General features: G+C 40.9%; 51 protein-coding genes and 1 tRNA gene (1 of these 52 running past the window's edge). 25 read left to right on the top strand and 27 right to left on the bottom strand.

Annotation, left to right across the window (positions count from 1 at the left end; all coding sequences use genetic code 11):
* Both uvrB and ACXIUD_RS00575 read right to left on the bottom strand, forming a co-directional pair.
* Positions 1-1,414, bottom strand: partial view of an excinuclease ABC subunit UvrB gene (uvrB, locus tag ACXIUD_RS00580; RefSeq protein ID WP_458050698.1) — the 5' portion only. 623 nt of this gene lie to the left of the window's left edge; 1,414 of the gene's 2,037 nt are visible here — the first part of the coding sequence; the start codon lies at positions 1,412-1,414; its stop codon lies off the left edge, out of view.
* 63 nt (positions 1,415-1,477) lie between these two features.
* Positions 1,478-2,641 carry an Lnb N-terminal periplasmic domain-containing protein gene (locus ACXIUD_RS00575; protein ID WP_458050753.1) on the bottom strand — a complete coding sequence of 388 codons (1,164 nt, stop codon included), beginning with the start codon at positions 2,639-2,641 and terminating at the stop codon, positions 1,478-1,480.
* Positions 2,642-2,700: 59 nt separating this feature from the next.
* Between ACXIUD_RS00575 and ACXIUD_RS00570 the strand changes: the two genes are divergently transcribed.
* On the top strand, positions 2,701-5,028 hold the full coding sequence (locus tag ACXIUD_RS00570) for a T9SS type A sorting domain-containing protein (RefSeq protein WP_458050697.1): 2,328 nt from the start codon (positions 2,701-2,703) through the stop codon (positions 5,026-5,028).
* A 250-nt stretch (positions 5,029-5,278) separates the two neighbouring features.
* Positions 5,279-5,746 (top strand): RidA family protein, encoded by a 468-nt coding sequence (locus ACXIUD_RS00565; RefSeq protein WP_458050696.1) that lies wholly within the window; start codon positions 5,279-5,281, stop codon positions 5,744-5,746.
* 458 nt (positions 5,747-6,204) lie between these two features.
* Here the strand turns inward: ACXIUD_RS00565 and ACXIUD_RS00560 are convergent, their stop codons facing one another.
* The 3 genes from ACXIUD_RS00560 to ACXIUD_RS00550 are packed head-to-tail and all read right to left on the bottom strand — an operon-like array spanning position 6,205 to position 8,514.
* On the bottom strand, positions 6,205-6,693 hold the full coding sequence (locus tag ACXIUD_RS00560) for a GAF domain-containing protein (protein WP_458050695.1): 489 nt from the start codon (positions 6,691-6,693) through the stop codon (positions 6,205-6,207).
* A 3-nt stretch (positions 6,694-6,696) separates the two neighbouring features.
* The gene (gene ribD, locus ACXIUD_RS00555) at positions 6,697-7,722 is read right to left on the bottom strand and encodes a bifunctional diaminohydroxyphosphoribosylaminopyrimidine deaminase/5-amino-6-(5-phosphoribosylamino)uracil reductase RibD (protein ID WP_458050694.1); all 1,026 of its coding nucleotides are present in this window, start codon (positions 7,720-7,722) and stop codon (positions 6,697-6,699) included.
* 3 nt (positions 7,723-7,725) lie between these two features.
* Entirely contained in the window at positions 7,726-8,514 is a 789-nt protein-coding gene (locus ACXIUD_RS00550; protein WP_458050693.1) for a DUF4382 domain-containing protein, read from the bottom strand.
* 219 nt (positions 8,515-8,733) lie between these two features.
* On the opposite strand from ACXIUD_RS00550, the gene ACXIUD_RS00545 reads away from it, so the two are divergent.
* Positions 8,734-8,860: transfer RNA gene (locus ACXIUD_RS00545), tRNA-Asp, on the top strand.
* A gap of 239 nt (positions 8,861-9,099) precedes the next feature.
* Here ACXIUD_RS00545 and ACXIUD_RS00540 read toward each other — a convergent pair.
* A complete protein-coding gene (locus ACXIUD_RS00540; protein WP_458050692.1) occupies positions 9,100-10,323 on the bottom strand; it encodes an FtsX-like permease family protein in 1,224 nt (407 codons plus the stop codon).
* 17 nt (positions 10,324-10,340) lie between these two features.
* Positions 10,341-10,721: a 30S ribosome-binding factor RbfA gene (rbfA, locus tag ACXIUD_RS00535; RefSeq protein ID WP_458050691.1), complete on the bottom strand. Its 381-nt coding sequence runs from the start codon at positions 10,719-10,721 to the stop codon at positions 10,341-10,343.
* Between the two features lie 94 nt (positions 10,722-10,815).
* On the opposite strand from rbfA, the gene ACXIUD_RS00530 reads away from it, so the two are divergent.
* A complete protein-coding gene (locus ACXIUD_RS00530) occupies positions 10,816-12,216 on the top strand; it encodes a hypothetical protein (RefSeq protein ID WP_458050690.1) in 1,401 nt (466 codons plus the stop codon).
* On the opposite strand, the gene ACXIUD_RS00525 is transcribed toward ACXIUD_RS00530, so the two are convergent.
* From ACXIUD_RS00525 to ACXIUD_RS00500, 6 genes are all read right to left on the bottom strand, one after another.
* A complete protein-coding gene (locus ACXIUD_RS00525; RefSeq protein ID WP_458050689.1) occupies positions 12,201-12,692 on the bottom strand; it encodes a Clp protease ClpB in 492 nt (163 codons plus the stop codon). The two genes, ACXIUD_RS00530 and ACXIUD_RS00525, sit on opposite strands and share 16 nt — an antisense overlap.
* 29 nt (positions 12,693-12,721) lie before the next feature.
* On the bottom strand, positions 12,722-13,093 hold the full coding sequence (locus ACXIUD_RS00520) for a hypothetical protein (RefSeq protein WP_458050688.1): 372 nt from the start codon (positions 13,091-13,093) through the stop codon (positions 12,722-12,724).
* Positions 13,094-13,212: 119 nt separating this feature from the next.
* A complete protein-coding gene (locus ACXIUD_RS00515; RefSeq protein ID WP_458050687.1) occupies positions 13,213-14,748 on the bottom strand; it encodes a sodium:proton antiporter in 1,536 nt (511 codons plus the stop codon).
* Between the two features lie 193 nt (positions 14,749-14,941).
* Positions 14,942-16,168, bottom strand: coding sequence for a Glu/Leu/Phe/Val dehydrogenase dimerization domain-containing protein (locus ACXIUD_RS00510; RefSeq protein WP_458050686.1), 1,227 nt, complete (start codon positions 16,166-16,168; stop codon positions 14,942-14,944).
* Positions 16,169-16,308: 140 nt separating this feature from the next.
* Positions 16,309-16,533, bottom strand: coding sequence for a hypothetical protein (locus tag ACXIUD_RS00505; RefSeq protein ID WP_458050685.1), 225 nt, complete (start codon positions 16,531-16,533; stop codon positions 16,309-16,311).
* A 22-nt stretch (positions 16,534-16,555) separates the two neighbouring features.
* Positions 16,556-17,617, bottom strand: coding sequence for an anhydro-N-acetylmuramic acid kinase (locus tag ACXIUD_RS00500; protein ID WP_458050684.1), 1,062 nt, complete (start codon positions 17,615-17,617; stop codon positions 16,556-16,558).
* Positions 17,618-17,726: 109 nt separating this feature from the next.
* On the opposite strand from ACXIUD_RS00500, the gene ACXIUD_RS00495 reads away from it, so the two are divergent.
* From ACXIUD_RS00495 to ACXIUD_RS00445, 11 genes are all read left to right on the top strand, one after another.
* The gene (locus ACXIUD_RS00495) at positions 17,727-18,449 is read left to right on the top strand and encodes a type III pantothenate kinase (RefSeq protein WP_458050683.1); all 723 of its coding nucleotides are present in this window, start codon (positions 17,727-17,729) and stop codon (positions 18,447-18,449) included.
* Entirely contained in the window at positions 18,436-19,719 is a 1,284-nt protein-coding gene (locus tag ACXIUD_RS00490) for a hypothetical protein (RefSeq protein WP_458050682.1), read from the top strand. The genes ACXIUD_RS00495 and ACXIUD_RS00490 overlap by 14 nt, the downstream gene beginning before the upstream one ends.
* Positions 19,720-19,731: 12 nt before the next feature.
* Positions 19,732-21,036 carry a hypothetical protein gene (locus tag ACXIUD_RS00485; protein WP_458050681.1) on the top strand — a complete coding sequence of 435 codons (1,305 nt, stop codon included), beginning with the start codon at positions 19,732-19,734 and terminating at the stop codon, positions 21,034-21,036.
* Positions 21,037-21,122: 86 nt separating this feature from the next.
* Positions 21,123-21,668, top strand: coding sequence for an LPS export ABC transporter periplasmic protein LptC (lptC, locus tag ACXIUD_RS00480; RefSeq protein ID WP_458050680.1), 546 nt, complete (start codon positions 21,123-21,125; stop codon positions 21,666-21,668).
* Positions 21,669-21,672: 4 nt separating this feature from the next.
* Complete coding sequence (locus ACXIUD_RS00475; RefSeq protein ID WP_458050679.1) at positions 21,673-21,888, top strand: hypothetical protein; 216 nt, start codon at positions 21,673-21,675, stop codon at positions 21,886-21,888.
* Entirely contained in the window at positions 21,888-23,156 is a 1,269-nt protein-coding gene (locus tag ACXIUD_RS00470) for a hemolysin family protein (protein WP_458050678.1), read from the top strand. Before ACXIUD_RS00475 ends, ACXIUD_RS00470 begins: the two co-directional genes overlap by 1 nt.
* A 94-nt stretch (positions 23,157-23,250) precedes the next feature.
* Positions 23,251-25,362: a SurA N-terminal domain-containing protein gene (locus ACXIUD_RS00465; protein ID WP_458050677.1), complete on the top strand. Its 2,112-nt coding sequence runs from the start codon at positions 23,251-23,253 to the stop codon at positions 25,360-25,362.
* A 103-nt stretch (positions 25,363-25,465) separates the two neighbouring features.
* On the top strand, positions 25,466-26,362 hold the full coding sequence (locus ACXIUD_RS00460) for a dihydrodipicolinate synthase family protein (RefSeq protein WP_458050676.1): 897 nt from the start codon (positions 25,466-25,468) through the stop codon (positions 26,360-26,362).
* Positions 26,363-26,826: 464 nt separating this feature from the next.
* Positions 26,827-28,275: an aldehyde dehydrogenase (NADP(+)) gene (locus ACXIUD_RS00455; protein WP_458050675.1), complete on the top strand. Its 1,449-nt coding sequence runs from the start codon at positions 26,827-26,829 to the stop codon at positions 28,273-28,275.
* Between the two features lie 17 nt (positions 28,276-28,292).
* Positions 28,293-29,291, top strand: coding sequence for a 4-hydroxyproline epimerase (locus tag ACXIUD_RS00450; protein WP_458050674.1), 999 nt, complete (start codon positions 28,293-28,295; stop codon positions 29,289-29,291).
* A gap of 118 nt (positions 29,292-29,409) precedes the next feature.
* Positions 29,410-30,750, top strand: coding sequence for a sensor histidine kinase (locus ACXIUD_RS00445; RefSeq protein ID WP_458050673.1), 1,341 nt, complete (start codon positions 29,410-29,412; stop codon positions 30,748-30,750).
* Here ACXIUD_RS00445 and ACXIUD_RS00440 read toward each other — a convergent pair.
* The 3 genes from ACXIUD_RS00440 to ACXIUD_RS00430 are packed head-to-tail and all read right to left on the bottom strand — an operon-like array spanning position 30,706 to position 33,506.
* Complete coding sequence (locus ACXIUD_RS00440) at positions 30,706-31,752, bottom strand: vWA domain-containing protein (RefSeq protein ID WP_458050672.1); 1,047 nt, start codon at positions 31,750-31,752, stop codon at positions 30,706-30,708. The genes ACXIUD_RS00445 and ACXIUD_RS00440 overlap by 45 nt on opposite strands.
* Positions 31,739-32,635, bottom strand: coding sequence for a hypothetical protein (locus ACXIUD_RS00435; protein WP_458050671.1), 897 nt, complete (start codon positions 32,633-32,635; stop codon positions 31,739-31,741). The genes ACXIUD_RS00440 and ACXIUD_RS00435 overlap by 14 nt, the downstream gene beginning before the upstream one ends.
* Positions 32,628-33,506, bottom strand: coding sequence for a DUF58 domain-containing protein (locus tag ACXIUD_RS00430; protein WP_458050670.1), 879 nt, complete (start codon positions 33,504-33,506; stop codon positions 32,628-32,630). The genes ACXIUD_RS00435 and ACXIUD_RS00430 overlap by 8 nt, the downstream gene beginning before the upstream one ends.
* A 232-nt stretch (positions 33,507-33,738) precedes the next feature.
* Here ACXIUD_RS00430 and ACXIUD_RS00425 point away from each other — a divergent pair, with 232 nt between their 5' ends.
* The 8 genes from ACXIUD_RS00425 (at position 33,739) to ACXIUD_RS00390 (ending at position 44,429) form a co-directional block, all read left to right on the top strand.
* On the top strand, positions 33,739-34,590 hold the full coding sequence (locus ACXIUD_RS00425; RefSeq protein ID WP_458050669.1) for a TraB/GumN family protein: 852 nt from the start codon (positions 33,739-33,741) through the stop codon (positions 34,588-34,590).
* Between the two features lie 10 nt (positions 34,591-34,600).
* The gene (locus ACXIUD_RS00420) at positions 34,601-35,089 is read left to right on the top strand and encodes an RNA polymerase sigma factor (protein ID WP_458050668.1); all 489 of its coding nucleotides are present in this window, start codon (positions 34,601-34,603) and stop codon (positions 35,087-35,089) included.
* A complete protein-coding gene (locus ACXIUD_RS00415) occupies positions 35,079-35,687 on the top strand; it encodes a hypothetical protein (RefSeq protein WP_458050667.1) in 609 nt (202 codons plus the stop codon). The genes ACXIUD_RS00420 and ACXIUD_RS00415 overlap by 11 nt, the downstream gene beginning before the upstream one ends.
* Before the next feature lie 194 nt (positions 35,688-35,881).
* The gene (locus tag ACXIUD_RS00410) at positions 35,882-36,754 is read left to right on the top strand and encodes an ABC transporter ATP-binding protein (protein WP_458050666.1); all 873 of its coding nucleotides are present in this window, start codon (positions 35,882-35,884) and stop codon (positions 36,752-36,754) included.
* 24 nt (positions 36,755-36,778) lie between these two features.
* The gene (locus tag ACXIUD_RS00405; protein WP_458050665.1) at positions 36,779-40,363 is read left to right on the top strand and encodes a M1 family aminopeptidase; all 3,585 of its coding nucleotides are present in this window, start codon (positions 36,779-36,781) and stop codon (positions 40,361-40,363) included.
* Positions 40,364-40,436: 73 nt separating this feature from the next.
* The gene (locus tag ACXIUD_RS00400) at positions 40,437-42,875 is read left to right on the top strand and encodes a DUF5686 family protein (RefSeq protein ID WP_458050664.1); all 2,439 of its coding nucleotides are present in this window, start codon (positions 40,437-40,439) and stop codon (positions 42,873-42,875) included.
* A gap of 79 nt (positions 42,876-42,954) precedes the next feature.
* Positions 42,955-43,497, top strand: coding sequence for a bifunctional pyr operon transcriptional regulator/uracil phosphoribosyltransferase PyrR (gene pyrR, locus ACXIUD_RS00395; RefSeq protein ID WP_458050663.1), 543 nt, complete (start codon positions 42,955-42,957; stop codon positions 43,495-43,497).
* Between the two features lie 8 nt (positions 43,498-43,505).
* Positions 43,506-44,429 carry an aspartate carbamoyltransferase catalytic subunit gene (locus tag ACXIUD_RS00390; protein ID WP_458050662.1) on the top strand — a complete coding sequence of 308 codons (924 nt, stop codon included), beginning with the start codon at positions 43,506-43,508 and terminating at the stop codon, positions 44,427-44,429.
* A 58-nt stretch (positions 44,430-44,487) separates the two neighbouring features.
* On the opposite strand, the gene ACXIUD_RS00385 is transcribed toward ACXIUD_RS00390, so the two are convergent.
* The 10 genes from ACXIUD_RS00385 to ACXIUD_RS00340 form a co-directional block, all read right to left on the bottom strand.
* Positions 44,488-45,099 (bottom strand): alpha/beta hydrolase, encoded by a 612-nt coding sequence (locus ACXIUD_RS00385; RefSeq protein WP_458050661.1) that lies wholly within the window; start codon positions 45,097-45,099, stop codon positions 44,488-44,490.
* The gene (locus ACXIUD_RS00380; protein WP_458050752.1) at positions 45,092-46,042 is read right to left on the bottom strand and encodes a ring-cleaving dioxygenase; all 951 of its coding nucleotides are present in this window, start codon (positions 46,040-46,042) and stop codon (positions 45,092-45,094) included. Before ACXIUD_RS00380 ends, ACXIUD_RS00385 begins: the two co-directional genes overlap by 8 nt.
* 92 nt (positions 46,043-46,134) lie before the next feature.
* Positions 46,135-46,653 carry a YceI family protein gene (locus ACXIUD_RS00375; RefSeq protein ID WP_458050660.1) on the bottom strand — a complete coding sequence of 173 codons (519 nt, stop codon included), beginning with the start codon at positions 46,651-46,653 and terminating at the stop codon, positions 46,135-46,137.
* Between the two features lie 78 nt (positions 46,654-46,731).
* Entirely contained in the window at positions 46,732-47,181 is a 450-nt protein-coding gene (locus ACXIUD_RS00370; protein WP_458050659.1) for a MarR family winged helix-turn-helix transcriptional regulator, read from the bottom strand.
* 132 nt (positions 47,182-47,313) lie between these two features.
* The gene (locus ACXIUD_RS00365; RefSeq protein ID WP_458050658.1) at positions 47,314-48,117 is read right to left on the bottom strand and encodes an alpha/beta fold hydrolase; all 804 of its coding nucleotides are present in this window, start codon (positions 48,115-48,117) and stop codon (positions 47,314-47,316) included.
* A gap of 976 nt (positions 48,118-49,093) precedes the next feature.
* On the bottom strand, positions 49,094-50,686 hold the full coding sequence (locus ACXIUD_RS00360) for an amidohydrolase family protein (RefSeq protein WP_458050657.1): 1,593 nt from the start codon (positions 50,684-50,686) through the stop codon (positions 49,094-49,096).
* Positions 50,687-50,796: 110 nt separating this feature from the next.
* Positions 50,797-53,601, bottom strand: a complete 2,805-nt coding sequence (locus ACXIUD_RS00355; protein ID WP_458050656.1) for a prolyl oligopeptidase family serine peptidase — start codon at positions 53,599-53,601, stop codon at positions 50,797-50,799.
* 318 nt (positions 53,602-53,919) lie between these two features.
* Positions 53,920-54,765, bottom strand: a complete 846-nt coding sequence (locus tag ACXIUD_RS00350; RefSeq protein ID WP_458050655.1) for a DNA/RNA non-specific endonuclease — start codon at positions 54,763-54,765, stop codon at positions 53,920-53,922.
* Positions 54,765-55,199 carry a hypothetical protein gene (locus ACXIUD_RS00345; RefSeq protein WP_458050654.1) on the bottom strand — a complete coding sequence of 145 codons (435 nt, stop codon included), beginning with the start codon at positions 55,197-55,199 and terminating at the stop codon, positions 54,765-54,767. Before ACXIUD_RS00345 ends, ACXIUD_RS00350 begins: the two co-directional genes overlap by 1 nt.
* 65 nt (positions 55,200-55,264) lie before the next feature.
* Complete coding sequence (locus tag ACXIUD_RS00340) at positions 55,265-55,606, bottom strand: HepT-like ribonuclease domain-containing protein (protein WP_458050653.1); 342 nt, start codon at positions 55,604-55,606, stop codon at positions 55,265-55,267.
* Positions 55,607-55,855: 249 nt separating this feature from the next.
* Here ACXIUD_RS00340 and ACXIUD_RS00335 point away from each other — a divergent pair, with 249 nt between their 5' ends.
* Both ACXIUD_RS00335 and ACXIUD_RS00330 read left to right on the top strand, forming a co-directional pair.
* Positions 55,856-56,095, top strand: coding sequence for a hypothetical protein (locus ACXIUD_RS00335; RefSeq protein ID WP_458050652.1), 240 nt, complete (start codon positions 55,856-55,858; stop codon positions 56,093-56,095).
* 207 nt (positions 56,096-56,302) lie between these two features.
* Entirely contained in the window at positions 56,303-57,418 is a 1,116-nt protein-coding gene (locus ACXIUD_RS00330; RefSeq protein ID WP_458050651.1) for a 6-bladed beta-propeller, read from the top strand.
* Between the two features lie 39 nt (positions 57,419-57,457).
* On the opposite strand, the gene ACXIUD_RS00325 is transcribed toward ACXIUD_RS00330, so the two are convergent.
* A partial coding sequence (locus ACXIUD_RS00325; RefSeq protein WP_458050650.1) for a transposase occupies positions 57,458-57,671 on the bottom strand: 214 nt, incomplete at its 5' end.

The following is a 57,671-nucleotide window of genomic DNA, read 5'->3' as shown; positions in this document are numbered from 1 at the left end:
GGGATTTCACCCCTGCCCGCTCCAAGAATTTCTGCAGTTCCTCTGCCATACGCTTCGTCAAAGTGGTAACTAGGACACGGTCACCTTCTTTGACGGTTTGGTCGATTTCTTCCAATAAATCATCAATTTGATTTCCGCTTGGACGAACTTCGATGATTGGATCCAACAAGCCTGTTGGACGGATAATCTGCTCTACCACGATCCCCTCTGTTTTGGAAAGTTCGTAATCAGCAGGGGTGGCACTCACATAGATGACCTGATTGGTCAAGCTCTCAAATTCATCGAAATTGAGCGGTCTGTTATCCATGGCAGAAGGCAATCGAAATCCATAATCCACCAAGTTGACTTTTCTAGCGCGGTCACCACCCCACATACCCCGCACCTGCGGCAAGGTCACATGGCTTTCATCGATGACCATCAAATAGTCATCGGGGAAGTAATCGAGTAAGCAGAAGGGCCTTGTACCTGGCTGTCGTCTGTCAAAGTAGCGGGAATAATTTTCTACACCCGAACAATATCCGAGTTCCCGAATCATCTCCAAGTCAAATTCTGTGCGTTCTTTCAATCGCTTGGCTTCGATAAATTTCAAGTCTCTTTCAAAAAAGGCAACTTGTGCCATCAAGTCATCTTGAATTTCATGGATGGCTTGGTCTATGGTATCTTTGCCAGTGACAAACAAATTGGCAGGGAAAATGGATATGATTTTCTCATCCGAAATTTTCTTACCTGAAGCGGGTTCTATGCGCTGTATTGCTTCAATTTCATCCCCCCAAAAGAAAATACGGTAAGCAAAATCAGCATAGGCTACAAAGACATCCACCGTATCTCCTTTGACGCGGAAGGTACCATGTGTCATCTCCTGATTGGTGCGACTGTATAGGATATCCACCAATTTAAACAGCAATTGATTCCTAGGTATCCGGTCCCCTTCTTGTAATCGGATAACATTTTTTCCAAATTCTTCTGGATTACCAATACCGTAAATGCAGGAAACAGAAGCCACCACGATCACATCCCTTCTCCCTGAAAGTAATGCCGAGGTAGCACTTAGGCGTAGCTTTTCAATTTCCTCGTTGATGGAAAGATCTTTTTCTATGTAGGTTCCCGAGGTTGGGATAAAAGCCTCTGGCTGATAATAATCATAGTAGGAGATGAAGTACTCCACAGCATTTTCAGGGAAAAATTGCTTGAATTCTCCATACAATTGTGCAGCCAAGGTTTTATTATGGCACAAAACCAAGGTAGGACGCTGTGTTTCCTGAATGAGGTTGGCGACCGTAAAGGTTTTACCAGACCCCGTAACGCCAAGAAGCACTTGCGCAGGTTCCCTATTTTCCACCCCTTCGGCTAGTTGTCGAATGGCTTGTGGCTGGTCTCCAGTTGGTTTAAATTCAGATTGTAAGTTGAACTCCATAGATTAGTGGTAGATTGTGTATAACACCAAATCCCCCCGTCAAAGTTTGGGGACATGCTGTATTTATCTCCGAATTGCAAATTTCTCCTGATTGTAGTAGAGGAAGTTGCTTCGTAGCAGACTGATTAAGAGCAAAGGCACAATGCTTGGATGAAACGATTGAAATCCAATGACCCAAAAGACCAGTGCAAGGTTTGTGCTTATCAACAAGAATAGGAGATATTTTTTTATCCATGGTTTCCATGTTTGTTTAAACATGGCTATGGCTAAAATCAGATGTCCTGGAAAGGCCCATAGAATATTCCAGTTCCACTTCGTTTGGGAATGAAAGGTAAAAAACCAAAGAAGCGTAATAACGATTCCCAAGATTCCCAAAATTCCAAAATACGCGATGTCAAATCCTTTAAATAGCCGTTTTTTCTTAAATCCAATAAACGTGATTGCCATAAAGAAAATCGCCAATAACCACCAGATAACCAATGGTTGGAAAAAGTTGAGTGAGGAAGGTTGTGGTTCAAAGGTGAGTACTTCAAATTGCTCTTTTACCAAAGGTCTGCTTGGTCCATCGCCCACAATTTGCGCGCGGGCAAAGGCAGCTTCCATATAGTCTGGTAAGAATTGCTTTTCTCTTTCGGTTGCATGTACATCGATTACTGCACCCAATGCCAGATCAATACCAAAATCCGCCCAAGGCAATGGATACACGTATTCGTCTATGAGGTTTCGAAAAGTTTTTTGTTCAGGTTCAATTGGTTCATTCCATTCCAATTGGTTGCCCAATACGGTCTCCAATACATCCCGTACCCGGGTTGCGCAATTATCATAGAAGAAATCATACCGGTAAAACTTGTTTTCAGGAAGCCGGTTGATTTCAAGAAATTGAACCAATTTGGCTGTTTGTTCCGGATTTAAATCCAAGATCTGCTCCCGTACATTTCTCTGAAAGTAGTTGTATTCAAACAAAAATCGATCATAAGTGCTCACGCTGAGCATGTAGTCCAATGTTCGACGGGTGAAGTTGAATAGGAAATATGGTGCTCCAAAATCAAAGGTGCCGTAATTATACACCAAGTCCACGCCTGAAAGGGTATCCTTGACTCGTATCGCACTATGGCCAAATGTGGTATAGACTTCTTCCCCTGGATCGCAGGTTAACAGGCTTATTTGATAATCCTGAGCCTGTAGGCTAAAAATAGTCGAATAAATAACCGAATAAGTTAAGACCATTTTTTTCAAGAAGGACAAGCAAGATTTAAATTTAGTATTCGCTTTTCTACTGGTGTAAAATGGTTTTTCAAAAGAAGACATATCAGGTGCGGATAGAAAGTTTCCTGCGAATTTACAGGATTCTTGGATTTTTTTGTGTCCTTAGTTCGCTTCATTGTAATCCACTGTTTGCGCAGATACCATTAACTATCGGAGATTACAGGACCATAGCTTCGGGAGATTATCAGGATATTGCGATATGGGAGATGTGGGATGGGTTTTCTTGGATAGGGGCAAGTGCCAAGCCAAGTGCGGGGAATTCCATATTTATTGATCAAGGGCACGAGGTCCGATTGGTGCAACAGGAAGAAGCGAATCATGTATATTTGTTCAGTGCAGCGAGCCCGGGCCGAAAGCTCAATTTGCAAAACTTTGAATTACATGTGTATGGTGCCCTTAGGGGACTTCAAAGCGTTGGAGGTTTGTTCGAAATCAATACTGTTTCCAGTCCCGTATTGGATTGGATATATCCAGAGACCGGAAGGATTGTATTCAAAGGCAGTTCAAGGATTGTCGTGGACCGGGCTTCTTGGTCAGCTAATACTACCAATAGTCGCTACACCGTAGTATTCGATCCAGATCCTGGGCAAATATTTACCGTAAATTCAGCCTTCAAAGCCAATGCCTTCATTGTGCAATCAGGGACCGTTGTACAGACGGTCAACACAGCGGGCATTCCAGCTTGCTCTACTTTTTCATTTAACAACCAAGCAATTTTTAATGGTGCAGGTCCTTATGGAGATTTTATCATTGAACCGGGCGCACGGTTGCTATCTGAATGTTCTGCTCCATTGGCGTCTATTATTCAGCGGTCTGCGGCTGTCCCGGGAGCATTATTCCATTTGAAAGCCGGGGCTTCTTTGTTTTTGTCAGGGAATGAGCCGTTGATAGATGTGGTGAATTTTCAATTGGAGGGGAATGTTTATTACGTGGCAAGCTCAGGAGTGCAGCGGATGCTTCGCAATACCATGGCAGGAGCCAGCATTCCCAAAAACTATCATAATCTGTTATTCGAAAACGGAGCCCAAAAAATACTTCAGGATTCCATCTTTTTGGATGGTGATTTGGCTGTATTGAGTGGTGATTTTCCAACTCATGGGAATGGTTTTGTGCGCTTTTATGGGAGTGGGGAACAGCAGCTGGTAGGACCATCGCTCCAATTGAATGATGTAGAGCTGCTAAAAACAGGCGGTTCTCTGCGGTTTTCAGGAGATTTGTTGGTTGATCGGTTGTTGTACATGCGAAGTGGGACAATGGACTTTGAGGGAAAAGATTTATACCTAAACGAATCTGGACTTGGAGGTTTACAGCAATTTGAGGGTGTATGGGTTCATTTGCATCGCCTCTATTACCGGAATTTGCCCAGTACACTTACTGCAAGGAATGCAACCTTCCCCTTGAAAGATAGTTTTCAAGGTGGGATTCGTAGATTTCGGTTAGCAGGCGAGTCACCTGGAGGCACTTTGGAATTGCAATATATGGAGATTCCCGGAGCTAATTGGGATCCTGATTTTGACGATTCAGATGGCACGCCTATCCTTTATCAACTCAATTCTTATGTATTGCTTTCTGGGCTTTCTGAGGGTTCTTCTACTATTGAAATGCGCATGGCTGCTGAAAACTTAGTGGTTGACCAAGTAGAGGATTTACGAATTGTCAGCAATGGACAGGCTGCACCTGGAAACAATTTACTTGCCATAGACAATGACACGCTTTGGGCCCGGCGGGAAGTCCCTTTTTCACTGTTGAATAATCAGACATTCACCATCGGGAGTTACCGTGTCCTCTCTGTACTGCCTCTGCGGTGGCATGCTCAATCCGCAAATTGGTTTGAGGGGCATGTTAAGATAAACTGGCAGACTTTGGACGAAAAAAACACCTCTCATTTTGTCATTTGGAAAGCTACCGCTGGGGTAGATGCCTTCGAAGTCATCGGGCAGGTAAAAGCCCTGGGGAAGGAAGTCAATACCTATGAGTGGAGTTATGTGCTTCGACTTCCCCACGAAAGGACTTTCTATCAATTGGAGCAAGTGGACAAAGATGGGCAACGTAGTTTTTCCAAAGTCTTCCGCTTGGAAGGAGTGAGAAACAAAGCTTCTGAAAGTACGATTGTCTACTACCCAAATCCTTATACGGATGGGGCCTTAGCTATTGAGTTTCCAAGTCACTGGAATGCTAACCTAGTTTATCTCCAAGTTTCAGATGTAAAAGGACAGGATTTATTTAATGGAAGACTTTCAGACTTTGATGCATCGCTTGTTTTGAGCAATGCATTGAAGGGAGTATATTTTTTCTGCCTGAAAGGCCCAGACGGAGATGTAAAAACCTTCAAACTTCTAAAAAACTGATTAACTTGCCCCCTATGGGTTTTAACAGTGATTGAGATCTTAGAAAAACCATCATACATGTCTTGCGTTATGATTAAAGAAAATCGATAAAACCCAAATTAATTTCGTTTAGTTAAGCATAACTTTTCCAAAGTTTTGTTAGCATACTCAGTTTGATTGTTCTTCTAATCCAACTTTGGTAAAGTTTCAATTCAACTTGTATCCTTATCTAAACGCTATTGAAACCCAACTTATCATAAAACCGATGTTTATGCGAACAGCAGAAGAGAATTTTGAATCATTAGGCTTGATTTTGCCACCCCCTCCCAAGCCTATTGGAGTTTATAAGCCCTGTTTAATTCTTGGAAATCATTTGTATCTCTCCGGTCATGGAACATGGAAAGAAGATGGTTCTCTGATTGTTGGAAGAATAGGCGATGATATGAGTATTGATGCGGGGAAATTGGCAGCGAGGCAAGTTGGTCTAGCCATGCTTTCCACTATAAAAGCCAATCTTGGGTCTTTGAATAATGTAAAAAGAGTAATCAAAGTATTGGGGATGGTCAATTGCGTGAAAGGTTTTGAACGACATCCTTATGTAATCAATGGGTGCAGTGAATTATTTGCAGCTATTTGGGGGGAGGAAAATGGGATTGGCGTGAGAAGTGCCGTAGGAATGGGGTCTTTGCCGGATAATATCCCTGTGGAGATTGAGGCAATGTTTGAGATCGAACCATAAATCCGAAACATGTAAAAAACAAAAACGGGAACAATTCTAGTCGAAATGTTCCCGTTTCGTAACCTGGTAAACCGTAATTTGCCAAACTACGTCAAGCTACAGTTCATAAGTCCTTTCAGTTGCCCAATTGGAGATAGTTTTGATCTGGCTGAAGCGGTCCATCAGATGGCCGTAAGGCTTATTTTTTCAAAGCGATCACAGATTCCAGAATTTCAGCATTACCTGTTGGGAATAATTTCCTAAGAACCTTTTCCCTTCTTGATCTAACACCAGTTTTTCAAATCTACCGGAGTTTCTAGGCTCCTTATTATCTCTTACTTGATGATATCAAATTTCGATCATTTTTACTTCAGAACCAAAAAATAACTGTCTAATTTTTCAACAATTTACCCACATTTGTTTGGGGTTTTTGCACAAGTTATGAACAATCGGTTTTATTTAGTGTGTTTGACAAAATATTATTTCATAGTTTGTTTGTCCAATAGCTGCATCAATAGTTCTAGGTATTGTTGATCAATTTCATCGAAATCATCTAATCGGTCACTGTCTACATCCAGAACACACCAAACCTCTTCTCCGTGAAAACCGGGAACTACAATTTCGGACTTAGAAGCACTGCTGCAGGCTATATGTCCAGGAAATGCATCCACATCAGGAACAAGCTGTGTCTTTTTTTCTTTCCAAGCAGTACCGCAAACACCTTTTCCAAAATTAATCCGAGTACATGCTAAAGGTCCCTGAAATGGTCCTAATACCAATTGATCATTCTTTACCAAATAAAACCCTACCCAAAAGAAGCCAAAAGCTTCCCTAAGCACTGCGCTGACATTGGCAAGATTTGCATAAAGGTCTGATTCGTCTGATATCAAGGCTTCAAGTTGAGGTAAGATTGCCTGATAGATTTCAGCCTTACTTGCATTAGTTGGTAGGTAAATTGACTCTGCCATAAATTAATTATTGAAATAAATCGAAAGTTTGTCCCCCATAACATCCAATTCTTGGATGATGGTTCCGGAAAGCTGTGGTGCGGGTATTCCTTCTCCAAAGGATTGTACGCTTTTAAATACACGGGCCTCGTCCCAAAGGTTTTCTTTGATAAAGGCATGCAGTACCTGGCTTCCACCTTCTACAAGTACGGAGCCTATTTTTCGAAGGTATAGTTGATGGAGAATGTTGGCAATATCATGAACATGATCCACTTTGATAAAAATCTTATTTGATTCTTCCCGATCCAATGTTTCATTAAATATGATCGTTGGTATCCGTTGGTCAAAGACATGATACGGACTATTGGGATCTATGGATGTAGCAAGAATGATTCGCGTAGGATTTTTCCCAACCCAATCCCGTACATTGAGAGAAGGATTATCGTGGATTACGGTATTTTTGCCAACAAGAATGGCATCTTCCTCTGAACGCCATTGATGGACTAGCTGCCTGCTATAGGAATTGCTGATCCATTTGGAGTCATAGTTCTTTCGGGCAACAAATCCATCGGCAGTTTCTGCCCATTTCAATAATACATAGGGCCGTTTTTTCTCCATGTTGGTAAAAAAGCGCCTATTCTGCTCCTGAACCTTTGATTCCAAAACTCCAGTGACGACTTCTATTCCTGCTTCTCGTAATAATTGAATGCCTTTTCCTCCCACTAATGGATTGCTGTCTAAAGCTCCAATAACTACTCTTTTTACCTGATGTTGAATCAAGAGATTGGCACATGGAGGTGTTTTTCCCCAATGGGCGCAAGGTTCCAGGGTTACATACACAGTAGCGTCCGCTAATAAATCAGGGTTTTGTACTTGTTCGATGGCATTAGGTTCAGCATGTGGTCCGCCATAATATTGATGATAACCTTCACCGATAATTTGGTCTTGATGGACAATCACACAGCCTACCAATGGGTTTGGACTTACACTTCCACGTCCAAGTTCAGCAAGCTCCAAAGCCCTTTGCATATACATCAGGTCTAACTCCATGGCTTACTGTCTTGGTTGAAGGTTGATATTTCCAGCTTGTGTAGTCGTCTGAGGTGTCACCACAATATTAACCAAACTGTCTCTTCTGAGGGCATTGTCGAATGGAAGAATGCCAACCGTATAGGTGCCGGTCAGTCCTCTCAATTGAAATTGGCCATTGTTGAGATTCGAAATCGTAGTTGTGACAGTATCACGATTTTGAATAGCATATAGGACTGCTTGTTGACCTGCCGGTCTGATGGTGCCAGAGATCACACCTGTATTGCTTGTGGAAAATGCACGAATGACCGGATCTAAGAAAAAATCATTCCCCCTCTGCCCTGTAATGGAGCGATGAACATCAAAGTCGATGATTAAATCATGGGATATGCCTGCGCTTAGGATGAAATTCGTTTGGATGGCTGGTTCTTGAGATGCTGCCGAAACTAACCTCAAGGGTTCAGTGGCCCCATCAATTCGTACACGATTGTTTTCTCCTAATATCAGTTTCATTTCTATAATCTGTCCAATCGGTACTTCGTCCCTTCCGATTAAAAATTGTTCCCCTCCTATCAATGCTGAAACATTGATTTGTCTATTGCCTGCAAGATTAGGTAAAAAAAATGTCTGAACACTTTCTCCAGTTCTTCCTCCTGAAATACTCACTTCTACTCCTAGAATTTCTATTAGAGCAGCATCAAAGTCTCCTGGTGCATCGACCAAAAACACATTGATCAATGCCTGATTGCGAGCGCTTTCATTGGTGCAAGCGAATAGCAACCCGATTAAGCCTAATAATAATAACTTTTTCACACCGTAAAGTTAGGAAAGATTACAGGATTAATCCCTCATTTCGGATTTTTCAATGCCGTGGCAAATTGATTGATTAGATTTATTAAATATCTAATGAAATGCCATCAAAAATAAAAATACTGTAAAAAAACAGTTTTATTGTTGAAAAAATTTTAAAATATGATTCGCTTTATTAACTTTGAATTATCAACAAAGACAAAAGGTCGCGTTGAGTTATCCTGTAGGGTGTTGAAATTGGCAGACAAGCCCTCCTGTCTCGGGGGTGGAGAGTTCGGCACAAAGCAAACATGGAGCTCGTGTTTTGCCTAACCGCTTCGTGGAGGTTCGAGTCCTTCCCCTACAGCCAAAGGTTATGATAAGTAAATCGGGAACACAAGGTTCCCAAGTATTATACTGTAGGGTGTTGAAACTGGCAGACAAGCCCTCCTGTCTCGGGGGTGAGGAGTACAGCATAAAGCAAACATGGAGCTCGTGTTTTGCCTAACTGCCTCGTGGAGGTTCGAATCCTTCTCCTACAGCTGGTTATTTTGGGTTTATTGTTAATTGACTAAAGCTGTGAGATTCTATTTCACGGCTTTTTTATTTTTATAGTGCAGTGGATTTTACTTTGGATGCCAATAAAGCTGGTCTATAGGAAGCTAGAAGTGTGATCAAAATTACCGATACACTGGTCCATAAAAAGTCAGTCCAAACAATCTTTACCGGATAGTTTTCAATGATGGATGAATCTATCCCCATGGATACCAATCCAACGGTATCCTGAAGCCAAACAATGATAAAACCCAATACTAGTCCGATTGCAGCGCCCGAAAAAGCAATGATACTACCTTGTTTGATGAATATGTTTTTGACAGTGGATGCTTTGGCTCCCATGGCATAAAGAATGGCAATGTCTTTTTTCTTCTCAATAGCCATCATGGATAGGGAGAAAAAGATATTGAAAGAGGCGACTGCTAAAATGAAGGTAAGCGTAATGAATACAAACAACTTCTCAATTTTAATCGTTCGAAGTAAGCCTGCATGCTGCTCGTCAGTATCTTTTACTGTAAACTCTTCACCAAGGAGTTGTTTCAAATTTGCTTTTACTTTTTTAATTGAGTTCCCTTCTTGAACACTCACTTCGATGGCTGTTCGTTTATCTCCGTAATTTAAAAGTCGGCTGACAAAAGATAGGGGTGCGATGATGTAATTGTCATCAAACTCTTTTTCTACGCTAAAGAAAGCAGTGGGGACGAGTGTGCCTTGATTGTAAAGCTGCCGAGGGTCAATGGTAGCAGCGTTTCTTGGTGCTTTTGGGTAGTAGGCTTGAAGTAAGTCAAATTCGTTGTTTAGATCAATTGATAAAAAGAAGCCAACACCTCTCCCAATGATGGCTTGAGGTCGTTCTTGGGTGCCTAAATCCAATTTTCCCCAAATATAGCCTTGCTCAAATCGGGGCTGTGCAAGGTAATTGTCAGAAACACCTTTGATCCGTGCCAGGTGTTGATAATTCCGATAGTTGAATAAAGCATTGTCTTCAATCACCTCTGTCACCAAAAAGACACCTTCCACTGCTTCTATTTTCCGGAGAGTGCTTTCATCCATGCGGAAAGATTTGCCTTGACTTGCTTCAATTTTCAAATCAGCATCAAAAGATGCATAAAGCCCCCGTACCAAATCCTCCAAGCCATTGAAAACAGATAAAACGATCACCAAAGCCATAGCGCCTACAGCCACTCCAACCATCGTAATGATCGATAGAATGGTAATAAAGTTTTTCTTCTTTTTGCTTTGGAAGTATCGGGCTGCTATAAAAAATGAAGTGTTCAAGAAATGCAGTTTAGGAATTAATCTTCGGTTTCTTCGTCTTCTTCAGGAGCTTCCGGGATATCAAGTGAAGAAATCACTTTGTCCATGTGCTGTGCATAGGAAGCTGAGTCATCCAAAAACAGTGCAAGTTCAGGTACAATCCGTACCGATTTACCGATTCGGTTTCCCAAATGTTTTCTGATTTCGCTTTTCTTTTCATTGATTTTTTCAAACATCACTTTGTCCTTGTCCAACAAAAAGCTCAAGTAAATTTTGGCTACTCCAAGATCAGGACTCATTGAAACTCCCGATACGGTTACAAAGGTGCTGCCTAAGAGATGTTTAGCTTCTTTTTGGAAGATTTCTCCGATCTCTTTTTGAATAAGTTTGCTGTATTTTTGCTGTCGCTTACTTTCCATGATAGATTTTAATTGGTGCAAATTTAGTGAATTAAAAGCGTAACCTTTAATTTCGTGGGTTATCATTCCAATTTAAACCGAATATTCAAAGGCCTTGTTAAGTTTTTTTAAAGTCAACGATCCCTTCCGTCTTGTAGCAGTATTGGGCCTCATGCTATTGATGAGCCTGATTTATGGCTGGGTGCTCAAAGCCCCTTTAACGCAACCCGAGATGATTTGGATGTTGCTGGGGGAACGTTTGGCCGAGGGGGTGCATATGTATAAGGATGTGATTGATAATACCGCCCCTCTTTCTGCGGGTGTATTTTGGATGATGCATGTATTGTTTGGCAAAAGTTTATTAGCCCATCAGCTACTTGCTTATTTTTTGATTTGCTTTCAGATAATCTATGTCAATAATCTCTTTTTTAATTTTCGGACCTTTGAAGAAAACTCCTATGTTCCCGCCTTGATCATGGGTGTGTTATTTCATAGTTCCTTTGATTTTATCCGATTGACCCCCATGTTGATGGGAAGTACCTTCCTGATTCTTGCGGTTGGGCAGCTGTTCTCCCAGACTATGCTCCAAAAAGAAAGCACAAGTTCTGTTTTGCTTGTTGGGTTGTATTTAGGGATAGCCGCTTGTTTCCATTTTCCTCTCATTGTATTCTTACCCTATCTGATTGTGGTGGGAGTGGCAATAGGTGGGTATAATTTCTCTCAATTGGTTTTATCTTTGGTAGGGTATTTTCTTCCTTTGGCCTGTGCAGCAACCTATTATTTCTGGATAGGGGGAATTGGAGAATTTGTCTCAGAGTTTTTGTTGACTTCAAATTTGGAAGTTTCTTACAAGCATGTGAGCCTACGGGATTTACTCTTTTTGATGATTACACCTCTTTTTTTTACGACTATGGGAATTATATATGGTTCTTTTTTTAAATCGTTGACTATCAATCAGCAAAAACAATTGCAAATCATGTTGATTTTCTTGCTTGCTGCCGTGTCAGTGATTTTTTTATCCAATAGGCATACGCCTTATCAATTGGTGGTTTTTATCCCACCCATGGTCTATTTTATAAGTTTACTGTTTTTGGCAAATAATTCAGGCGTATTAATGACCGTGCTGATTTATCTCTTTTTGACAGGAGTTCCTTTGACAGGTATGTTCTGGCTTTTTCAAAAAACCAGTTTGGAAGACTCCAATGCATATACCGTACAGCCGGAAGGCAGGCATGAGATCGCCCGAGGGAAAAAAGTTTTGGTCCTGGGAACAGATCTAGCCTATTATCATCAAGCGAGTTTGGCAACGCCTTACCTGAATTATTATCATTCCAAACAGCTGTTAACCAATTATTCTGACATCAGCTCCATGGCTCAAGTTTACCAATCCTTTAAGATGGATATGCCCGAACTTGTAATTGATGAAGAGGGTGTTTTTACAGAATTGATGCGCGTATTTCCGGCTTTTCAAGAACGATATGTCTCGGAAAAAAGAGGGATCTATGTATTAAAATGAGGTTTTATTTTTCTTTCATAAAACAGGAAGCCTATAAGCCCAAAAACAGCAATCATTACAATTCTCCACAAGATTTGGCCCCAGGAATAGGAAGAGTCAGCATTGTCCGTTCCTTTGGCTTCTTCCAAAGCCCTTTTCAAAATGGCAATTTCCCGTTCTTGTTTTTGAACAATGAATTTGTAGTCGTTTTTCTCGTAGGTAATTTCGGTTTTTTCAATCTCACTTAATAGCTTCAACTCCTCCATGATTTGATTATCCTTTTGGATGATTCTGGCCATCCAGTCATGCGTTTCAATCATATCTTTTTTAGTGCGATTACCAAAAATCCCAGTTTTTTTGCTTTCGGAAGCTTTCCATTCTTCATGCATACGCTCTCGTTCTTGCATTAAGCGCTCCAACTTGGCTTGAGCAAAAACTTGTGTGGAGGTCAAACAACCCAAAATGCAAATAAGTCCGACAATTCTTCTGTAATTCATGGCCCACAACCCTTCAAATGCTATGCCGATTATTTTTTCTTTTTCAGTGCTTTCCTGCGAAAGGTGGAGGATTTCCGTTTTCCATTTGTATAAAAGTTATACATGAAGTTGATGGCAAAAACCAAAATGGTCATGGGAATAAAAATGGAAGGAAACATGATACGAACCCCTAAAAGAATGACCATAGAAGCGATGATACCTAGTTTAAATGTAGTATGGGACTCCGGATAAAGCTTGCCTATCAAATAGAGACTCAAGGCTTCGATAAATACTACCAAGATTAACAAGTAGGTGAGCATTTCCCGCATGGTCGTGTCATTGGACCATACCACCCATGCTAGACCTGCGGCTACTAAAATCAAACTTGCGGATTGAATAGATACATTTAAACGTTCTTTCATGGGAGGTTATTTTTAAATCTTAGGTCTGCTCTTTTGCAAATTTTTTGTAATGAACTTATTTTTCAAGGAAGTAATTACCAATTACTTCCTTGAAAATAGTCAATGAAGATTAAATTTTATCACACAAAGGCGAAGAATACCAGCCAAGTGATAATCAATACCGGCAGCAAAATTGGTATAGAGAATCGAATGATATATCCAAAGAAGGAAGGCATCTTAATGCCGCTTTGCTCAGCGATAGATTTCACCATAAAGTTTGGACCATTACCGATGTAAGTCATGGCGCCAAAGAACACAGCAGCAATTGAAATAGCCATTAACTCAAATGAGGAGTCTTCATATCCATCCATGGCAAAAGAGCGAACTTGTTCAATATTGGAAATATCAGCCCCTTGAGATGCCATAGCCGCTGCCAGGAAGTTCAAATAGGTAGGCGCATTATCCAAGAATCCAGATAAAATACCTGTTCCCCAATACAGGGTATTGTGTGTGATTAATGCGGCTCCTTCTGGAGACTTGGCAAAGTTACCTACCAACTCCAATGCAGGCATCATCGTACCGAAGATTCCAACAAATATAAAGGCAACTTCCCGGATGGGTTCAAAGTTGAATTCATTGCCTTTGATAGCTTTTTGATCGGCGAATTTATAGGATAAATAAGCCACTGAAAGCATGATGATTTCTCGGATAAATGAGAATTTTTGTCCATCATAATGTATTGCAGGTACCCAATCCAATACATTTGGATCCAAGAATACAGACAAAATCACAATTAATAGCCATAAGAAATTTTTGGAACCGATAAGGGCAAATTTGTTGGTGTATGTAACTGGTTCTAAATCTTCTTCTCCTGCTTTCCCGAATTTTTTGTCCACGAAATAGAAAATCACGGAAAGTATCGCTAAAGCTAAGACCCAAGGAATGATATTATGCTCTAGAGTCCAAAAGAAAGGTACTCCTTTAAGGAATCCAAGGAATAGTGGAGGATCTCCAATAGGCGTCAAGGATCCACCTACATTACTCACCATAAAGATGAAGAAAATGATATGGTAAGGCTGAATGTTACCACCGTTTAAGCGGATAAATGGCCTGATCAATAGCATAGATGCCCCTGTAGTACCAATCAGGTTTGAAATGATGGCTCCTATAACCAATAAAATTACATTTGCAGCAGGAGTTGCTTTTTTATCAATTTCAATCAAAATTCCCCCCGAGGCAATATACAAAGAAGCCAATAATGCAATGAACTGCACATACTCTGCGAGCGCATGAACTGGGCCATGAGTATTATGCAAAATAAAGAGATAGTAGGCGATAACTACCGTTGCGAGTCCTACAGCTACTTTTGGATAATTATGATGCCAGAAATGCTCATAAAATAAAGGCCCAGTAGCAATCATCAAGAGCAATGCAACGAAAGGAATGACCAACCAAACGGGTGCCGCTGGATGATCACCATGGCTATCATGGCCTTCTTCAGGCGATAGGTTGTGGAACCCTGGAATATTGTATCCGGAGGACTCTTCATCTTGTGCTGACAGGGTATCGGCATCAACTTGTAATTCAGATGTATATTCTTGGGCTACGCTGATTTCAGAAACTGAGAAAAACAATATTCCTGTAAAAAGCGCAAAAAGCAAAATAAAATTCTTCATTCAGTTATAATTAAGCAGTTCTTCTAGGTCAATGGGAAATTTTCAAAAGGTATTGAAAGGTCCAATATACTATTTTTTGGGACTTATTGCTCGCTAAACTACTTAATTTGATTGAAATCCCCTAATAAGAAAGTATCCTCCCGTCGAGAATTAATTTAAAAATAACCCAACGGGAGGATGACTGGTAGAAAACTTATATCAACTCTTTTAAGGCAATTTCAAAAGAAGTTTGGGCGATTCTTGTTTTAGATGCACTTGTGTTGAAAGTGCGTTGCATGGCTTTTTTGATGGTGCTGCTGACATCTTCGAAAATAGCCTGATCTGTTAATTCTGCGTCGTCACTCATCAAATATGCAAAAACACGTGCCATACCACAATTAGCAATAAAGTCAGGAATTACCGCAATCTTCTCATCTGTCCAAACTCCTGTAGGGCCGAAGAAAATCTCAGGATCTGCAAATGGTACATTCGCTCCGCAAGAAATTACTTCTAGGCCTGTTTCTACCATGGTTTCTGCTTGAGCTCGGGTAATTAAGCGCGAGGCTGCTGCTGGAATGAAAATTTCCGCAGGTAGGGACCAGATTTTTTCATTGATCTCATCAAAAGGAATCAAGTTGTCCGCAACTAATGTATTTCCTTTTCTTTGGATAAATAATTCCCGGATTTCATCCAATGAAAAACCATCTTCCTTGATCAAACCTCCAACTCTATCGATTATCCCAACAATTTTAACTCCTTCAACTGCCAAAAAACATGCGGCTGCCGCTCCCACATTCCCCCAACCTTGGATGATGGCACGCTTTCCAGCCAATTGTCCTCCCCAAATTGAGTAATAATGTTTCACAGCCTCTGCCACGCCATAACCGGTGATCATATCAGCCACCGTGTACTTTTTAGGACCATTTGGCGTAAACTGTGGATCTTCCAATACTTTGGAAACCCCTTGTCTCAATTGGCCTATTTTCCTGATTTTTTGAGGTTCGGTAGCATTGAAGTGACCGTTGACAATGCCTTCTTGTGGGTGCCATAAACCATAGGACTCGGTAATGGGAATCACTTCGTGAATTTCATCTACATTCAAATCTCCTCCTGTCCCATAATAATTTTTCAACAAAGGCATCACAGCCTTGTACCAGCGCTTCAATACTTCATCTTTGCGAGGATCATTGGGGTCAAAGTTGATGCCGGATTTAGCCCCACCGATGGCGGGACCAGAAACGGTAAACTTTACTTCCATGGTTTTGGCTAAGGATTCTACTTCGCGCTTATCCAAGCCTTTACGCATGCGCGTACCTCCACCTGCTGCGCCTCCTCGTAGGGAGTTGATGACAACCCATCCTTCGGCTTCTGTCTCGCTATCGCTCCACTCAAATACGATTTCAGGTTGTTTATTCTCGAACTTTTTCAGTAAATCTCTCATGTTATTTGGGTTTAATGGTCGCAAAAATAGAAATATTTGGCGACTTCAGATAAGCCAACGGAAAAAACAGAGAGAGGTTGAAATGCAGTGGTGTAATTTGAGGTGTAGGTTATTTGTAGGTCAAGTTTTATACTTACTTCTCAATTTTTTCTGAATGAATATACATTGAGTCTCATTGAATTCTCATCAGGATTGTCTCGTTGCAGTATATAAAGTTTCCCCTGACTTGTTTGCAGACGAACACCAGAATCATCTTTTAGTTCAAAAACCTCAAAATTGCTTTCTAAATCGGATACTGTCAAAAAAAATCCCTTTAAAATAGTTGCCAAAAACTTTATCTGCTTTGATGATATCATATTTTTCATTGAGATTGTTGATAAAAATTAACTAATAGGGCACCAAAACTCCCCCGCAAGAATCTCTCTCTGCCCCAGTCACAGAGGCTAAAGTGTTTGCCTCATTTCTCAAACGCAACACACCCAAAAAGGCAAATATCAAGGCTTCTTTGAAATGGATAACCTGTTCACCTATTGGGAGAATCTGAGCTTTGTCTGCCAGTAAAGCTTCCAATCGCTCGACAAAATAGGTGTTAAAAGCCCCACCACCGGTTAAAATTACCGTTACTTTCCGCTCTTCGTTTGCTTGGATGCAGGCAGCGATTTGTTGCGCATAATGCTCTACCAGTGTATGCAAGATGTTGGGAATCTTTTCACCCGATTTGATGCATTTAAAAAAAGAGTCCAAATCTTCACGGCCCAATGATTTTGCACCTGTTTTTCTGTAAAAGGGATGTTTGTTCAGTTCTTTTAGCAATTTTGGGAGAAGTTTTCCGGATTTGGCTAATGCTCCGCCAGCGTCGTACGGCAGCTTTTTCTTGTGAGCATAATGATTGAGCAGTAGATTAAAAGGGCAGATGTCAAAGGCAACCCGTCTTCCTTCTTGCTCCATGCTGACATTGGCGATTCCTCCCAAGTTAATGCAGTAATCGTATTCACTGAAAAGCAACTGATCTCCAATAGGTACCAAGGGTGCTCCTTGTCCGCCTAGCTGTACATCCAACATTCGAAAATCATTGATTACCGGTAGTCCACTGGCAACATGAAGAGCCCAAGCGTTGCCTATTTGTACACTGATTCCTTTCTTAGGCTGATGAAAGACGGTATGTCCATGCGATGCCACAGCCTGTGGTTGGATGCCATACTTTTCACAAAATGCTTTGACCTGTTCTCCCATCCATCTGCCAAATTCCACATCCAAAAGAGCTAAATCCAAACCTGATAACTCATGACTTTTCGCCAATTGTTTGCCTAATTTTTTTGGAAAAGGGATGGTTTCAGCATAAGGAATTTCAAAGGTCCAGCTATCCTTTAATTGAAACTTTGTGAAGGCAATGTCCAGTCCGTCTCCTGAAGTGCCGGACATGAGTCCTATCATCTCATAAGTTTGCATAGCAAGCGTGGTTAAAATATGTTAAATCTAGCGATGTAAAGTTAATTTTAATTTAGCCAAAATAAAGGGTTAGTGAATTTATCTACCTTTAAAATCTGTAAGCGCCTGTATGAAGCAACTGATTGTAGACATTGGAAATACCCGTATCAAAGTAGCAAGATTTGAGGGTAGAAATCTATTGGAGGAGGCCGCTGTTTTCAGCTTGGAAGAACTGAAAACGTATGCGGAGGAAGGGCTCATGGATGCTTGTATTGTGTCCTCTGTAAGGTTTGATCAACCGACCTTACAGGAAGCATTGGGGTTTAATTTCCATTATTTGAGCACAAAATCCAAAGTTCCTTTTCGGAATAATTACGGGACTCCTCATTCACTAGGAGTAGATAGAAAAGCGGCTTTGGCAGGCGTAAGGGCCTTTTTTCCTACGGGCCCTGTCTTAGTCATAGATATGGGGAGTTGCATTACTTATGATTTGCTAGATGAAGCCGATACCTTCACAGGAGGAAGTATTAGTCCTGGTCTATCTATGCGCTTTCAGGCCATGCATCAGCAGACAGCTAGATTGCCTTTGACTGCTTTGGAAAAAGAGGAGCATCCCTCATTAGCAGGTACCGATACGGTAACCTGCATGCAGAGTGGTGTATATTATGGTATCCTTTATGAAATGGAAGGATTTATTCGGCAGTATGCTTTGCGCTATTCCGATTTGAAAGTAATTATTTGTGGTGGAGATTCATTTTTTTTTGAAACCTTAACAAAAGACCACATATTTGTAATCCCTAATTTAGTTCTGTATGGACTAAATAGAATTCTGATTGATAATGTCGATTTATAAAAGACTAAGTTTTATCGGTGCCTTGTGCACTTTCTTCATATTTTCTGAGATTCAGGCACAATCCAGTGTTTCCGCATACAGTTCCCTGGGAATTGGTGATTTCAATAATAGTGGCTTAACCCAAAATCAAGCCATGGGAGGTCTAGGTATCAGTTTTGGAACTGGCTGGGGGCTGAATTATATGAACCCGGCTCTTGGAACAAGAAATACTATATTCAATTTTCAGGCTGCATTGAATTACCAACGAGTTGATCTGGCTACTGAAAATGAGCGTGAATTTGTAGATGGTGGGGGGCTATCGTATGTAGGAATGTCATTGCCAATCAAGCCAGGTAAATCCGCATTGGGTCTAGGAATCAATCAAATCACTACTGTCAACTATAATATTATCGTCAATGGTCAGGTAACCAATTCTGATTTGACATCTTTGAATAGGGTTGAAGGGTCAGGTGGTGTTTCGGAAGCATATTTGGCATATAGTATCATGCCAGTAAAAAACCTTTCTCTTGGTGTGCATGGGTCTTACTTATTTGGGTCTACTATTCGAACCAATAATTTATCGCTTTTAAATGAAAATGGAGAGCCAATAGGTAATTCTTCTGAATATTTTGAGCGATTTACAGTAACAGATGTAACGTACAAGCTAGGCGGTCATTATTTTTTCAAAATGGGCGAAAAGTCTAACCTGCATCTAGGTGCCATTTATCAGGCCTTTGGAAATATTAATGGAAGAGAGTTTGCGAAAGTTGCAGATTTTGGCCAAGCTAGCAGGCCGGATACAGATGGGGAAATACTCTCAGATAATATTCGAGGGTCTGTCTATGTACCGCAAAACATTGGTTTTGGTATCACCTACGAGCGAATCAACCGTTTGATTGTCGGCTTGGAAGGTCAGTTTCAAGAGTTTAGCAGATACCGCGATTTCAATGGGAATGAAACAGATTTAGCTGATTCTTACAGGCTTGCTCTAGGTACCCAAATGACTCCCGATTTTGGTTCTATGGATAACTTTCTGAAAAGAATAACATACCGATTTGGAGTAGAATATAAGCAGACCCCTTACGTGGTGGCACAGACCAATATTACGGATATTGGCATTAATTTTGGAGGTACTATACCGATGAACAGTTTGTCTATGATGAATTTCGCAATTCGTCTGGGACAACGGGGTACAACCTCCAATGGATTAATCCGTGAAAATTATGCAGGATTTAGTTTGGGGTTCTCGCTTAACGACAATACTTGGTTCTATAAAAGAGTTTACGACTAAAATTAAACAGATATGAAAGCGAAAAGTGTACTTGCCGGTTTACTGTTCATTGCAACAGTTGGGATGGTCCAAGCGCAACAAGGTTGGAACTGGCCATCAGACGCTGCCATGGAGGCAAAAGCTAGGGAGCTGAATGCTGCCTATGTGGATTACATGAAGTCTGAACAGTTTGTTGAGGCTACAAAGGGGTTGAACTGGCTTTTAGTCAATGTTCCTGATTTGAACGAGTCTATTTATATCAACGGTGCAATTGTGTATAACGGCGCTTCCAATCAGGTGACTGATGAAGCTCAAAAAAGAGTGTATCAGGACTCCGTAATGACAGTTTATGACTTAAGAAAAGAAAAATTCAATAACGAAAGTTCTTGGATTGAAAATAAAGCATATTATGCTTACCAGTACTATCTAAACGATAGAACAAGATTGGGAGATGTAGTAGGCGCTTTTGATAGAGCAGTAGAGGTCAATGGGAAATTAAATACCATTCAGCTAGCAGCTGCGTATTTTAATTCAGTTTATAGACATAATGCCTATAACAAAGCTTTTACAAAAGAAGAGTTATTGGCTCGCTACGAAGCATTGAATGCAATGTTGAATGAAGCGGAAGCAAATGGTTCTGACGTTTCAGCACCAAGAGGTACGTTGGATCAGTTAGTGGTAATTATGGAGTTAATCGACTGTGATTTCATCGAAAACAATTTAGGTCCTAAGCTTGCTGCGAATCCTTCAGACATGGATTTAGCCAATAAAGTATTCCAATATTCTGTACAATATAAGTGTACAAATACTGCGGCATTTAATCAAGCTTTGGATATTGTTGATGAAATGAATCCAAGTTTTGCAACTGCTCAGGTAAGGGCTATGAAAATGATCCAATCAAGAGATTACGAAAAAGCTATTCCAATCTTGGAGAAAGCATTGAGCTTAGCTGAAAAACCTGATCAAAAAGCAGAAATTCTATTCGATATGGCTAAAGCTAAAGGTCAATTAGGAAATAAGTCTGCTGCCAGAGGTCATGCTTTAGAGGCTGCCCGAACAGATGAGTCCAAAGCCAAAGAAGCATATAACTTAGTCGCTCAGTTGATCATGGGTTCTTTCAATGATTGTAGAAGAAACGTATCAAGAGCTGAAGATCAAGCCTTGTTTATCGCCGCATATAACTACTACCAAAGAGCAGGTAACAGTGAGGGAATGAGAGATGCAAGAGCACGCTTCCCATCTAAAGAAGAACTATTTACCGAAGGCAAGCAAGCCGGGCAGACAATTACTGTGGGTTGCTGGGTTGGTGAGACGGTAACTTTAGCTACTAGAGATTAAAAAAATCCACTTGAAATAATAGAAAGGCAGCTCAACGGCTGCCTTTTTTGATGTACTTGAGAAAGCTTTCGTATCTTTGTGAAGTGATGATGATTAACAAGAGATTATATTTGATTCTGTTAGGCTTGGCTTTCCTATGGAGCTCTTGTAAGGATGAAGTAGATCCAGCAATGTTTGAAATCTATACAGGGCCTGTAAGTATTGGTTACGATGTTAATTTGTATCACAGCGACTCAGCAATTGTACGCATTCATTTGAAAGCTAAAAAGCAGTTGGAATTTGATTCCGGAGATTATGAGTTTCCAGAAGGTATTGACATCACTTTCTTTGACGAGGAAGGGGCGGTAACCACCACCATCCGGGCAGATAAGGGATATTATATCCGCAAAGATCATTTATACAGGGGAGAAGGGGATGTCCAAGTAAAAAACTTGGAGAAAGAGCAAAGTCTTGCATCTGAGGAGCTGTTTTGGGATCCCAACGCCAAGAAGATTTATACAGAGAAATTTGTAACAGTGACCGATAAAAAATCAATCATCAAAGGTACAGGCTTGGAAGCTGATGAGGGATTCAATGAATATAAGATTTACAAGCCTTTTGACAGCAGGATGATTATACCGGGAGAAAACTGAGGCTATGAAATTACTTGATTTTATTTTATTATCATTAACCGCTGCCATGGTTATCATTGGTACGCATCTAACCATAACGGTTGGTATCACTACCTCTTATCCTGTATTCATGTTTGCAGTTGCCATGCTTTTTTGGTTTCAGTACCGAAAAAACCATGTCATTAAAGCAGAAGATAATAAACCCCCTGTAAAACCTGCCAAAACAAAGAAGAAAAGGTGATGGAAAGTACCTATTTAGTGTATGTGATTTTTACTTTATTGTTTTCTGCATTGTTTTCAGGCATTGAAATAGCTTTTATCTCTGCAAACAAATTGCAGATAGAATTAGAAAATAAGCAGGGTATTTTATCCGGGAAAATACTTTCCTCCTTTTTACAAAAGCCAGGCCAGTTTATAGGCACTACTTTAATCGGAAATACAGTGGCTTTGGTGCTCTATGGTATTTTTATGGCCTATCTGTTGGAGCCTTGGATTTGGGGTGTGCTTCCGGTAGCGTTTCAAAATCAAGGAACAGTTTTGATTCTCCAAACAATCATTTCCACATTAGTGGTATTGGTGACAGCAGAGTTTATGCCTAAGAGTATTTTTATGTTGAATCCCAATAACATGCTCTCGGTTTTCGCCCTGCCTTTCGCGGTGATCTATTATTTATTTTATCCGGTGGTATGGTTTGTTGTGGGCTTGTCTCGATTTTTTATTACCAAAATTTTACAGCTGGAGTATAGTGAGGATAAACCTGTTTTCAAGGTTACAGATTTGAACAGCTTTATCAAAAACAATCTCATGCATGCCAAAAAGGAGCATAAAGTAGAGATTGATACCAAAATTTTAGATAATGCGGTTGAGTTTAAGACAATTAAGGTCCGTGAGTGTATGGTCCCCCGTACAGATATCGTAGCTGTTGATATAGAAGATACCGTAGAGGAGCTGAAGCAGGTATTTGGAGAAAGTGGGCATTCCAAGATTATCGTGTACCGGGAAAGTATAGATGATGTGATTGGCTATTGCCATCAGCTGGAGCTTTTCAAAAAGCCCAAAAATATAGAAGATATCCTTACACCAATCATCATAGTGCCCGAATCAGCTTTAGCCAATGAGTTGATGATTCAATTCATCAAAGAGCGTAAAAGTTTGGCCTTGGTCGTGGATGAGTTTGGGGGAACCAGCGGCATTGTAAGCATGGAGGATATCATAGAAGAAATATTCGGGGAAATTCAGGATGAGTATGACTCTGACGATTTGATTGAGCAGCAAATCGGGGATCAGGAGTATTTATTCAGTGCTCGTCATGAAATAGATTACCTCAATGAAAAATATGGATGGCAGTTGCCTTATGGTGACTTTGAAACGCTTGCGGGATTTCTGCTCTCCATGACAGAAGATATTCCGCAAAAAGGTCAATCAATTATCTATCAAAATTTTATTTTCACAATCGTTGCAAAGTTGGATCATCGCATAGAAACCGTAAAAATCAAGGTACAATCCTGAGATAATCAGAATAAGTGATTTATTGACAGGCATATTATTTTGAATTTAGCGGTAGATGTAATTATTTTGCGGCACTTCATATAAAACCATAAGAATGGCATTAATTAAAACAATCAGACAGAGAACAGGTCTTGCAATCGGTGTAATTGCAGTGGGTTTAATGTTTTTCATCGTGGGTGGTGATATCTTAAGTCCTAATTCCACTATTTTGGGTGGCAGTGCAAATAAAGTAGGAGAGATTGCAGGTGAGAGTATTTCATACGAAGAGTACGTTCGTAAAATCGATGAAATTAGATTTACTTTTCAGCAAAATACCGGAAGAAATCCTTCCGAAAATGAACTCTTCTCCATCAGAGAGCAAGCTTGGCAGGCACTTATCGTAGATAAAGTGTTTGACAAACAATATGCAGCCTTGGGCTTGACAGTTTCCGATGCGGAACTTGTGGACATGGTACAAGGTAAAAATATTATTGCTGAATTGAGACAGCAGTTGATCAATCCGACTACTGGAGAATTCGATAGAGAGCAATTAATTTCTTTCTTACAGCAATTGGATCAAGCGGGTCCTGAGCAAAGAGCTTTTTGGGCGCAGCAAGAGCAATTGTTTGCTAAGTCTCGTTTACGATTGAAGTATGACAACTTGTTGGCTACTTCTGAGTATGCGACCAAGGCGGAAGGAAGAATGGAACACAAAATGGGCAATACATTCGCAGATGTCGATCACTTGTTTATTCCGTTTTATGCCATTTCGGATACAGCAGTGAAAGTATCTGATGCAGAATTAAAGGCTTATATCTCTAAAAACAAGGAAAAATTCAAAGTATCCAACGCAGTTGATTTGGATTATGTGGCATTTGATATCTTGCCTAGTGGAGAAGACTCATTGGCAGTAATTACTGAGATCAGAGAATTGACAGAGCAGTTAAGAACGAGCACTATGGACTCTGTATTTGCCTTGAGAAATACAGAAGGAGCTAGAGGCTTTACTACTTTGAGACCTGGTGATGATTTACCTGCTACCTTGACTTCCAATGTGGAATCATTCGAAGTGGGAGAAACCTATGGTCCATTCTTAACAAATCGTTCTTCTTACATTACACACAAAATCACCGCTCAATACGATGGCACACCTCGTATGAGAGCAAGACACATTTTGTTTAGCACAGATGGTTTGTCAGAGGATGGTAAAGCTGAGGTTCGTGCAAATGCGCAAAATGTATTGAAGGAAATTCAGGACGGATTGGCTTTTGCTACAGCCGCTGCACAATATGGCCAAGATGGTACTGCACAAAGAGGCGGTGACTTGGGATGGTTTGCTAAGGAAGACTTTGTCTCGGAGTTCGCAGATGTGACCTATGCCGTACGCAGTACTGGTTTGATCAATCGATTGGTCGAAACTGAATATGGTTACCATATCATCGATGTGACTGAACTACCGAAATCTACGCATTACAAGATTGCTACTATAGAATTGGAATTAGGTCCAAGTGATGCTACGCGCAACGAAGCTTTCAGAAAAGCAGATTTGTTTGCTGCTAATTCTTCTAACAGCAAGGCATTCGTAGATAATGCTACGAAAGAAGGCTATAGAGTGGTACAGGCTAATAATGTTGATGCTTTTGCGAGAAACTTAAACAATATGCAGAATGCTCGCGAAATCATCCGCTGGGCATTCAATGATGCTTCTGTAGGGAGAGTTTCTTCTGTATTTGAATTAGATAACTCATACATTGTTGCTTCCTTGAGAGCAAAATATGAAGAAGGTACTGCAAGCTTAGATCAAGTAAGAGCGGAAGTACTGATGCAGGTAAGAAATGAGAAGAAGGCAGAAATGATCGCTTCTAAGTTGGCGGGAAAAACTTCTTTGGAAGAAATGCTTGCAGTATTCCCTGATGCAGGTTCCTTGGATAATACTCCTGACCTTAGATTAAGTTCATCTGTATTACCAGGTATTGGTTTCGCTCCTAAGGCTATTGGTGCTGCATTTGGATTGAAAAACTCAGGTGATATTTCTAAACCTATACATGAAGATGTTGGTGTGATTGTTTTGAAGTTAAATTCCATCACCCCGGCAGCTGAAGTTGCAGACTTTACTTCTTTCCAGCGTCAGCTGGCGCAGAATGCTTCCCAAAGAACAGCCTACATGATTATGATGGCTTTGGAAGACTTAGCGAATGTGAAAGACTACCGATATAAATTCTTCTAATTAGAATTTGTCCCCAATAGAAACCCAGAGATTGATTCTCTGGGTTTTTTGTTTTCGGTACTTTTCCATTTTATATTTGGTTGGACCAATCAATTAAAGCACTATGAATTGGAAAGGAGTATTTCCTGCTGTAACAACCAAATTTCACCAAGATGGAAGTTTGGATATGCCTCTATTTTTTAAAAATATCGATGCTCAGCTTTCGGCTGGTGTGCATGGGATTATTTTGGGAGGTACACTAGGGGAGTCCTCTGTGCTTTCTTTTGAAGAGAAAGTTCAGTTGACCCAAGAAACCGTACAGTACGTTTCCGGTAAAGTTCCTGTGATTTTGAATATCGCAGAAGGAGCAACTAAGGATGCTGTTTTTTGGGCTGAAAAAGCACAGGAATTAGGAGCTGCTGGCTTGATGTTACTCCCGCCAATGCGATATGCCGCTGATCATCGGGAAGTGGTGACCTATTTTAAGGCAGTAGCTGATAGCAGTGATTTGCCAATCATGATTTATAATAATCCTGTTGATTATAAGACCTTGGTCACTATAGCCATGTTTGAAGAGTTGGCAGAGGTCAGTTCTATTCAGGCAATCAAAGAGTCCACGCGCGATATATCTAATGTAACCCGCATGCGCAATCGCTTTGGAGATCGTTTTAAGCTCCTCTGCGGGGTAGATACCCTAGCTATGGAGGAATTAGTCATGGGAGCAGATGGATGGGTAGCAGGGCTAGTCTGTGCATTTCCAAAGGAGACCGTTGCTATTTTCAATTTAATTCAGGAAGGAAAGTATGCAGAAGCATTGGAAATCTATCGTTGGTTTCTGCCCTTGTTAGAATTAGATATTCATCCTAAACTAGTTCAATACATCAAACTCGCTGAACAAATGACAGGCATAGGTTCAGAATGGGTCCGTGCCCCTCGCTTAACCTTGGTCGGAGAAGAACGCATGCGAGTGGAGCATGTGGTGAAGAGGGGAATGGAGAATAGACCGGTTTTGGTGAGTTGAACCAAGTACTAGGTACCAAGTACCAAGTAGGATTTTAGGTAGAAGACACAAGAAACAAGAATCAAGAGACAAGACTTGAGGCGTGTATAGAACTCGTGTTTCCCACACCATTCGGTCTTCGGTTAATAACCTGTGAACCTATTTCATGAGGGGACAACGAAACCGTGGACAGTGGACTCCCTAACACTAATCACTTTATCAACTAATAACTAAAATGTACCAAGTACCAAGTACCATGTACCAAGAACCAAGTAGGGATTCTGGTAACAGAAGCGAAATACTAGAAACGGGACCATAGACTCAAAGTGCGTTGATAACCAGAGGTTTTCTTTTAAATCGGAACATCCTTCACTGTTCACTGCTCACTCGTGCCGTGGACAGTTGACAGTCGACTGTGGACCCCTCAACAGCAATAACTCAATTTACCAATCACTTAATTAACTAATCACTAATTACCAGTACTTATGACCAATTTCGACAACATCTTCACTTCCTCCCAGCAAGCGTATTTGCAATACAAACAACTGGATTTTCAAGAGCGAGCGAATTTTTTAGAGTCTATAGCGAAGGGTTTGGAAGCTAGGAAAGGAGAGATTATAGCCATTGCTTGTCAGGAATCTAATTTGCCAGAAGGTAGGATTACAGGTGAATTGGGTCGTACTGCTGGACAGATAAGATTGTTTGCCAAACTCCTAGAGGAGGGTTCTTGGGTAGAAGCAGTTATTGACCAAGGAGATCCTCATCGCACTCCTGCTCCTAAACCGGATATTCGACGAATGCTGACTGCTTTGGGACCGATAGTAGTTTTTGGAGCCAGTAATTTTCCCTTAGCATTTTCGACCGCAGGAGGAGATACTATTTCTGCTTTGGCAGCTGGTTGTTCGGTTGTCTACAAAGGACATCCAGCCCATCCCCAGACATCGCTATTGGTAGCAACAATTATCCAAGATGCTATCCGAACTAGTGGAATGCCTGAGGGAGTATTTATCCATGTGGAAGGAGGAATTGAAACAGGACAGGCATTGGTCAGTCACCTCATAACCAAGGCAGTAGCATTCACGGGGTCTTTTGCAGGTGGTAAAGCTATTTTTGATGCTGCCCATCAACGGGAAGAACCCATTCCTGTTTTTGCGGAGATGGGCTCTGTCAATCCGATTTTTGTATTTGAACAAAAGCTTCAAGAAGAATCCCACTCTCTAGCCAAACAGTTCGTGGGTTCCTTGACCTTGGGTGCCGGACAGTTTTGCACCAACCCTGGGTTGCTATTTGTGCCAAAGGCGCATGCAGCATCCTTTGGAGCGGCGATTCAGCAAGAACTCAGGGACGTCGCCGCAGCGCCGATGTTGCATGAAGGAATAGCTTCTGCCTATTACAACTCCTTGGAGCAATTAGCAAAGCAGGAGCAATTTCAGTGGTTAAAAGTTGCCACCCAACAAGATTTGATTACTGCTTATCCAGCAATGGCTCAAATTGAGGTGAACAACTGGTTGAAAGACCCCTTATTTCAGCAAGAGGTATTTGGTTGTTTTGCTATGATGGTGGTTTATGATTCGGTGGAGGATTTAGTTGCGGCGGCTAAACATCTGCATGGTCAACTGACCATCAGCATTTGGGCAGAGGAAGAGGAATTGAATCTACATCAATCTATCATCCAACTCTTGAGCGAAAAATGTGGTCGACTCTTGTTTAAAGGGGTACCCACAGGTGTTGAGGTCGGGTATGCGATGCAACACGGGGGTCCATTTCCTGCAACCACCGATAGCCGGTCTACCTCAGTCGGAGCTTATGCAATCAAACGATTTGCCCGTCCCATTGCCTATCAGGATATGCCAGCAGAGCTCCTTCCTTTGGCTTTAAAAGATGAAAATCCCTTGGGTATTTGGAGAATGGTCAATGGAGTGTTTGTCAAATGATTTTATGGTTTTAATTTATGAAAAAAACATTTCAGTGCATTGATGCCCATACCTGCGGGAATCCTGTGAGGGTGGTTGCAGGTGGTGTTCCTTTTTTGAAAGGTGACTCCATGCTGGAAAAGCGGCAGTATTTTTTAGAAAATCTGGATTGGATACGGACGGGTTTGATGTTTGAGCCCAGAGGGCATGATATGATGTCCGGCTCCATGCTATTCCCTCCCCATGATCCGGCCAATGATTTTGCTGTACTTTTTATCGAGACTTCAGGGTGTTTGCCCATGTGTGGGCATGGCACAATCGGCACCATTACCGTGGCTATTGAGGAGGGGTTGATTACACCCAAGACTCCGGGTTTCTTACGAATGGAAGCACCTGCCGGATTAGTCTTGATTAGTTATAAGCAAGAGGGCAAAAAAGTGACTTCTGTGAAATTGACGAATGTTAAAAGCTTTTTGGCAGCAGAGTCCTTGGAAATTGAACTAGAAGAATTGGGAAAATTGATGGTGGATGTTGCCTACGGAGGGAATTTTTATTGCATCGTAGACCCTCAGGAGAATTTCCCTGGATTGGAATATTTTAAAGCTGAGCAATTGATTTCCATGGCTAGAAATCTCCGAAAAGCGATGAACGAACGCTACCAATTTGTTCATCCAGAACATTCGCAGATTCGGGGACTTTCCCATGTCTTATGGACAGGCAAATGCCTGGAGGAAACAAGCACGGCTAGGAATGCAGTGTTTTACGGAGAAAAGGCAATTGACCGCTCCCCATGTGGCACAGGCACCTCCGCCCGCATGGCCCAATGGCATGCCAAAGGTTGGTTGAAATCTGGAGAGGATTTTATTCATGAAAGTTTTATAGGCTCTAAATTTACTGGGCGGATTGAGGAAGTGACTGAAATTGCAGGAAGGACGGCAATCGTACCAAGTATTGAGGGCTGGGCAAAAATTTACGGCTACAATACGATCATATTGGATGATGATGACCCTTACATGGAGGGCTTTCAAGTGATCTGATTGGATGCTCTTTTGCTATAATGGAGGTAGAAAAAAAGCTTTGCGAGGAATATTGGCATAGTATAATAAGTCTTTTTAGGTGTTTTTTTAAACAATTTCTTTCTTGTAACTTGCCTGTATGATGCATGTCAAAGAGAAGGCTGATAATCTTCAAATCTATCAAGTACAAAAAAAGTTGGTCATCAAACTGGCTTTCTTCAGTGCTTTGTTAGTGTTGATTTTTGGTGTTTTCAACTTCTTGATTGGCAATACCATTCCAGGATTCGTTTTTTTCTTTTTCTTGCCGCTATTTGTGTATTCATATTACCTCCTCAAACAGGATATTAACACCTTCTGGGTGATCAATGGCCTTATTGTGATGAATTTGTCAATTTTGATTCTTAATTTTTTCCTCAATGGAGGGTATACAGGTCCAACTAATTATGGCTTTTTTATTATGAGTTTTGTGTTAACGTTCCTTTTTTCAGGTTTTTTGAAATATGCTTGGTTTATCACGCTCCTAATTACACATTTAGTGATCATGTATCTTGATATTTTTGATCTCAAGGAGGTGACTAATAGCTATAATGATTCCACAAGTTTGTTTATTGATCATATTGGGTCATTTTGGGGTTGCGCTATTTTCGTGTTTGTAATTAATGACCTTTTTAAAAGGAACTACGTGCGCCAAAGTGTTTTATTGGAAAATGCCTCTCATGAGCTGGATAGAAAAATGGATGTGTTAGAGGAAATAAACTTAGGTAAAAGTAGACTTTTGGGGATTCTTGCTCATGATTTGAGAGGCCCTATCAAATCTACGGGGCAGGTTTTGGAATTGATCAAAAGCGATGTACTCAGTCAAGAGGAGCAAGAAGTGCTGCTTCAAAAATTAGAGCAACAGTATAAAGAAATGGATCAAACCTTGAGCGCTACCTTAGATTTTGTCTTAGCTGAGCTGGGTTCTGATAAATCACAAAAGCATATGAGTGCTACGAGCCCTATTTTATTGACTCAGACATTGATAAATGCTTTTGCGATACGATTGAAAGAAAAACAATTGCAAGTAGATTTCACTTCTGAAGGAATGCAGGAGGGGGATGAGTATATCCTAGAAATGAATGAACTCGAAGTGATTCTTCGAAACCTGTTAGATAATGCAATCAAGTATAGTCCGCATGAAGGTAAACTTGTGATTCGTTTGAAGAAGGTTGGTAAACTCCTTCGTTGGGAAATACAGGATCAGGGGGTAGGCATGGATCAAGAAACCGGGGAGCAATTATTCAAATTCAAAGTATCATCCAAAGTCGGGACAAACAATGAAAAGGGGGTTGGCTTGGGCATGTATCTTTGCAAATCCCTGGCAGACAAGATCGGGGCAAGATTAAGTTTCACATCCGAACCCAATAAGGGTACTACATTTATTGTAGAAAAACCGCTAGTCCAAGAGGAAATTGTTGAAAAAAGTACTTTTCAACCCTAGCCAAATAAAGAAACATACGATTCCCCAAAATAGATATACACGGTAAAAATCTACTGTTTCCTTGTACCTCGACTCAATTATTTCAGCTTTTTCCAGACTATCGATGCGATCAAAAATTTGTTCAAGGGCATCTCCGTCAGAAGCTCTAAAGAATTCACCACCACCGATACGGGCGATGTCTCGCAAGGTAGTTTCGTCCAGATAACTTTCTATCATATTTGGTCTGCCAAAAAAGTCTACTCCATAAGGCACCATACCATCTTTACCCACGGCAATGGTGTAAATCTTGATATCCAAGGCAGCTGCCAATTGGGCAGCGAAGATTGGGTCTACATTACCGGCATTGTTTTCACCATCAGAAAGCAAAATCATGACTTTGGATTTACCTTCAGTTTCTCGCATTCGGTTGGTTCCCGCAGCGATAGCCGAACCGATAGCAGTACCTTTAGCATCCATCATATTGAAGCCAATATCTTTGATCAAGTCGGTCAGGAGTTTGTAATCTGTCGTTAATGGTGCTAGGGAGTAAGCTTCTCCTGCGAAAATAACCATACCTATACGGTCACCAAATCTACCATTGATAAAGTCAGTTGCCGTTTCTTTAGCAGCCTCTAATCGGTTGGGACGGAAATCTTGCAAGTCCATGGATTCTGAAATATCCAATACCAGCATGATGTCGATACCCTCCGTGTATTGCTCTACTCGCTCATTGGTTTTTTGTGGGCGGGCCAAAGCTATGATGACAAACCATAGGCCCAGTAAGAAGAAAAGCCCTGGTATCAATCTCAAATATGTCCATGGGTTATTTTGAGCAACAGAGCCTGGAAGAGAAAGCTCCAATACAGGATTTTTGAGGAATTTGATAAACTTCCGAAGGAGCAATAGCATAGGTACTGCCCAAAGCAAGTGAAGCGCCCAAAGATTTTCCCAGTCAAAACCACGGAAGGTATCTGGCATAAACCAAAGCGCTTGAAAAAAGTCTCCTAGATTACTTGCGTTCATCCGTACTCGTGATTTTTTGTTGGAAGGAATTTGTGCAGATACTCATTAAGTTTTGGCAGGCACGTGGAAGATCTTCTCCTTGTTTGCCTGCATATATAATCAGTTCAATAGCACGAAAATCTTTGATGATATCTTTATTTTCTAAGAAATCGGCAATTTCAGTGGTGGTCCAGTCAGAGAATGGCTTTTGGTTGAGATGCTCCATATAGGCTTTCCAAAGCCCTAGTAGTTGATCTGCATTTTCTGTACTTGGGTTAGAAGCAAAAGTAGTTTGTGCTTCCTCCCAACGCTTTTCAAAACGTTTGTATTTCCTCTTCTCCAACCACAGTTGCCATTGATAGCCAAGCTGTTTACCAAAGAAGAAAAATAGTATTCCAGCAAGAATTGCAAGGCCTAACAAAATACCTATGAGTAAAGGGTAGTTGAAATCTTTGTTGATTGGCTGATAAATATTGTTTGGTAAGAATATTGGTTCCTGAGGAATTTCTGCGATGGTCAGCTGTAAATTGATAGATGCTTCTTCTGGATAATACTTCAAGCTGTCATACTTGAAGATTTCATATACAGGCACGGCAAGTTTTACTACTGGGTCCAAGGAAAAATTGGACACAAAATAAATAGCGGAATCTAAGGTTATGCCCTCATCTGTAGCGGAAATAAAGGACTTCTTTTCTAAAAGCACAAATGGGCTGAAATCAAAGGTGGTATCGGCAAATACAATATTTTTTTCTCGAGGGTAAGTGGCCTTGAGTATATAGGCGACACGTTCTCCCAATTTGGCAGAATCTTGTAAGAAATACCCCTCAACCTTCACTTCTTGCCCAAAGGTAGGCGAGGTGAAAAATGCCAAGATACATGCGGTTATAGTTAGTAGTTTAGCCACGCTTCATCGTACGGTTACGCTTCTTGAAGAGTTCCATCAAAGGAAGTACAATGTCTTCTTTGGTGTCTATTCCCAAGTAATTGATTTGATTTTTTTTGCAGAGTTCTTGCAGCCCCTCTCGTTCGGTTGTAAATGCATTGGCAATTTTTTTGGAAACAGATCCGAATGCCGTATTGACCCAGGTGACTCTTCCTTCTTCTTTATCATAGATGGGGATGATTCCCAAGGAAGGAAGTTGAGCTTCCCGAGGATCGGTCACCTGAATAGCGATTACATCATGCTTTTCTGCCAAGGCCCGGAAAGGCCTTTCATAGCCTTCATCGATAAAGTCAGATATCACAATGATGATGCTACGCTTTTTGATCAGATTGAGCGCAAACATAAACATCTCCGAAAGATTTGTTTTCAGGGATTTATTTTCATGTTTGAAGATGCCTTGGATGATTTTCACACCTTGTTTTGGCCCTTTGCCTGGCAGAATTACTTTCTCTTTTCTATCCGAAAAGGAAAGTAAGCCAACCTGAGAGCCCTCAAAGATAGCAGCTAGTGTCAATACACCTGCTACCTCTTTGCCAGCATCTATTTTTTTTCTTCTAGGATCTCCGATATCCTGCGAACCTGAGATGTCCAGTAAGAAATACACCGATTGATCTTTGTCTTCCTTAAACGTTTTGACAAAGGTCCCATGTCCCTTGGCGGAAACCTTCCATTCAATAGTTCGCACATCATCCCCGTACTGATAGGGCCGCAGATCGTCAAACTCCAGACCAGAACCCTTGAACACAGACTGATAATCGCCTTGAAGGTGATTATTCGCTATCTTGCGAAGCATGATTTCGTATCTGCGAAGTTTTTTCAGTAGTTGGTTCATGGAATCAATTTCGGATGCCTAATTTAAGGCAGTCTTTTGAAATATAAAATTGATTGGGGATAGTTGGTGATTTAATTAAGAAGATTTAGGGTTTTGCAAATGTATTAAAGGCTGAGTTTTAAAATTATGACATTTATGTGACATCTATATGCCATCAATAATTTTTCCTCTGCTTGGATGTAATATTTGCTCCTCGATTGACACTATTGAATCAAAACAAAAAATTAAAAACATGAAAAAGTTTACACTAATCCTTACGCTAACCTTCATTATCCTCAATGGATATGCCCAAGAAAACACCTTGCTATGGAAGGTAAGTGGGAACGACCTAGAGTCACCTTCTTACCTGTTTGGCACTATGCATATATTATGTGAGCAAGACATTGTGAGTAAGCCTAGTTTCCAACAAGCACTTGCCGAGAGTAAGACACTTGTCTTGGAACTGAACCCTACTGATCCTGCTGTCATGCAAGAAATGCAGCAATTAGCTGTAAATCCTGGATTTGAAAATATCTACACAGATCTACCCGAAGAAGATTTTAAATTATTGGATACGTATCTCTCCAGCAAGTTTGGAGCAGGCTTAGCTCAAATGGGAGTGCTGAAACCATTTATCTTGACCTCTATGTTGACAATGGGTTTCTTGGACTGCGAGGTGCCTTTCAGTTTGGAAACTCATTTGGCGGGTATAGCAAGTGCTAAAGAAATGCCTGTTATTGATTTGGAGACAGCTGCCTTTCAAGTGGGAATATTTGATAATATTCCCGTAGATTTTCAAATTCAAGAGATTATCCGATCATTAAAAGAGAATACAGGAAAGAAAGAGTTATATCAAATGATGGAGATTTATGGATCTGGGGATTTGAATTACCTGTATGCTTATATGTCCAAAAATGAAATGATGCAAGCGTTTCAGGCGGTCATCTTGGATAATAGAAATATAGCGTGGATACCGACATTAGAGGATTTATTTAAAGAAGGCTCCTCCTTTGTAGCGGTGGGTGCAGGCCACCTTCCTGGAGAGCTTGGGGTGATTTCCCTACTCAAACAAAAGGGCTATACGGTAGAAGCGATTGCTTTGTAAAGCACCTCTTATGGATGAAAAAGAATTCCTACAGCTTATCAATACGCATCAGGGAACAATCTTTCACCTGCTGAAACTCTATGTCCCTGATGCTACCGATAAGGATGATCTCAAGCAAGAGATTATCCTTCAGGCTTGGAAAAGTAGAGATAAATTCCGGCAGGAGTCCTCATTCAATACATGGCTGTATAAACTTTCCCTTTACACCATTCTTACATCGAAGCGAAAGCAGCAAAAAATCAGTCAAGTAAATCTCGAAGAAGCCGAAGGTCTTGCCTATGCTGATAAACCTGATCAAGAACAGGTGGAATTGCTCTATCGCTGCATCTCAAGTCTGGATGATTTAAATAAAACCATCATCACCATGCATTTGGATGGGTTTTCGAATCCGGAAATTGCAGCATTTATGGGAGTTACTGTCAATAATCTGACGGTAAAACTTCACAGAATTAAAGAAAAAATAACCAACTATTTAAAAGCGACAGCCCATGGAGATTGATAAATTATGGCAGCAGATGAAGGGGGAGCAAGCCTCAGAAGTACAGGAGAATTTGGTCCTGAAAAAACTGGAAGCTAGCAAAAACCCCATCAAGACTCTGAGAAAAAACTTGATTGGCAATTTGATCTTTGGTTTGGTGGGTGTTGTCGTTGGGATTTATTTGCTGGTCATTTATCCCGAAATATCCCTAAGATTGACCTTGGGTCTACTTATCGTCATATACCAGTATTTTAATTGGTTGATGTATCAGCGGATCAAAGCATTTGATCGACTTTTGGACAACTGGGATCAACCCATCATTCCAACCCTTCAGCAGCAGCTTGATTTAACCAAGAAGACAATTAAACTGATTGAATTTCAATCCATGTTGTTCCTTCCCTTGGCCTATTTGGCTGGCTTACTGATGGGTGGATCGACGGATGAAGTCAATGCAGATGACCTGATTGTAAATGTGTCCTTTTTAGCAAAAGGGATGGGACTGAGCTTATTGACCATGCCTCCTTTGTATTTTCTATTGAAATGGATGCATATGAAAGCTTTTGGAGATTTTATTGAGCAGACAGAAAATATACTCTCTGCTTATGATCAAGCAGACTGATCGATTTCGTTCAAAATATGTCCATAAACGAACTAATCTCCTGTAGAAAACTGCTTAAAAAGCACTTAAGTACTTATTTTCAGTGCTGGCATGTATTTCGTTTGGAAATTAACAAGTGTTATTCGTATTTAATATTTTTAAAACCTTCGTCAATCATATAATTCTCATCCTAAACCTTCACTAATCCAAACACGATGAAACTAGAAATCAACAATCTCAACAAACAATACGGCAACGGGGTGCATGCCTTGAAAGATGTTAGCCTATCCATCGGAAAAGGCATGTTTGGCCTACTCGGCCCTAATGGTGCCGGTAAATCCTCCTTGATGCGCACACTCGCTACACTTCAGGAAGCGGATAGTGGTGATGTACGCTTAGGCGACATCGATGTGCTCAAAGAAAAGGATAAAGTCAGACAAGTGTTGGGCTATTTGCCTCAGGAGTTTGGCGTGTACCCTCGTAGTTCAGCGGTGGATTTGTTGGATTATTTGGCCTTGCTGAAAGGAGTGAATCATGCCAAAGAAAGAAAAGACTTGGTAGAGTACTTATTGCAGAAGGTCAACCTATTTGAACACCGAAAAAAAGCAGTCAAATCATTTTCAGGCGGTATGCGGCAGCGCTTTGGTATTGCACAGTGCCTGATTGGCAATCCCAAATTGATTATTGTGGATGAACCTACCGCAGGCTTGGATCCAGGAGAACGGAACCGTTTTTATAACTTATTGAGCGAAATTGGAGAAGAGGCCATCTTGATTTTGTCTACGCATATTGTGCAGGATGTACGGGAGTTGTGTACCCAAATGGCCATCATGAATAAGGGAGAAGTGTTATATAATGGAGGAGTCGATGAGGCTTTAGAGCTAATTGAAGGGAAAGTGTATGAGAAAAGCATAGAAAAGGGGAGGCTGCCCGAATACAGAGAGAATTATGCAGTCATCTCGGATAAACTCGTCGGTGGCAAGCCTTTAATCCATGTGTTTGCAGAAGCGCACCCATCCAATGATTTTGTTTCAGCAGAGGCTAATTTGGAAGATGTATTTTTTGCCAAAATCAATCAACTTGTTTAACACCTTCTCTAAAACCATTCGATTATGTTTGTATTCTTAAAAAAAGAAATAAAAACCTGGCTCAGCAGTCCTATGCTATGGATATTTTTCCTCGTCATTGGGCTCTTGGTCTTTGGAGCGGTCAGCAGCGATGATATCCAGATAGGGGGAGCGAGTACCAGTGTGAAGAAAAATGCCCCTTCTGTTATTCAGCAATATTATGGGGTCATGTCTTTGATAGCTTTGCTGATGACTACAGCCTTTATGAATGCCACAGCAAATAGGGATTTTGAATCTGGATTTGCGGGTATTCTTTTTGCTTACCCCATCAAGCGCTCCTCCTACTTCTTCGGGAAGTTTTTTGGTGCGTTTTTAATTGCGCTCATCCCTTTGCTAGGGATTTCTGTGGGAGCTCTCATCGGTCCCCTAATGCCTTGGGCAGACCCTAACCGCTTCGGACCTATCTACTGGGATGGGCATATTCAAGGCTTTTTGAGTTTTGGGATTCCCAATACCTTTATTATTGGAGTATTGACTTTTGCCTTGGCAGTCACGTTTCGAAACAACATGGTTTCGTACATCGGGGCCATGGGTTTATTGGTCCTGTATGCCGTAGCGGGAAATTTTATAGCAGATATAGAGAAAGAATGGTTAGCCAATTTGCTAGACCCTTTTGGTTTTTATCCGGTTTCACTGGCTAACAAATATGCCACCGTAGAAGAGCTTAATACCACAGCTGTAATGCTGAAAGGAGATTTGTTGATCAACCGATTGGTATGGGTGGGTTTGGCTGCACTTTTACTGGTAGCGCTGTTTGCACGTTTTTCTTTTCAGCAGAAAAAAGAAAAAGTAAGCAAGAAAAGAAAAAATCAAGCTGCCAGTCAGGAACTTATGCCCGTGATGGAAAGACCAGAAGTATCGCTGAGCAACAATACAGGCTTTTCAATTCCAGTCTTTGTAAAAATGATTGGATTTGAATTGAAGGCTATCGTCAAGAATCAGACCTTCTTGATTATCTTAATCATTGGTATCATCAACCTGATTACAGGCCTCACCTTTTTTACAGGTAGATACGGGAGTTCCAATTACCCCCTTACCTACGATGTCATTGATAGCATTTCGGGAGCATTTTACTTGTTCTTAATCGGTATCATTATTTTCTATTCCGGAGTATTGGTATGGAGGGATCGGGATGCCAAATTGGATGAAATCAAAGATGCTACGCCTACGGCAACGGCAATGTTTCTTTCCTCCAAAATAGTAGCTTTATTGGTCAGCATTCAACTGATTTTGATCACAACGATCTTGATTGGGGTCATTGCCCAAGCTTCCTATGGATATTTCAATTTTGAATTAGGGGTGTATGCGCGCTCCCTACTTGTCAATGACTTTTTCTTCTTTACCTATTTGACCGTATTAGCTGTCTTTTTCCATTACCTGATCAACAATCGCTACATCGCTTATTTTGTCTTTGTGGTATTTATCATTGCTTCTGATTACGTCTTGGAGCTCCTCAAAATTGAAACCCTGATGCTGAGCTATGGTTCTGTTTCTAGTGGAAGCTATTCGGATGTCAATGGATTTGGCCCATGGGAAGAAGCTACTGCTTGGTTTCAGGCCTATTGGGTTGCTTTTGCTTTGATCTTGATTTATATTTCGTACCTCTTTTTTATGCGAGGGAAAACCACGGCATTCGCTGGGAGATGGGATGAGGCAAAGGAACGATTTGGTCGTAGCAAGGTAGTTTTCTTGGTGTTTATAGGGGCTTTCTTCGCTATTGGAGCCAATGTCTATTACAATACCCAAGTGTTGAATACCTATGAGACGAGTAAGCAATTGGAAGATAAGCAAGTGGAATATGAGCAAACGTACAAAGTGTACGAAGAACTTCCGCAGCCTAAATGGGTGAGTATGGATTATCGCATCGAGTTATTCCCAGAGGACCGCGATCTGACATTTGAAGTCATTGGGGTCATGGAGAATAGAACAGACGGGCCTATCTCCGAACTTCATTTCACCTTACCAGATACCAAGAATTCTTATCAGCTGACGATAGACGGGGCTGAAGTAACGATGAATGATGAGCGATTAGGCTATAGAATTTATAGCTTAGCCCAGCCTTTACTTCCAGGAGAGCAGCTAGTCATGAAAGTAAGCGGAGAAAAGCGTACCCAAGGCTTTGAAAACAGGGTGTCCAACACCAGCATTTTGAAGAATGGTAGCTTTTTCTACTCATCTGACATGGTTCCGAGTTTTGGATATCAATCCCGATTTGAAATGGCAGATCGAAATAAGCGACGCAAAAAAGGATTGCCTGAAAGAAAGCGCATGCCTGAATTGGATGAAAACAACTTAGCAGCAAGAAATTATCATTACATCGGAAAAGACAGTGATTGGATTACCGTGAGGTCAGTCATAGGAACATCTCCCGATCAGATTGCTGTGAGCCCGGGTAAGTTAGTGCGGGAGTGGGAGGAAAATGGGAGAAAGTATTTTGCTTATGAACAAGAGGCGCCTTCCGTGCATTTCACCTCTTTCTTATCTGCGGCGTATCAAGTCGAAAGAGGACGCTGGAATGATGTGGACATTGAAGTCTACCATGTCCCAAGTCATGCGTATAACATCCCCAATTTTGTGAGCGCCATGACCCAATCTTTGGATTATTACACAGCTAATTTTGGCCCTTATGACCACAGTCAGCTGAGGATTGTGGAATTTCCAAGATATGCGGGCTTTGCCCAGTCCTTTCCTGGCACCATGCCATATAGTGAACGTATCGGTTTTATCACAGATCTTCGAAAAGTTACGGAGGACGATATCGACTTGGTATTTTATGTGACTGCGCACGAGACAGCCCATCAGTACTGGGCACATCAGGTAATTGCCGCCAATATGCGGGGGGCTGAGTTGTTGATGGAAGCGATTACACAATATTCTGCCTTGATGGTGATGGAACAGGAGTATGGTCGGGATAAAATGAGGAAATTTCTTCGATATGAAATGGACGGTTATTTGAGGGGAAGAGGCAGTGAGTTTGTAGCAGAACGCCCATTGGTGGAAACAGAGCAGCAGGGATATATTCACTACGAAAAAGGTTCTGTGGCCATGTATTACTTGAAAGAAATGATAGGAGAAGCGCAGGTCAATGCTGCTTTGCGTCAGCTGATTGAGGAATTTAAGCATCAGAAGTCCCCGTATCCAACTTCTATGGATGCCATTCGGGTTTTCAGGGCTCATACGCCGGATAGCTTGCAATATGTGATCGATGACCTCTTTCTGAATATTACTTTATTCTCCAACCGTGTGATAGATGCGAGTTTCACGCAAGAAGGGGAGGAGTATTTGGTAGAGTTTACTACTGAGTCCAAGAAGTTCAGATCGGATTCCTTGGGGAAAGAGACTTCCATTCCGATTGCCGACTTTATTGATATTGGGGTTTTTGGATTTACTGAAAATAAAAACCTTTTAGGAGAACCATTAGTTTATGAACGACTGAAAGTAACTCAGGAAGGAAATACATTTAAGTTTAAGACCAAGGAGAAACCACATTTTGTGGGGATCGATCCGTATAATTATTTGATTGATAGAGTGCCTGGAGACAATGTGAAAAAAGCAAGTCTGCAAGATTGATGAAGTTTATAAGGCCTGCCACTTTTGAGTCATTGGGAGTGGTGGGCCTATGATTTTCAAATTAATGTCTTTTATGAACACAAGATTTTTGTTGGTTGCGTGTATTCTTTATTTCGTTGGTTGGGCTTTTCCCATGGAGTCTACTGCTCAGGATTCTTCGCTACTCAAGGGGAAAGTTCTGCAGTTCGGAACCGATGAGCCCATCCCTTTTGCGCATGTTTATTGGATTGGTTTTGAATCTCAAGGGGTAGTCTCGGATATTTTGGGGGATTTTCGGCTGAGGGTGCAGCCTGGGGCGGATACGCTTGTTTTTTCACATGTCAGTCATGTGAAATTGAAGATCCCCGTAAGCAAGCTACAGCAGGATGCTCGTTTTTTTATGAACTCCAAGCAGCTTGAATTGAAGGAATTTCTTTTTGTAGCAGGGGAGAATCCAGCACTTCCAATCGTACGAAAGGCAATAGCCAACAAAAAGTTGAATAATCCATCCAATTTGAGCAGCTACCGATATGAATCGTATGATAAAATGATTTTTACGGTAGACGGAATCAGTGAGGATGGTATTCGACGAACAAAATTTGATACCTTGTTTGATGGGGGGCATTTGTTGGTGTCCGAAAGTTTATCCGAGGTAACGTACAAGAAACCGGGTAGAAGGCATGAAAAAGTCAAAGCTTCACAAATATCAGGTCTTGAAAATTTGTTGACAGCGCTGGTATCGAGTACCATACAGCCATTTTCATTTTATGAGGACTATATCACCTTATTGGAGATTCCCTACCTGCATCCCATGACGAGTGATGGCATGAGGAAGTACGACTATTTTTTGGAAGATAGTATTCAATCTTACGGGACGACGTCCTATGTGGTCAGCTTTCAGCCAAAAGAATCTAAAGGGTACTTATTGGGTACCGGATTTATGACGATTTCCCAGCATCAATATGCACTTGAAAATATCGTGTTCAGTTCCTTCAATAATCAAAGCAATCTACAGTTTGAATTGCAACAAAAAAACCGATGGGACGGGCAGTATTGGTTTCCTGAGCAAATCAATAGTATTTATTTTTTCAAAAATTTTGATGTTAACGGCAGCCCTATGAAGTTGGTGAGCCAGAATTTCATTTCTGATGTCAGGCTGAATGAACCGATTGCAAGTAAGGAAATTCCTCGAGTCGGGTTGATTTATGATATTCAAAATGAACGGTATCCCATAGCACAGTTTCGCAGAGATTCTTTAACAGTTGCCGAGACCCGTGCTTTTTCAAGATTTGAAGACATGGATGCAAAAAACCGTCAAAGGGCCCAGAATGTAGTACGCGTATTTTCTCAGTTATTGACAGGAAGGGTTGCTGTAGGGAGTGTAGATGTGTTGACTGGGCATCTATTCCGGATCAATCAGCACGAAGGATTGGCTTTAGGCCTTGGGCTTGCTACCAACCAACAGTTTTCCAGGTATTTGGAATTAGATGGATATATTCGATATGGTTTTCGGGATCGTGCATGGAAGTATGGCGTTGGTTCTAGCATTTTGTTTAATGACATTCGGGAGTCAAAACTCCGTTTTTCCTACAGTAAGGATATAGTTGAAATTGGAGCAAATCCTTTTTTGCGTACGCAGACATTTGCAACATCAAGTGATTTGTTTCGGAATTTTTTAGCTGAAAAAATGGATGCTGTGCAGCGGTACGCGATTGAATTTTCTCAACTTCCGTTTCAAAACTGGCGCCTGGGGCTCACCGCTAGTACCGAAAGTCGGATTCCTTTATGGACTACCAATGTAGCTGATTTGGCGGCTATTCAAGATCTATATCAGCCTTTTCAAGCCACTCAGGTAGGCCTCAATGTCAGGTATATTTCTAAAGAAAGTAATTCTAAAATAGGCAGACAGATCCTGCCTGGGCCTATAGGATATCCTGTACTTCATTTGCATGCATCCCGTGCAATTCCGGATCTGTTGAATGGAACGGCTGATTTTTGGAGGCTGGCTTTCAAAACACAGCATCAATGGAGAAAAGGCGTTTCTACGCATCAGCTGAATGTGGAGGGGATGAGTGTTTGGGGAGCGGATATTCCGATATCCTATTTCAATACCGGATTTGGGATTCAGCCGCAGGAGCGGACCTTTTCTTTTAGCCTACCCGCATACTTTCAGACCATGAGGATTTACGAGTTCTTTTCAGATAGAGCCGTTTTTGCGAATTATTCCTACCTGACAGGTCCGCTGTTTCAACAAACCCTGTCAATGCTCTCTATTGCACCACAGCTTAACTTGGTGCAAAGTGTTGCCATAGGTTCTATGAATCATTCTTTTGGAGATCAGCCATTCCCTTTTCAGACGATGGAACAAGGGTATTTGGAGTCCGGTATAGAACTTCAAAACTTAATCAAATACCGTTCAGGCTTTGGCTTGCAGGGAATTGGTATCGGGGCCTACTATCGTTGGGGAGCCTATGCCCATCCTACGTTTCAGGAGAATGTATTTGTGAATTTGAGTTTGAGGGTGGCGTTTTAAGCAATATGATTTTTTAAAATTCTCGCATCTGTACTTTCAATCTTTATCTTATTTCTATATTTGCAAGCAAAGCCTTGCCATGCAAAAAAGACTTGTCCTCGATCAGCAGCAAATCTCCATAGTCCTCAAGCGGTTTTGCCACCAATTGATGGAAAATCATGATGATTTTGACAATACCGTACTACTTGGCTTACAGCCTAGAGGGATTGTGGTGTTAGAACAGCTTGTGGGTTTGCTCAAAAAAATCTCTGGGGTTGAAGTCCCTTATGGCTATTTGGACGCCACTTTTCACAGGGATGATTTTCGTAGAAGGGATTTTCCTCTCAAAGCCAATGAAACCAAGATTGATTTTTTAATCGAAGGCAAAAAAGTTATCCTGATAGACGATGTATTGTACAAAGGGCGTTCAGTGCGGGCGGCTTTGGATGCAATGATTGCCTTTGGGAGACCACAGAAAGTTGAATTGATGGTCTTGGTAGACCGAAAATATACACGTGATTATCCGATTATGCCTGATTACTGCGGCATCAAAGTAAATACCCTTGAAAGTCAATACGTCTCCGTAGAATGGAGCGAAAAGGGATTTGAAGAAGACGCTATCTGGATTACCGAAAAAGTTTAACACAACCCATGTCACAACTCAGCACACGACACCTCCTTGGAATCAAAAATATCAGCGCAGAAGATATTGAATTGATTTTTCAAACAGCAGATAATTTCAAAGAGGTGCTCAACAGGCCCATCAAAAAGGTGCCTTCTCTGAGGGATATTACCATTGCCAATATCTTTTTTGAAAATTCTACCCGAACACGCTTATCCTTTGAATTAGCCGAAAAGCGACTTTCTGCGGATGTGATTAATTTTTCTTCTGCCAATTCTTCTGTAAAGAAGGGAGAAACCTTGATCGACACGGTCAACAATATCCTTTCGATGAAAGTGGATATGGTGGTCATGAGGCATGCAAGTGTAGGCGCTCCTCATTTCCTCTCCAAGCATATCCAAGCCAACATTGTTAATGCTGGAGACGGTACACATGAGCATCCCACGCAGGCCTTGCTGGATGCTTTTTCCATTCGGGAGAAATTGGGAGATGTTGCCGGTAAAAAAGTGGCAATCATTGGAGATATTCTTCATAGCCGAGTGGCCTTATCCAATATTTTCTGTCTGCAAAAACTAGGTGCTGAAGTAATGGTTTGTGGTCCGATTACCTTGATTCCAAAGCATATCGAAAGCTTGGGAGTAAAGGTGGAACAGGATGTTATGAAAGCCTTGCAGTGGTGTGATGTAGCCAATGTGTTGCGCATACAGCTGGAGCGGCAACAAATCAAGTATTTCCCGTCCCTTCGTGAATACTCCCTTTATTTTGGCATCAATAAGCGGATGTTGGAAAGTTTGGACAAGGAAATCGTCGTTATGCATCCAGGCCCCATCAACCGAGGGGTGGAATTAAGCTCCGATGCTGCCGATAGTGGTCAGTCCATCATCTTGCAACAAGTGGAGAATGGGGTGGCTATTCGAATGGCTGTACTTTATTTACTGGCAGGAGGGAAATAAAAATGCCCCAAAATAACTTCTGGGGCATGGGGACTAGCAACCTCTCTTCGTGATTTTTTTAATTAAGTAGTTGTTCATTTACCCAATCCATTTCTTCTTGTCGGACGGTGTGATCATAATCTTCGAAAATCAAGGTAGTGACATGTGCACCAGCTGCTTTTATCAGCGCCTTTGATTCTTCAATTCTTGAAAGAGGGACATGCGGATCTTTGAATCCTGATCCAATAAACACGTGTGTACCGTTAAAGTTTCCTGAATATTTTTCTGGACGAATTTGTTCACCGATCAAGCCTCCTGTAAAGGCAATTACTGCTCCATATTTTTTAGCATGCTGTGTAGCATATTCTAAAGCTAAACAAGCACCCTGTGAAAATCCAATCAAATAAAGTTGCTCGGAAGTAAAGCCTTTACTTTCCAATTCTTGTACAAGCGTATGAATGATTTGCAAAGATTGAGAAAATGAAGGTTCATTGCTAGGGTCAGGTGCCATAAAGCTGAAAGGATACCATGTGTTGCCAGGAGCCTGAGGAGCAAGTAAGGCGAAGTCATCTAAATTTAAAACCTGACTCAAGCTTAGAATACTTTGAGCCGTCCCCCCTCTGCCATGGATCATGATAGCTACTTTGGTTGCAGCTTCTAATTCTTTACCTTCCTGATAGATTCTAGACATATTTTAAAGGGTTAAGTGCTATGGGAGTTAAGTTCTTTTCAATTTTTTCTCGGTGTGGTTCTGCCCACTCAGGAAGTTTCAATAATTCTCCTAAATGTGCTTCTTCTTCATCAATGGCAAAACCTGGTTCATCAGTAGCAATTTCAAATAATACACCTCCAGGTTCTCTAAAGTAAATGGATCGGAAGTAGTTTCTATCTTTGATTTCAGTTACTTGGTAGCCATTGTTCCATAGGATGTTCTGAATTTCCGTTTGCGTCTCATGATTGGCAGTACGGAAAGCAATGTGGTGTACAGTTCCTGCACTTTGGATTCCTTGTCTTCCATTTTTATCCAGCACAATGTCTACGATGTCCCCTGGCTCTCCTTTGGTACCATAACGGAATCTGCCATTTTCCTCACCAATGAAGCGATAGTCCATATGTTTGGTAAGTAATTGCTCAGTCAACTCCTTAGCCTTCAAATTAAGTGTTGCACCGAAAAATCCTCGGATCGCATGTTCTGTTGGTATATTCCCATATGTCCAACCTTCACGGCTATCTCTGTCATTGGCAATCAACTCGATCCCCATTCCATCATGATCTTCAAACCGGATCAGTTGATTTCCAAATCGTGTCAATACATCAGAAATCACTACATCGTATTTTTTTAGTCGCTCAATCCAATAGTCTAAAGATTGGGTAGGAATCGAAAATGCGGTATAGGTCATCTCGCCAGTACCTTTTTTTCCAGGCCTGGCACCTTGAAATGGAAATGTTGTGAAAACAGTACCTGGCGCTCCTAATTTGTCGCCAAAATAGAAGTGATAGACATCTGGTGCATCAAAATTGATGGTTTTCTTCACTATGCGAAGTCCCAATATTCCTGTGTAGAAGTCTACATTTTCCTGAGCGTTTCCAGCAATGGCTGTAATGTGATGAATTCCTGTGATGAGTGCCATGATAGTATTGGTAAGGGTACTGTGGTAATAGTTGGTATAGTTTCAAAGAGAGAACCTAAGCGAAGTGACTTAGATTCTCTCATTCGCAGTAGTGCTTATTGCTTAACTAATTGTATGCTTAAAATGATTCGGACTTGGTCAGAAACGACTACATTGCCTGCTTCGGTTACTGCATTCCATGTCAAACCGAATTCTTTTCTGGAAACTTTGCCTTCAATCTCAAATCCAGCTTTGGTGTTGCCATAAGGATCACCTGCGATGCCACCGAATTCAACATCCATGCTTACTTGCTTGGTAGTACCTCTCATAGTCAATTCACCTACCAATTTGTCACCATCCACTGTTCCTGTGAAAGAAAGTTTCGGGAAATTCTCAGCATCAAAGAAATCAGCAGATTTTAAGTGATTATCTCTGTCAGATTGATTAGTATCAATGCTGTTGATATCAGCAGAGAAAGAGACAGTCGCTCCGTTAAAGTCGCTGTCAGAAGTTGTTTCAGCGCTACCTTCGAATGACTTGAAGTATCCTGTTACAGTAGAAATCACCAAGTGTTTAACTTTGAAAGATACCTCGGAGTGAGTTGGGTCAATTGCCCATTTAGTTAGTGTGCTCATTGTGTTTGTGTTTGTGTGTGTTGGTTTATTATACTTTTATACATTTAATGTCTATACATTTGAAAAGGTAAATTTTTTTTACCCTCGTAATTTGTCGAGTAGTGCGTTGAGTAAATGGATTTCTTGCTCATCCAATTGAACCAATTCCCGATTGAGGGAGTAGATGGCATTTTCGAGTGCTTCTAGCACTTCTAAACCCTTATCCGTGATAATAACGTCTACTTGTCTGCGATCTGTCGAGCATTCTTCCCTTACTACAAGACCTTTCTGCTTAAGTTTTTCGACTAATCGGCTAGCATTGGACATCTTGTTCAACATACGATCTTGGATAGAGGAGACCGTGATTGGGTTTCCATGCTGACCTCGGAGGATTCGTAGGACATTGTATTGTTCCGGTGATAAACCAAAAGGTTTGAATAAGGCGCTTTGCTTGGCCACGATATGTCCATGCGTAAACAGTAAGTTCACAACAGCCTTGTTGTAAGGGTCTTTAAACTCTTTTTGTTTGATTGCCTCTTCTAATCTCATGTGTTTATACTTACAATTGAATTCAATGTATATACATCAAATGTATCTGAATTGTTCAAACTTAACTTAGGAAATTTTGATAAAAATTGTAAAATATTGAAAATCAATTAGATAAAAATAAAGTTTTTCAGCTTAGTGGTGTTCCTCCAGCCACTCCAAAATCAGTTTATTGATTTCATCGGGTTTTTCTATACAGGAGGAGTGCCCTGCTCCGGGAACCATATGTAGCACAGCCTTTGGGATGGACATTTGAATGAATTTAGCTTTTTCTGGTTTGGTAGCAGCATCTTCATCCCCCACGACTACCATAGTAGGACACTGAATGTTACGAATTTCTTCTTCTACTCCTTTTCGGTAAATCACTGCTTCTACAGATTTAGTGATGCTTTTTTTATTTGACTGTAACTCCTTCATCCAAAAATTATATTCTTTCTTGTTCTTGGGGTTTTCCAGCCAGCTTTGAGCAAACATAATGGGCATGACTTTCTTAGCTACAAAGGATACCACGCCGACATATTTTACAATACCATTTAAGAATTTGTATTTGGGAAGGTTTTCCACCGGTTCTGGATTGGCAGAAGTTTCCAGTAAAACCAAACTTTTGACTTTATCAGGATAGCGTGCTGCCAAGCGCATCCCTACAAACCCACCCATAGACAAGCCTACAAAATGTACGGGTTGACAAGCTACCTTATCAATCAGTTCCAAGGCGTCTTGGGTCAACAAATCCATGTCGTACTCTCCAGGACTTACTTCCGATTGTCCCTGTCCTCGATGATCGTAAGCGATGACAGTATAAGTTTTTTTCAGTGCTTCTACCTGTGCACGAAACATTTTTTGGCTCCACAAAAGCCCATGCGAAAAAACAACGACTTCTTTTCCTTCGCCTTCCTTAATGTAGAATAGTTTGGTATTGGTGAGTTGTATGTGTGGCATGGGGGGTAGTGTTTAAGTGAGTTATGGACAGTGAGCAGTTGGTAGTGAACAGTGATTAGTTGATTGGTGAGTAGTGATTAGTTAATTGAGTTATTAGTGTTGAGAGGTCGACGGTCCACTGTCGATGGTCCACGGCTCGATTATGGTTGAAATATGATTATTCTTTTATATTTTCTGAATCTGAAGTAAGCATAACTTGAAAGTTCGAAGTTCGGCGTTTAACATTCATCATTCGACATTTACCATCCCTTTTACAAGTCAATCCACTTAGAGGATTGCAAATCCTCATTATCTCTAGTTCGAGATTGCAAATCTCGAACAGCGTAGTTGAGTGAACAGTGAGCAGTTGGAAGTGAACAATGAATAGTGAGCAGTGAAGTGAGTTCCGTTTTAAAGGAAATTTTTGGTTCTCAACACACCCTGAGTCTATGGTCTCGTTTCTAGTATCTCTCTTCTCATTTCTGAATTCCTAACTTGGTACTCGGTTCTTGGTACTTTGTACATTTTATTGATTGGTTGGAGGTCCACAGTCGACTGTCGACTGTCAACGGGCCGATTGTGGTTGAAATACGATTATTCTTTTATATTTTCTGAATCTGAAGTAAGCATAACTTGAAATTTCGAAGTTCGGCGTTTGGCATTCATTATTCGACATTTCCCTATCCCTTCTACAAGTCAATCCCCTTAGAGGGTTGCAAATCCTCATTATCTCTAGTTCGAGATTGCAAATCTCGAACAGCGTAGTTGAGTGAACAGTGAGCAGTTGGAAGTGAACAATGAATAGTGAGCAGTGAAGTGAGTTCCGTTTTAAAGGAAACTTTTGGTTTTCAACACGCCTTGAGTCTATGGTCTCGTTTCTAGTATCTCTCTTCTCAATCCCAAATCCCTACTTGGTACATGGTACTTCGTACTTGGTACATTCATTCCTAATTCCTCATTTCTAATTATCCATTGTTCACTACGCACTGTTCACTGTTCACCAATTCAGTCCTGGTTGTTTCAGTTTCCTGCTTTCTTCCCGGGCTTTGTGTTGGTTTACTATTGTACGGGCATCTTCGAGGAGTTGTTTGGCATCATAGACGATTCCATCTTTGATGGTGTATTTTACACCGCCTACCCGAATGGGTTCATTGTTTTCATCGATGCGTATAGCACCGGTTCCATACAAGACTTTTAAGTTTTGCAAAGGGTTTTCTTCTAATATGACAAAGTCAGCCAATTTACCGACTTCCACCGTCCCCAAATCTTTCTCCAGACCTAAGGCTTCTGCTGCATGCATGGTTGCCGCACGGATGACTTCCAAGGGATGAAAACCCGCTTCCCGCAACAATTCCAATTCTCGTATAAATGCAAAGCCATATAATTGATAGATAAAACCGGAATCTGAACCTGCCGTGACTCTTCCACCTCTGTTTTTATACTCATTCACAAAAGTCATCCAAAGGCGGTAGTTTTCTTTCCACATGATTTCTTCCTCAGTAGTCCAATCAAACCAGTAGGAGCCATGGGATTCTCGATTGGGTTTGTAAAATCTCCAAAGGGATGGAAGCGTATATTCCTCGTGCCACTCTGCCCTCCGTGCCCGCATGAGGTCTCTGTTCGCTTCGTAAATATTGAAAGTGGGGTCAAGTGTGAAATCTAAATCTAGCAATTCCTGCATGACTTTGTTCCAGTGTTCGGAGTAGGGAGGGGCTGCCTGCTTCCAAAGTTTTCCTGCTTCGGCAAAGCGGTGTTGCTCGTTTTGGTAATTGTAATCCAAGCGGTAATCCTGAATGGTGCGGTCCGTAAATAATGCCTCTGGGAGCCCGTACCAATGTTCCATCGTAGTTAGGCCTGCCCTTGCCGAATGCAAGACGTTCCAGCGTGCAACATCCATCTGGGCATGATGCATGGCTGATCGAAGTCCTAAGCGCTTGTTTTCTTCCAATGCTGCTTGCATGATCTCGGGTTTGGCTCCGAAAAATTTGATACCATCAGCTCCCTTTTTGGCATTTTCATTGACCCATGCCTTGGCTTCTGCTGCATTGGAAAGGGGTTTGGTACTGCCTTGTCCCAAAACTGTGTAGGCTAAAATCCGTGGAGCAGTGATGCTGTTGGTAGCAGATTTGCGTTTATGGTCCAAAACCCATTGAAGGCCATTGCTTGCCGCGGGGTCTCTCACGGTGGTGATGCCGTGGGACATCCAGAGTTTGAAAACATACTCGGCAGGAGTGCCCTGACCTGTGCCTCCGATGTGTCCGTGCATATCGATCAAGCCTGGCAACAAGTAATGTCCATCCAATTCCATGACTTTGTCTTCAGGTCCTACTTGTGGACGTCGATTTTCTTTAATCGGAAGGCCTGGGTAGCCTACAATATGTACGCCTGTAATGCGGTTTTGCTCTACTACAATATCCACAGGGCCAATGGGAGGTGCACCTGTACCATCGATCATGATAACAGAGCGAAGAATTAAGCGTTTGTATGGGCCTTCCCCTTCCTTGCGATCTGGTGAAGGCATAATTTGGGCAATACCAAAAAAAGAATAGAAGCATGCACCTAATAACAGGGCTATGAATTTCCGAAGCATAAATACGTTAATGATTGACGATTCAACTTACCGAAATTCTAGCGTATAAAAAAACCGATTATCCTTTTTTCAGAGATAATCGGTTTTCAATGTTGGGAATGGATTAGTGGTTAATTGTCTGAAACTTCCATCAACTCATACCCTTGAAGGATTCCTTTTTCAGTAGCAGGCACACCTCTTACCATCCAAGAAGGCATGGGTGCGTCTTTGAGGTAATGGTCAAAGAATTGCATCATACGCTTCTGAAAATCGATGCGATTTTGACGTTTCACCGGCCAATGTGGTTCACCATTGTAATTGAGCATCCAGGTTGGCTTATTCAATCGGCGCATGGCAACATACATTTCGATTCCTTGGTACCAAGGTACATGACCATCAGCATCGTTGTGCATCAATAGCAATGGAGTCTCGATTTTGTCTGCATAGAACAAGGGAGAGTTTTCTATGTAGCGGGTTGGGTTTTCCCAAATACTTACACCAAGTCTAGACTGGGTTTTCTCGTATTGGAATGCCCTAGCCAAACCAGTTTCCCAACGGATGCCGCCATATGCACTGGTCATATTGGCTACGATTGCACCGGCTTCTGCAGCGGCAAACATATTGGATTTGGTCAAGATGTAGGCGGTCTGATAGCCTGACCAGCTGTGGCCTTGTAAACCGACTTTTTTAGCATCTACAAACCCTTGCTGAATCAAACTGGTAACTCCTGGCAAAATGGCATTCAATGCGCTTTCACCTGGGAAACCGATTTTGTATACTACATCTGGCACAAACACCAAGTAGTCGTTGCTGACGTACATGGTGCGGTGTACAGCCGAACGGACAGGTTCTGGCTTGTGGTGATTGTGCAAAGTGTTGGAGAAGCGCTCGTAGTAGAACACGACCATAGGGTATTTCTTGTTCGGATCGAAGTTTTCAGGCTTATACAAGATTCCCTCTAGCTCAATATTATCCAAGGAAAGCCATTTTACCAATTCAGCGGTACCCCAACGGTACTTGCTTTGCTGTGGATTGGCGGTGGTCACTTTTTTTGCTTTCGCAAAGTTGGCTTCTGCGACATGCAAGTCAGGGAATTCCTGGAAATTCTCTTTGGTGTATAACAATACATCCGCTTCTTTGGCTTTGGCAATCAGGTTGTAGCGATGTCCTGTTTTTAGCAATTGCTGAGGAGTAGCTGTTCCAGGTTTAAGGGTTGCAAAACCTGCATCTTTGTTTTTTTCGTCAAAGATGGATAAGGTAAGCGTTTTGCTCAGGTCAATGAATCGCTCTTCATCGTCTAGTTTTTCGAATCGGTAAGTCAACTGATTTTCTCTCCCGTTATTGGTCAGTCGTTCTGGGGCTTTCATGCCAAGTGGGTCAAACTTCCAGATATCGTAGCGATCGTAAATCAGGATACTTTCTTCATTTACAGTCCAGCCAGCCAAATTATAACTTGATGGATACTCCGGCGAGTCATTTAATTCATCGCTGAAGGTAACTGGCAAACCTTTGGTGAGGTTAGTGGTCTTGCCACTTGTGACATGGTAGGTGTACCAAGCACTGTCCGGGCTGCTATACCAATACACAAATCCAGCATCCGGAGAAAGGCGGGCATTACCTTTGATTTTTTGTGCGATCTGCTTGGTGCTTCCATCATTCATGTTCACTAAGTAGAGATCATTGAAAGAGGAAATGTCCCAAGTTCGGAGCATTCGGTAGGCTCGATCGTCGATGCCTAAGACAAAATCGGCTTTTCTTTCCTCGTCCAAACGGATATCAGCGATTTCTTCAGAACCCAATTGCGTAAGCTTATTTGCCGCCAGGTCTACTACGGCCAGGTAGCTTTTTCTTCGCTCCCGAGGTAGACGTACATTTTGCTCAGTGTAGATATAGTCATCTTGCCAATGCCAAACTTCCACGTTGACGATTTCCTCTGGGAGTAAAGTGGTGTCCTGTACGATAGGAGGAGGGTTTGTGCCTAGAAAAAGAAGCTTTCCATCTTTGGAGAAGGAAGGGTTGTAATTCGGAGAAATCAACCAATTGGTAGGTACACCTGCGGTTTTCGCATCTGCCAGTACGGAAGCTTTGGCCTGACCTTTTTTCCAATACATCAGTTGCGGACTTCGGATGAGTGCTTTGGTCGTGTCGGTATCAGCGATAAAAGCTACCTGCTCTCCTGCCTCGTCAAAACTCAAATAGGAAATTTTGTATTTGGAGTGTCCTTCCATCAAAAGAGAGGCACTTCGGGAACTCAGGTCATGCACATAGACTCCTGCTTGTTTTTCTCCAATACCTGAGCTGTAATACAGCAATGCAGTTCCTTTTTCGTCAAACTGGTAATCCTTGACATAAGGGATGGATTGCTCTTCTCCGGTAGTCAAGTTGACCAATACCAGTGTAAATCCATTTTCATCAGATACTTTTTTGGGTTTACTGTCTTCCTCGGTGGATTCTGGCATTTTTTCAGAAATATATGCCAACCAACCTCCAGCTTTGGACGGAGTTTTATATGACTTAACATCGGCAATTTTAGTGACTTGTTGGGTTTGAAAGTTAAAAATCCCCAAAGAGTCTTTTGGCATTTCTTCCCTTTTCTTTTTTAAGCGTTTGTAAAGTGTGACGGTATCCTTTTGAGCTTTAATTAGAAAAATAGCGTGCTTGCTATCTGCTGTCAAGGCAATTGAAGCGGCTCTGTCTACGCTTTTTTCAGTATTTTTTGCTAGGTTTTGGAAAACGACTTTTCCATCTCCGTCCTCGGGGTTGAGGGTATAAGCCAAGTGTTGCCCATTGGGTGTGAGCTGACGGAAGGTGATGCTTTTCCATTCATCGTAGGCTTTTTCTGTCAAGGCCTCCTTCACAACAGGGCTTGCTGTCCTGCGTTGAGCAAATGCAAGTTGACTCAGCAGAAGCAGTCCGATAATTACAAATTTTTTCATATACAGATGATTCAAATTGATGATCTTCTCACATCAAATATTCAAACAAAAGAGAACAAGGCCAATAGGAATGGGATGAAGGGTGGAATTTCTTTTAGAAGCGAGCCCTTCGACAAGCTCAGGGACCGAAGCGAGAGGCAAGACTTGCCTGCTGCAAGCAGGAGACGACAAATTTGAGTTTAGAAACAAGAAGCAAGAGACAAGAATCAAGAGACAAGAATCAAGAAATAAGACAATTTCTTTTGCGTCTTGGCGCCCCTGTGTGCCGACAGGCAGGTTTGCTTGAACTGCTTTTTTAGATAGGAATGTTGATTGATGTTAATTCCCAAACCAAAAACTCGTGTTGAAAATCTTTTCGGCTTTGGATTCTTGCAGAGGGGTCAAGAGAGGGAAAAAGTTGATGCCTGTCAGAACTTCTACCGAATCAATGCTCACCGCAAAACTCTTTAAATCTCCTGTGGCAGCTTCATTTTTTAGGATAAAAGCTATTCCTTGAGGGTTTTCTGTGTCTTTTTTAAGGATCACCTTGAAAAAATAGTCAGGTATCCGGATGGGACTGTCCCCCATAGCTGGAAGGTTTGCTTGAAGGATCGGGCCGGTGGCTACATATATGCTGTCTTTTTCAGCGGCAAATTTTCGAACCTGCTCCTCCAATCTTTTCCATATTCCCCGATTGAATCCAGTAACTTGAGGACTTGCATTGGTGAGGAAAAAACTATCATACATACTTTCCGCACTGTAGCCCATATCTGCCGCAGGGGCCAAATGTCCCCTGTCAAATCCAGAATTTCGGTATGCGGCATCCCGAGGGCTGTAATCTCCGAGTCTTCTTTCCATCCTGAAATTACTTGAGCGCTCTTCAGCATTCCCCAAATTCTCTCTGCAAAGCAGATAACATACCCATTTGGCATTTCTTGTAAGGGTGTCAAACTCCAATACAAAGCCATTGTAATCTAGAAAGAAGTCTTTGGAAACAACCTCTGGAACAAATCCCCGGTATGTTTCATCTACAAAAGACAGATCAATAGATGAAGTAGCATCATTTTCTTCCGTTTTTTCTACAGTTGTTAAGGGGACAGGTACCCTGCTTGAAGTTGTTGGTTCAAGTGTTTTACAATTGGTTACTAAAACGAAGATGAAAAGGACGAGTACTGTTTTTTTCATTAATTGCTGAAGCTGTATCGCACGCCAATATTAGCTCTTAGATTCAATCCATCAAAGAAATAATTGGGGGTTGCTTCGAGAAGAATGGCAAATTGACGGTGCTCTTTGATGGGTTTGAATGTCATCCCCAAAGGGACACCGAATCTTATCCATTCATCAAAACTGTAGCCCAACATTAAGCCTGCATGAAGATTATACCATTCGCTTTGTTTCAAATTACGATTGAAGTAGCCTTCAATCGTGAAAGGGAAATTTATAAGTTCTGAGGCGGTCAATCGTAACTCGCCGAAGTTTTTATTTTCAATATTGGAACCTATACCGACCTGTCCAATTACCCCACTGTGGTAGATACCCACATGGATGTTGGAGGATTCTTGGGAAAAAGAAAAAAAGCTAAGGGTTAAAAGAAGTGATAGGAATAAGGATTTTTTCATAATTTTTTTGGCTTAGGTTATAAACGTAAACATAAAGTTTTTATTAACTAAAGCCTAAATTTATTTTATCTTTCTTTTTCTAAAATTTCTAAGAATTGGGTTTCTATAACTGGTAAGAAAATTTCAATGACTGCCCAGACTGCTACTAGGTCAACACCCATATAATCATGAATAATTTTATCCCTCATGCCAGCAATTTTCTTCCATTGAACTTGGTTGTACTTTTTCCTAAAGTTTTGGTCTACTTTTTTGGCAGCTTCTCCAATTACTTCAAAATTCCGAATGACAGCATCTTGTAATAAAGTGTCAATCAAAAATGTGTTTTCTTCAGTGTTGAAGGTGTAAGCCTTGATTTTTGAAATGCAATCAAGCATATGCTTGATGTAGATAATTGATCCTTTTGTCAAATTATTTTTATAAAGTTTTTAGTGGTGCAGTGTTAAAGAGTTTGAAAAAAATTATAAAGTAAGCAATAAAAAATAAAGTCATTGATTATCAGAAATATATGCTATTTAAAAAAATTTTTTAACTAAAAATTATGGGGGGGGGGGTAAAAAAATATTAGTTTTAAAAGAATTAAATAGAGCGCTTGATTTTTAATTAGGCCCTTCCAACGGTTGGGAGGGAGATTATTACAACTACTAAATTTTATGAAAATGAAAAAATTAATTTTATTAGCGATGCTAATGTTTTCAGGGTTTTTCTTAGGAACCAACATTGCCCAAGAGTCACTTCCTGGTTCTGGAGGTGATGGTTGTGAAGAGTCAATTGACTCTAGTGGAACAATAATTGTTGTTACAGTATGTGGCAGAAGAACTTCTTTAATGGGGCCTGCATTTGGAATCTCATGTAATGTCCTTGCTGATTCAGAATGTACGTTTACAAATGTTAAATAAATTTAATTAATGGTTAAGAATAGGTTTGAGGTATTTATCCATCAAACCTATTTTTTTTACCGTAAATGTCTAGTGTTTCTTATATTTAGTTTAAATAGAGTTTATTATTCAGAACTTTACCAAGTTAGGTTATAAATTTCTGGATAGCAAAAATTTTATTAAAGGGAAATTATTTTATTAATCGTAACTTTTAAAATAATTAAATCTATGTTGAAAAATATACTTTCATTGCTGTTTATAATTCCATTTGCCATTTCTTGTACTTTGTCAGAAAGGAATCTAGAGCAACATACTATTTCACTAGATAATTTGGGTTCTAATATGCTTGATGTGGAAAGCTTAAGCCTAGTTAGGTTAAAAGAAAATCAATTCTCTCAAATCGTGAATGTAGAAAAAGTAATTCATGCTGATGAGCACTTTATTATTAGCGATAAATCTTATAGTAAAGCTGTTTTTATTTATGATTTAAATGGAGAATATATCAATCACATTCATGAAAATGGTGTAGGTCCAAAAGAATTTAAATTCATACAAGAAGTAATTTGGGATGAAGAACATCAAAAACTTTGGATACTACCTATGGACTTGCCAAAGGAAATGGTTTACGACCCCAAAGGTAGTTTTGTAGAAGAGTTCAAGGTAAATCCTAATTCCTATGTAAAAGAATTTGTGGTCTTCGGTAAAGATAGATTTACTTTGAATCTGTCACACATGGATTTTGGTGATAATGTTGTTTTGAATAAAGAGCTTGGCTTAGATAAAAGTTGGTTCCCTTTTGACGAAAAGTTAGATAATTCACCAATTGTAAATGTAAATTCTCTTTTTAAATCAGGTGATCGTGCCATTTTTTCCATTGGAGCAAGAGATACTATTTACGAATACAATCATAAAACAGAGGAGGTTTCAGTCAAATTTGCTGTGGATTATGGGAGGAGAAAAATTCCTGATGATTATTTTTCCTTACCATATGAAGAACAGTTCCAGCAATTTTGGAATTCAAACTCATTGGCTGGTATAAATGATCTTTATGAAGTGGGAAAATACATCACTTTTATGGGGTTTAGTTCTGAAGGATTTGAAGTATTTATTTATGATATGAAAAATGAAGTTTTATATGACTCTAAAAATTTGTTTTCTGAATATTTGAAAGGAGCTTATGTTGAGAGAATTCTAGGGGTAACAAAGGAAGGCAAATTTATCGGGACTTTGAATTCAAAAGACATTAAAAGCATAAAGGAAATGCAGTCGATAAAGAAAAACTTCGAAAGCTTTGATGATATCGATAGGGAAGATAAAGTTTTGGTGTTGTTTTCTTTAAAGTAAAATTTTTTTAAGAAAATATTATGATTATCCGCAATCATGCTAGTATGGATAAATAGAAGCAATAATGAGCCTGTCAAATAGTTTTTGACCGAAATATCTTCTGTTGAGCTTGTAACAGAATTCATCAAGATAGTTCTGCATCATCCTTTCTGATATCATATGGTACGTTTGCAAATGTTTCTTTAAGTTACTAATTGCAATATGAACCCATCTGAGGTTGAAGTTGCCTTTGTTTGTTCCAGAGGTTTCTCTG

The organism is Mongoliitalea sp. (assembly GCF_054166905.1).
Note: the sequence above shows the minus strand (reverse complement) of the source record. Positions and strands in the feature narration are given on the sequence as shown.

What these genes read in the sequence shown, in the direction of transcription:
- ACXIUD_RS00375 (WP_458050660.1), bottom strand. Translation starts at nt 46,653, where the DNA reads ATGAGCACACTAACTAAATGGGCAATTGACCCAACTCACTCCGAGGTA.
- ACXIUD_RS00390 (WP_458050662.1), top strand. Translation starts at nt 43,506, where the DNA reads ATGTCACAACTCAGCACACGACACCTCCTTGGAATCAAAAATATCAGC.
- ACXIUD_RS00445 (WP_458050673.1), top strand. Translation starts at nt 29,410, where the DNA reads ATGATGCATGTCAAAGAGAAGGCTGATAATCTTCAAATCTATCAAGTA.
- ACXIUD_RS00430 (WP_458050670.1), bottom strand. Translation starts at nt 33,506, where the DNA reads ATGAACCAACTACTGAAAAAACTTCGCAGATACGAAATCATGCTTCGC.
- ACXIUD_RS00475 (WP_458050679.1), top strand. Translation starts at nt 21,673, where the DNA reads ATGAAATTACTTGATTTTATTTTATTATCATTAACCGCTGCCATGGTT.
- ACXIUD_RS00385 (WP_458050661.1), bottom strand. Translation starts at nt 45,099, where the DNA reads ATGTCTAGAATCTATCAGGAAGGTAAAGAATTAGAAGCTGCAACCAAA.
- ACXIUD_RS00460 (WP_458050676.1), top strand. Translation starts at nt 25,466, where the DNA reads ATGAATTGGAAAGGAGTATTTCCTGCTGTAACAACCAAATTTCACCAA.
- ACXIUD_RS00560 (WP_458050695.1), bottom strand. Translation starts at nt 6,693, where the DNA reads ATGGCAGAGTCAATTTACCTACCAACTAATGCAAGTAAGGCTGAAATC.
- ACXIUD_RS00335 (WP_458050652.1), top strand. Translation starts at nt 55,856, where the DNA reads ATGAAAAAATTAATTTTATTAGCGATGCTAATGTTTTCAGGGTTTTTC.
- ACXIUD_RS00570 (WP_458050697.1), top strand. Translation starts at nt 2,701, where the DNA reads ATGGTTTTTCAAAAGAAGACATATCAGGTGCGGATAGAAAGTTTCCTG.
- ACXIUD_RS00350 (WP_458050655.1), bottom strand. Translation starts at nt 54,765, where the DNA reads ATGAAAAAAACAGTACTCGTCCTTTTCATCTTCGTTTTAGTAACCAAT.
- ACXIUD_RS00360 (WP_458050657.1), bottom strand. Translation starts at nt 50,686, where the DNA reads ATGCTTCGGAAATTCATAGCCCTGTTATTAGGTGCATGCTTCTATTCT.
- ACXIUD_RS00490 (WP_458050682.1), top strand. Translation starts at nt 18,436, where the DNA reads ATGTCGATTTATAAAAGACTAAGTTTTATCGGTGCCTTGTGCACTTTC.
- ACXIUD_RS00355 (WP_458050656.1), bottom strand. Translation starts at nt 53,601, where the DNA reads ATGAAAAAATTTGTAATTATCGGACTGCTTCTGCTGAGTCAACTTGCA.
- ACXIUD_RS00575 (WP_458050753.1), bottom strand. Translation starts at nt 2,641, where the DNA reads ATGGTCTTAACTTATTCGGTTATTTATTCGACTATTTTTAGCCTACAG.
- ACXIUD_RS00485 (WP_458050681.1), top strand. Translation starts at nt 19,732, where the DNA reads ATGAAAGCGAAAAGTGTACTTGCCGGTTTACTGTTCATTGCAACAGTT.
- ACXIUD_RS00365 (WP_458050658.1), bottom strand. Translation starts at nt 48,117, where the DNA reads ATGCCACACATACAACTCACCAATACCAAACTATTCTACATTAAGGAA.
- ACXIUD_RS00565 (WP_458050696.1), top strand. Translation starts at nt 5,279, where the DNA reads ATGCGAACAGCAGAAGAGAATTTTGAATCATTAGGCTTGATTTTGCCA.
- ACXIUD_RS00405 (WP_458050665.1), top strand. Translation starts at nt 36,779, where the DNA reads ATGTTTGTATTCTTAAAAAAAGAAATAAAAACCTGGCTCAGCAGTCCT.
- lptC (WP_458050680.1), top strand. Translation starts at nt 21,123, where the DNA reads ATGATGATTAACAAGAGATTATATTTGATTCTGTTAGGCTTGGCTTTC.
- ACXIUD_RS00520 (WP_458050688.1), bottom strand. Translation starts at nt 13,093, where the DNA reads ATGAAAGAACGTTTAAATGTATCTATTCAATCCGCAAGTTTGATTTTA.
- ACXIUD_RS00420 (WP_458050668.1), top strand. Translation starts at nt 34,601, where the DNA reads ATGGATGAAAAAGAATTCCTACAGCTTATCAATACGCATCAGGGAACA.
- rbfA (WP_458050691.1), bottom strand. Translation starts at nt 10,721, where the DNA reads ATGGAAAGTAAGCGACAGCAAAAATACAGCAAACTTATTCAAAAAGAG.
- ACXIUD_RS00370 (WP_458050659.1), bottom strand. Translation starts at nt 47,181, where the DNA reads ATGAGATTAGAAGAGGCAATCAAACAAAAAGAGTTTAAAGACCCTTAC.
- ACXIUD_RS00345 (WP_458050654.1), bottom strand. Translation starts at nt 55,199, where the DNA reads ATGAAAAAATCCTTATTCCTATCACTTCTTTTAACCCTTAGCTTTTTT.
- ACXIUD_RS00505 (WP_458050685.1), bottom strand. Translation starts at nt 16,533, where the DNA reads ATGAAAAATATGATATCATCAAAGCAGATAAAGTTTTTGGCAACTATT.
- pyrR (WP_458050663.1), top strand. Translation starts at nt 42,955, where the DNA reads ATGCAAAAAAGACTTGTCCTCGATCAGCAGCAAATCTCCATAGTCCTC.
- ACXIUD_RS00470 (WP_458050678.1), top strand. Translation starts at nt 21,888, where the DNA reads ATGGAAAGTACCTATTTAGTGTATGTGATTTTTACTTTATTGTTTTCT.
- ACXIUD_RS00510 (WP_458050686.1), bottom strand. Translation starts at nt 16,168, where the DNA reads ATGAGAGATTTACTGAAAAAGTTCGAGAATAAACAACCTGAAATCGTA.
- ACXIUD_RS00410 (WP_458050666.1), top strand. Translation starts at nt 35,882, where the DNA reads ATGAAACTAGAAATCAACAATCTCAACAAACAATACGGCAACGGGGTG.
- ACXIUD_RS00515 (WP_458050687.1), bottom strand. Translation starts at nt 14,748, where the DNA reads ATGAAGAATTTTATTTTGCTTTTTGCGCTTTTTACAGGAATATTGTTT.
- ACXIUD_RS00465 (WP_458050677.1), top strand. Translation starts at nt 23,251, where the DNA reads ATGGCATTAATTAAAACAATCAGACAGAGAACAGGTCTTGCAATCGGT.
- ACXIUD_RS00400 (WP_458050664.1), top strand. Translation starts at nt 40,437, where the DNA reads ATGAACACAAGATTTTTGTTGGTTGCGTGTATTCTTTATTTCGTTGGT.
- ACXIUD_RS00495 (WP_458050683.1), top strand. Translation starts at nt 17,727, where the DNA reads ATGAAGCAACTGATTGTAGACATTGGAAATACCCGTATCAAAGTAGCA.
- ACXIUD_RS00500 (WP_458050684.1), bottom strand. Translation starts at nt 17,617, where the DNA reads ATGCAAACTTATGAGATGATAGGACTCATGTCCGGCACTTCAGGAGAC.
- ACXIUD_RS00455 (WP_458050675.1), top strand. Translation starts at nt 26,827, where the DNA reads ATGACCAATTTCGACAACATCTTCACTTCCTCCCAGCAAGCGTATTTG.
- ACXIUD_RS00450 (WP_458050674.1), top strand. Translation starts at nt 28,293, where the DNA reads ATGAAAAAAACATTTCAGTGCATTGATGCCCATACCTGCGGGAATCCT.
- ACXIUD_RS00415 (WP_458050667.1), top strand. Translation starts at nt 35,079, where the DNA reads ATGGAGATTGATAAATTATGGCAGCAGATGAAGGGGGAGCAAGCCTCA.
- ACXIUD_RS00425 (WP_458050669.1), top strand. Translation starts at nt 33,739, where the DNA reads ATGAAAAAGTTTACACTAATCCTTACGCTAACCTTCATTATCCTCAAT.
- ACXIUD_RS00525 (WP_458050689.1), bottom strand. Translation starts at nt 12,692, where the DNA reads ATGAATTACAGAAGAATTGTCGGACTTATTTGCATTTTGGGTTGTTTG.
- ACXIUD_RS00330 (WP_458050651.1), top strand. Translation starts at nt 56,303, where the DNA reads ATGTTGAAAAATATACTTTCATTGCTGTTTATAATTCCATTTGCCATT.
- ribD (WP_458050694.1), bottom strand. Translation starts at nt 7,722, where the DNA reads ATGGAGTTAGACCTGATGTATATGCAAAGGGCTTTGGAGCTTGCTGAA.
- ACXIUD_RS00440 (WP_458050672.1), bottom strand. Translation starts at nt 31,752, where the DNA reads ATGAACGCAAGTAATCTAGGAGACTTTTTTCAAGCGCTTTGGTTTATG.